Origin of the sequence: Ferdinandcohnia jepli (genome assembly GCF_047246645.1) — a bacterium.
Classification (GTDB): domain Bacteria; phylum Bacillota; class Bacilli; order Bacillales; family Bacillaceae_L; genus Ferdinandcohnia.
This window is the reverse complement of the sequence record NZ_JBFOKR010000004.1, coordinates 213544-262695: the sequence shown is the minus strand read 5'-3', so window position 1 is coordinate 262695 and position 49152 is coordinate 213544. Positions and strand designations below refer to the sequence as shown.

29 protein-coding genes and 2 riboswitches are annotated in these 49152 nt (G+C 36.6%); of the genes, 7 read left to right on the top strand and 22 right to left on the bottom strand.

What is annotated here, in order from left to right:
* Window positions 1-118: 118 nt before the first annotated feature.
* Both AB3M96_RS06155 and wecB read right to left on the bottom strand, forming a co-directional pair.
* Window positions 119-1810 carry an SH3 domain-containing protein gene (locus tag AB3M96_RS06155; RefSeq protein ID WP_412966702.1) on the bottom strand — a complete coding sequence of 564 codons (1692 nt, stop codon included), beginning with the start codon at window positions 1808-1810 and terminating at the stop codon, window positions 119-121.
* 439 nt (window positions 1811-2249) lie between these two features.
* Window positions 2250-3392 (bottom strand): non-hydrolyzing UDP-N-acetylglucosamine 2-epimerase, encoded by a 1143-nt coding sequence (gene wecB / locus AB3M96_RS06150; RefSeq protein ID WP_412966701.1) that lies wholly within the window; start codon window positions 3390-3392, stop codon window positions 2250-2252.
* A 291-nt stretch (window positions 3393-3683) separates the two neighbouring features.
* On the opposite strand from wecB, the gene AB3M96_RS06145 reads away from it, so the two are divergent.
* Window positions 3684-5138, top strand: a complete 1455-nt coding sequence (locus AB3M96_RS06145; RefSeq protein WP_412966700.1) for a leucine-rich repeat domain-containing protein — start codon at window positions 3684-3686, stop codon at window positions 5136-5138.
* Window positions 5139-5239: 101 nt separating this feature from the next.
* Here AB3M96_RS06145 and AB3M96_RS06140 read toward each other — a convergent pair whose 3' ends face one another.
* The 3 genes from AB3M96_RS06140 to AB3M96_RS06130 all read right to left on the bottom strand — a co-directional run bounded on the left by AB3M96_RS06140 (window position 5240) and on the right by AB3M96_RS06130 (window position 11187).
* Entirely contained in the window at window positions 5240-5923 is a 684-nt protein-coding gene (locus tag AB3M96_RS06140; RefSeq protein ID WP_412966699.1) for a sugar phosphate nucleotidyltransferase, read from the bottom strand.
* A 66-nt stretch (window positions 5924-5989) separates the two neighbouring features.
* The gene (locus AB3M96_RS06135) at window positions 5990-7843 is read right to left on the bottom strand and encodes an NTP transferase domain-containing protein (protein WP_412966713.1); all 1854 of its coding nucleotides are present in this window, start codon (window positions 7841-7843) and stop codon (window positions 5990-5992) included.
* A 188-nt stretch (window positions 7844-8031) separates the two neighbouring features.
* Window positions 8032-11187, bottom strand: coding sequence for a glucosaminidase domain-containing protein (locus AB3M96_RS06130; RefSeq protein WP_412966698.1), 3156 nt, complete (start codon window positions 11185-11187; stop codon window positions 8032-8034).
* Between the two features lie 246 nt (window positions 11188-11433).
* Here AB3M96_RS06130 and AB3M96_RS06125 point away from each other — a divergent pair, with 246 nt between their 5' ends.
* Both AB3M96_RS06125 and AB3M96_RS06120 read left to right on the top strand, forming a co-directional pair.
* The gene (locus AB3M96_RS06125; protein WP_412966697.1) at window positions 11434-12156 is read left to right on the top strand and encodes a hypothetical protein; all 723 of its coding nucleotides are present in this window, start codon (window positions 11434-11436) and stop codon (window positions 12154-12156) included.
* Window positions 12157-12325: 169 nt separating this feature from the next.
* A complete protein-coding gene (locus tag AB3M96_RS06120; RefSeq protein WP_412966696.1) occupies window positions 12326-14206 on the top strand; it encodes a cell wall-binding repeat-containing protein in 1881 nt (626 codons plus the stop codon).
* Window positions 14207-14677: 471 nt separating this feature from the next.
* Here the strand turns inward: AB3M96_RS06120 and AB3M96_RS06115 are convergent, their stop codons facing one another.
* Entirely contained in the window at window positions 14678-18568 is a 3891-nt protein-coding gene (locus tag AB3M96_RS06115) for an Ig-like domain-containing protein (protein ID WP_412966695.1), read from the bottom strand.
* A gap of 252 nt (window positions 18569-18820) precedes the next feature.
* On the opposite strand from AB3M96_RS06115, the gene AB3M96_RS06110 reads away from it, so the two are divergent.
* Both AB3M96_RS06110 and AB3M96_RS06105 read left to right on the top strand, forming a co-directional pair.
* Window positions 18821-20914 (top strand): hypothetical protein, encoded by a 2094-nt coding sequence (locus AB3M96_RS06110; RefSeq protein WP_412966694.1) that lies wholly within the window; start codon window positions 18821-18823, stop codon window positions 20912-20914.
* Window positions 20915-21091: 177 nt separating this feature from the next.
* Window positions 21092-22753: a S8 family serine peptidase gene (locus AB3M96_RS06105; protein ID WP_412966693.1), complete on the top strand. Its 1662-nt coding sequence runs from the start codon at window positions 21092-21094 to the stop codon at window positions 22751-22753.
* A 74-nt stretch (window positions 22754-22827) separates the two neighbouring features.
* On the opposite strand, the gene AB3M96_RS06100 is transcribed toward AB3M96_RS06105, so the two are convergent.
* The 8 genes from AB3M96_RS06100 to AB3M96_RS06065 form a co-directional block, all read right to left on the bottom strand.
* A complete protein-coding gene (locus tag AB3M96_RS06100; protein ID WP_412966692.1) occupies window positions 22828-24279 on the bottom strand; it encodes a CehA/McbA family metallohydrolase in 1452 nt (483 codons plus the stop codon).
* Window positions 24280-24350: 71 nt separating this feature from the next.
* The gene (locus AB3M96_RS06095; RefSeq protein ID WP_412966691.1) at window positions 24351-25637 is read right to left on the bottom strand and encodes an ABC transporter substrate-binding protein; all 1287 of its coding nucleotides are present in this window, start codon (window positions 25635-25637) and stop codon (window positions 24351-24353) included.
* Window positions 25638-25651: 14 nt separating this feature from the next.
* Window positions 25652-26488: a carbohydrate ABC transporter permease gene (locus tag AB3M96_RS06090; protein WP_412966690.1), complete on the bottom strand. Its 837-nt coding sequence runs from the start codon at window positions 26486-26488 to the stop codon at window positions 25652-25654.
* A gap of 15 nt (window positions 26489-26503) precedes the next feature.
* Complete coding sequence (locus AB3M96_RS06085) at window positions 26504-27427, bottom strand: carbohydrate ABC transporter permease (RefSeq protein WP_412966689.1); 924 nt, start codon at window positions 27425-27427, stop codon at window positions 26504-26506.
* A gap of 262 nt (window positions 27428-27689) precedes the next feature.
* On the bottom strand, window positions 27690-31874 hold the full coding sequence (locus AB3M96_RS06080) for a S8 family serine peptidase (RefSeq protein WP_412966688.1): 4185 nt from the start codon (window positions 31872-31874) through the stop codon (window positions 27690-27692).
* 230 nt (window positions 31875-32104) lie between these two features.
* Window positions 32105-32707, bottom strand: coding sequence for a BsuPI-related putative proteinase inhibitor (locus tag AB3M96_RS06075; protein ID WP_412966687.1), 603 nt, complete (start codon window positions 32705-32707; stop codon window positions 32105-32107).
* A gap of 252 nt (window positions 32708-32959) precedes the next feature.
* Entirely contained in the window at window positions 32960-33757 is a 798-nt protein-coding gene (locus AB3M96_RS06070; RefSeq protein ID WP_412966686.1) for an NlpC/P60 family protein, read from the bottom strand.
* A 371-nt stretch (window positions 33758-34128) separates the two neighbouring features.
* On the bottom strand, window positions 34129-35919 hold the full coding sequence (locus tag AB3M96_RS06065) for a L,D-transpeptidase family protein (protein ID WP_412966685.1): 1791 nt from the start codon (window positions 35917-35919) through the stop codon (window positions 34129-34131).
* Between the two features lie 300 nt (window positions 35920-36219).
* A riboswitch (cyclic di-GMP riboswitch) is annotated at window positions 36220-36304 on the top strand.
* A gap of 16 nt (window positions 36305-36320) precedes the next feature.
* On the opposite strand from AB3M96_RS06065, the gene AB3M96_RS06060 reads away from it, so the two are divergent.
* Both AB3M96_RS06060 and AB3M96_RS06055 read left to right on the top strand, forming a co-directional pair.
* Window positions 36321-36452 (top strand): hypothetical protein, encoded by a 132-nt coding sequence (locus AB3M96_RS06060; RefSeq protein ID WP_412966684.1) that lies wholly within the window; start codon window positions 36321-36323, stop codon window positions 36450-36452.
* A gap of 195 nt (window positions 36453-36647) precedes the next feature.
* Window positions 36648-38738 (top strand): N-acetylmuramoyl-L-alanine amidase, encoded by a 2091-nt coding sequence (locus tag AB3M96_RS06055; RefSeq protein WP_412966683.1) that lies wholly within the window; start codon window positions 36648-36650, stop codon window positions 38736-38738.
* Between the two features lie 87 nt (window positions 38739-38825).
* Here the strand turns inward: AB3M96_RS06055 and AB3M96_RS06050 are convergent, their stop codons facing one another.
* The 8 genes from AB3M96_RS06050 to AB3M96_RS06015 form a co-directional block, all read right to left on the bottom strand.
* Window positions 38826-41348: a VWA domain-containing protein gene (locus AB3M96_RS06050; RefSeq protein ID WP_412966682.1), complete on the bottom strand. Its 2523-nt coding sequence runs from the start codon at window positions 41346-41348 to the stop codon at window positions 38826-38828.
* Window positions 41338-42057, bottom strand: coding sequence for a class B sortase (srtB, locus tag AB3M96_RS06045; RefSeq protein ID WP_412966712.1), 720 nt, complete (start codon window positions 42055-42057; stop codon window positions 41338-41340). Before srtB ends, AB3M96_RS06050 begins: the two co-directional genes overlap by 11 nt.
* A gap of 545 nt (window positions 42058-42602) precedes the next feature.
* On the bottom strand, window positions 42603-42767 hold the full coding sequence (locus tag AB3M96_RS06040; RefSeq protein WP_412966681.1) for a hypothetical protein: 165 nt from the start codon (window positions 42765-42767) through the stop codon (window positions 42603-42605).
* Between the two features lie 46 nt (window positions 42768-42813).
* Window positions 42814-42899: riboswitch (cyclic di-GMP riboswitch) on the bottom strand.
* A gap of 178 nt (window positions 42900-43077) precedes the next feature.
* Entirely contained in the window at window positions 43078-45987 is a 2910-nt protein-coding gene (locus AB3M96_RS06035; protein WP_412966680.1) for a leucine-rich repeat domain-containing protein, read from the bottom strand.
* 165 nt (window positions 45988-46152) lie between these two features.
* Window positions 46153-46695 carry a hypothetical protein gene (locus AB3M96_RS06030; protein ID WP_412966679.1) on the bottom strand — a complete coding sequence of 181 codons (543 nt, stop codon included), beginning with the start codon at window positions 46693-46695 and terminating at the stop codon, window positions 46153-46155.
* A gap of 109 nt (window positions 46696-46804) precedes the next feature.
* Window positions 46805-47566, bottom strand: coding sequence for an SDR family oxidoreductase (locus AB3M96_RS06025; RefSeq protein WP_412966711.1), 762 nt, complete (start codon window positions 47564-47566; stop codon window positions 46805-46807).
* Window positions 47567-47596: 30 nt separating this feature from the next.
* Window positions 47597-48226, bottom strand: a complete 630-nt coding sequence (folE, locus tag AB3M96_RS06020; protein WP_412966678.1) for a GTP cyclohydrolase I FolE — start codon at window positions 48224-48226, stop codon at window positions 47597-47599.
* A 75-nt stretch (window positions 48227-48301) separates the two neighbouring features.
* On the bottom strand, window positions 48302-48574 hold the full coding sequence (locus tag AB3M96_RS06015; RefSeq protein ID WP_412966677.1) for a hypothetical protein: 273 nt from the start codon (window positions 48572-48574) through the stop codon (window positions 48302-48304).
* Window positions 48575-49152 lie beyond the last annotated feature (578 nt).

Genomic DNA, 49152 nt, shown 5'->3' with positions numbered 1-49152 from the left:
AGTATAAAAGACTGGCTGATGTCGTGCATTTTTTATGCCTTTAATTGTGTAGGAACCCCAACAAATATTATAGAACCAAAAAAAGTGAACCTGCAAGAGGCTCACTTTTAAAATTGATTTATCTAATCCACGCACCGTCACTACCTAGACGATATCCATCAATGGTGGTATTTTTCGCCATATTTCCACCCGAATAGAAGTAGTACCATTTGTTATCTATTAGCTCCCAACCGGTTTGCATCGCACCGCTATTTGCTAAGTAGTACCAGCTGCCACCGTAATAGAACCAGCCAGTTAACATAGCACCGTCATTTGTGAGGAAGTACCAGGTTCCATTTTGATTAACCCAGCCTGTTTGCATGATTCCATCTTTATTAAAGAAGTACCATTTTCCTTTATCTAAAAGCCAACCAGTTTGCATTTCACCACTCTTACTAAAGTAATACCACTTATTACCATAGTAGAACCATGTGCTTTTAGCCATTTTTCCGCTGTTTAACAAGTAGTACCATTTTCCTTTATCAAGTACCCAGCCAGTTTGCATCGCACCATCAGACTTTAGATAATACCAATCGCCTTTATCATATTGCCAGCCTTTTGCCATGTACCCGTTTTGCTTCAGGTAGTACCATTTGCCGTTCCACGGAAGCCAACCAAGGAACATTTTTCCGTTGTTATCAAAATAGTAATATTCATTACCATCTAGCACCCAGCCTTTTTTCAAAGAAAAACCGTTTGGATAGGTGTAATTATAGAAGTCCTGTATAAATGCTGCAATTTTCACAGCCCAGGCTTCATCTGTCGCATATTGATGCCATCCGCCGTTGTCATTTTTCATATTATCAAGTGTTGATTGGTAGAGTGGATAGACCCTATCCGTATCCCAAGCCCTGATAATATAGTTGTTTGCAATCCAAATTGCGCCTGCCTTTATACCACCTTCTGGGGTATCAAAGGTATATGCACCTTGAGCAGGTTTTGAATCAATTGCGCCTATTCCGTAATAATTATATTTAGAGCTAACAATCGCAGATTTGCCCCAATTTGATTCATGACCAGCGTGAGCCATTAAATAGATGGCATTTAACCCTGTAATGTTTTGAGCTTCTACGAAGCTAGATCCCTTGTTTGTCATCAATGTTGTTTTTCCACTATCTCTAGAAGCGATGTAACGATTTAGTTCTCCAGCTGTTACATTTGCTACTGAATCAAGAGGAGAAAAAACAGACAGATTATTTGTAACGATTCCACTCTTATCGAATTCATAGCGAATGATGTTATAACCTCTGTTAGACCAGTCACCATCGATATAAGCGGCACCCCAGATCCAACCAACTTGTCCAGATGCAGTTTGAACTTTATACCAATCTTTGTATTGTTCAGTTTTTACATATTCATAGTCCAAGACATTTACTCTTGTTTTGTCAGGAATCATTCCAATTTGTGTAGCACCAGTGCTAGGTTGTTCTCTTAGAGCACGCTCGTATTTCACTAACCATGTGATGCTTTCAGGATTTGTACTTAGATAAGCCTTTTGAACCCAGCCTTCTTGACCAGCTGATGTTCTAACTTTAACACCATAGCGATACTCCTCGAGTATGGTAACTGAATCACCAAAATATAACTCTGCTAATCTAGTATACCCGGGATTATATAGAGGCAAATGCAAATTATAATCTGATAGTTCTTCAAAGCTTCTGTAAAGTGGCAGCTTATCAGTAGCAACATAGGTAGTTGCACTGTCTGCTGATACAGGTTGATTTAGAAGAAATAGAGCGACTAAACACATGAGGATCCCACGAACCGACAACTTTATCAAACTTTTTCCAACCCCTTCTTCCTTGTTAATGGGCTAATGAGCTACTCTATTAACCTATTGAATATAATATCATAAATTCCGACATAAACATCTAGAAATTTACAAATTTAGTAGTTTAGAAACATAAAAATGCTGTAGACAGGAATAATTATCTATATTTTAAATAGAGTAAGTGGATTTACTTTGCACGATCTAAAAATAGGAACTGTCCAATAAAAATGGATTGTATTGCTGTCTATATAGTGGAGTTGGAATATCTTTACTTAAGAGGAAAAACCCGCAGATGATCGAACATTGTAATAACGAGAACCTAGAGGAGTATCCGCACTTCATTTATTCGTTTCTAAATACGTCCTTTGTCGGACCTTTATATCCTTTCTTAATACAAAAAACCTCTCATCTTTGATGAGAGGTTACGTATATCTTGTCTTTATTCAAAGTTTTTTGGAGCCTGGTCCCTTTTCCCAAAATGATATAAGATAGCTTTTACAATTCTGTCAGAAGCTAGACCATCACCGTATGGATTTGATGCTTTTGCCATCTTCTCATATTCCTGTTCGTTTGTAAGAAGTTCTTTTGCTAATGAATAAATTGTTTCTTCATCTGTACCTGCTAATTTTAGAGTTCCCGCTTCAATACCTTCAGGTCTCTCAGTAGTATCGCGTAATACTAATACCGGCACTCCTAGTGATGGTGCCTCTTCTTGAACACCACCAGAATCAGTCAATATTAGATGCGCTCTAGAAGCAAAGTTATGGAAATCTAACACACCTAGAGGCTCAATTAAATGAATTCGGTTATCATTTCCTAAAACTTCATCTGCCAGCTCTCTTACAACCGGATTCAAGTGAACAGGGTATACCACCTGAATATTTTCATGCTCATTTACAATTCGCTTGATTGCTTTAAACATGTTACGCATTGGTTCACCCAGGTTCTCACGTCTATGCGCGGTAACTAAGATAAGACGATCTTCTCCTACTTTATCAAGCACCTCATGTGAATAAGTTGGAGTTACTGTTGTTTTCAGAGCATCAATTGCTGTGTTCCCAGTTATAAAAATAGTTTCCGATTTTTTATTTTCTTCTATTAGGTTCGTACGTGAGGTCGAAGTTGGTGAAAAGTGAAGATCCGCAATAACGCCTGTTATTTGACGATTCACTTCCTCCGGGAATGGAGAATACTTATTCCACGTACGTAACCCTGCTTCTACATGTCCCACGGCAATTTGATTGTAGAACGCTGCAAGGCTTGCAACAAAGGTTGTTGTCGTATCGCCATGAACAAGCACTAAATCGGGCTTAACCTCTTTCATTGTTTGGTCTAACCCTTCTAAAGCACGAGTTGTAACCCCAGTTAATGTTTGTCTGTCCTGCATTATATTTAAATCATAATCCGGCTTTATATCGAAAATTTCCAATACTTGATCTAACATTTGTCGATGCTGCGCAGTTACTGTGACAATTGATTCAATCTCATCTGGATACTTGTTCAATTCAAGAACAAGTGGAGCCATTTTGATTGCTTCTGGTCTTGTACCAAAAATAGTCATTACCTTAATACGCTTTGTCAAAATCATCCACCTACAATCATTTAAGTAATACATCACATTATATCATTATCTTGCAAGAAATGACATTCGTATTCAACCTATCATGAGTTTACACATATGTCTAAACATTTGATTTTATTGAATGACCTTACTACTTAAATTACATATAGCTTTTCTACCAAAAATCCCTTCGGATCTGTTCTACCATTCTAGTACTTTATTCCCAAATTTCGATAAAATTTGCATTTTCTGTCCATCCAAAACCTTCCAATAGTATAATCTTCATATAATAGACTGAAGGAGGAACTAGAGTTGCGAAAGTTTAATTTTATATGTTTTCTAGTCATTTCATTATTTTTAATTCCCTTTGTAGGGCAAACGAATGCAGAAGGTGAGGATACTATCTCTACTGCGAATTCATCTTTTTTTGAGGACCCTGCACTAGAAGCACTTGTTAAAGAAAGATTAGGCATCCAAGACAGAGCACTTACCGAAGAAGATCTGCTTCAATTAACCTCATTGAGAAGTCGATCTTACTCAACATCTCGGGGAATCACCTCTCTTAAAGGATTAGAGTATGCCAAAAATCTTACAGAGCTAGAGTTAGATAATAATAACATCTCAGACCTTACACCATTAACTAACTTAACGAAACTAGAGGTATTATGGGTATATGAGAATAAAATCACTAGTTTAAAAGGCATTGAAAAATTAACGAATTTATATGATCTTGATATTAGCTTTAACTCAATATCAGATATTACACCTGTCCAAAATCTATCTAATTTAACCGATTTATACGCAATGGGGAATTCTATTTCAAATCTTGCTCCCCTTTCTAAACTGACGAAATTACAATTTTTAGATCTCGATGAAAACCAGGTAACCAATCTGAGTCCTTTAGCAAATTTAAAAGAACTACTCGAAATTTATTTAAGTGATAACCAAATTACTACTATTAAACCTTTAGTTAGCTTGCCGAAACTGGAGTATTTTTCGATTGATAATAACAAAGTTTCATCAGTTGAGCCTTTACTTTACATGAACAGTATTTTAGGTGTGACTTTAGAACATAATCCATTAAATCCAAAAGCAACCGAGATACTCCCATATTTGAAAGAAAAAGGGATGCAATTGTGGTATTTAGAAGATGACCTCTATTCTGGTCAACCTCCTAAGGGATGGGTAGTGTATGATGGAACTTGGTATCTATATAACACTAATGGAGCACCTGTAAATGGATGGTACAAGGAAGGAAATTGGTATTACTTAGATCCAAACCTATTTGGGGCAATGGCAACAGGTTGGAGAGACATTAAAGGAACATGGTATTACTTTAGTACAAGCGGTGATTTACAAAACGGCTGGTTATACAGTTCAGGTCAATGGTACTATATGACTGATAATGGAATGAAAACCGGTTGGGTATATGACAACGGTTGGTATTATTTACAGAAAACTGGGGTAATGGCTTCTAAAAAGTGGCTTAAAGTTGATGATGCATGGTACTACTTTGCCTCTAACGGGAAACTGCAGACTGGATGGATATATGACCGTGGCTTTTGGTACTACATGACCAATAACGGTATGAAGACAGGGTGGTTATCATATGGTGGTTCTTGGTACTACTTAGCCGACTGGGGTGGAATGGAAACTGGTTGGGAACAAATAGACGGTAAATGGTACTATTTCTACTCAAACGGTGTAATGGCCAAAAATACAACAATAGAAGGCTATAAGCTAGGTAATGACGGGGCAATGCTTTAAGTAAGGAAAACACAAGAGAGCCTTAGCCACAATATATAAATCCGAATAAACTAGAGAAAACCTATATCCAACTAAAAAGAGGATACAGGTTTTCTTGTTTTTTAAACCATTACTACTTTTCTTACCTTTTCTAAATCTTCAAGAGAATCTATTTCATAGCTATCACTTTCATGGATTTTATGAAGATAGACGTCTAATTCTGGTAGATGGTCCTTTACTATATCGTCCCAATACAGATTTTCAAAGTTCCCTTTTTCGATTGTTTCCTCTAAATGCTTTGAAATGATCTCCCCATCTCGTTTGGACCAATAAGAGACACCACAAAGAATATAATTATCACCTTTATCCGCTACCACTATATCGTGAATCTTTTGTTCGTCATCAAACTGAATAACCCATTCATTTACGAATTGTTTTTTTGCACTGAAATAAAGAGATGTTTTTGGTGCTTTTAACAGAAAGTTTCTCGATAAGTAATTATCAGCATCAATAACGTAAGTATCTTCTAAATACTTTCGAACAAGATACATTGTGTATATATTATTGAATTGATCAAATTTATCATTATGAACAAGTGTTACTCCGTATTTCTCGATTAGGTACGTAAACTTCTCTTTTAAATAACCTGTTACAACAATGATTTCTTCAACGCCAATTTCCTGTAAATACTCGATTTGTGTTTCAAGCAATGGCTTGTTATTCACTTCTACCAATGACTTAGGAGTGGATAACGTTAGTGGACGTAGCCTTGTTCCCATGCCTGCTGCCAATAAGATTGCTTTCATATGTTTATCTCCTGACTAACGTTATAATTGTGTATATTATTTCTTTGTTTTTTGGGTCTAGTTTTTTTAGCGTGCTAATAGCAACTCAATATTTTTCTTCGCACGAGTATATCGTTCAATCCCATAGCTTCCAAAGCTGTCACCTTTGGCTTCCTTAATAATTGTCCAAGTACTCCATAAAAAATCCTGGAAGATTTTATTAATTAAAACCCTATCTTTCAGTTCGTTCGTTATTTCTTCTTTTTCAAAGTAATGAGATAAAAACAACTCCTCATCCTCTTCGCTAAAACCGCACTCTAAAGAATGGGCAGCCAAATCCCACATTGGGTCGTTCGAACCACTGTACTCCCAGTCAATTAGGTAGATTTGATTTTCTCCACTTTTCACGAAGTTTTCTGGAACTGTATCGTTATGACATGGTACATATTCAACATTTATTTTCTCATGTAGTTGCCTGACCTCAATAACCCGTTTCTTTACATCTGCATAATCTGGATAAAATTGTCCGTTAACATCCCTTGCTATCTTTTCATACTGCTCTATTTTTGCCATGATATCAAAATCATTCTCCATTTTCAGGTGGGATTGATGCAAGGTTCGCAGAACTCCTGCTGTGAGTTTCATATTATCCTCACGTTTTGCAGTTTTAGGGTTTAATGTTTCAGCATTTGATATTAATTCGGAAATCTTCACACCAGTATCTTCATTAAAATAAACTAATGCTGCGTCTATCCCTATTGCACTTGCTATATATGAATTTATTTTTTCTTCATAACGGTTAATCATCTGCTCTGTACCTGCACCAGGTATTCTAAGCACGTATTGATTTCCATTCATGAGGATTACTTTAAAGTTCTTATTCGTCATTCCACCAAATGGTTCGATACTGCCAATTTCGTCTTTAGTAACCCGTAAGGCATCGGCCACTAACTCTTGAATGAAATTCTTTTTAAACTCTGCCTCTTTACGTTTTAAGCGTGGATAAACGACATTCTTAACATGATTAAAATGCTCCATCGTATCTATTTCAGCCCACACTAAATCGTTTATTCGGATGTGACCGATGTCATATTGTCTGGCAACGTCTAATAATAGGTACTCGTAATTCAAGTATGGGTTTTTGTTATTCTCATACTCTTGTAGCATTTTCGTAAAAACTTCGTAAGAGAGCTTACTAATCCCAACTATTTCTCCATCAATGCGGTTAAATTGATGGATGTCCTTAGAGATTTTATATAAATATCCATTTCTTAATTCAACAAAAGCTTCATCTCCAGAACCGCTCTCTTTTGTGAGAAGAATACAATCTCTTTGAGGAAAATCAATTAATTGCTTAAATGTATTCTCTTCTGTTAATACATCATGTTCAATTAATAGAAAATCATCTGAGATATGTTCGTAGGCACATGCTAAAGATGCCATTGAACCAGTCCATTTAAATCTATTATTTTCCGTAACATAGACGCCATCCATTTCCTCAAGGAAATCAAATGCTTCTTTTTTATAACCAGTTACAATTACAATTTTTTCAATACCGTTCTCTTTTAAGATACGAAGATGCCTTTTTAAAAGAGTAATATCACCTAATTCCAACAAGCTTACGGGTCGATCAAACTCCTTAGTTTGACCTGCTGCCAGTATGACTGCTTCTTTTATCTCTTTTTTTGGCTTGGAATGGATATTCACCTTTTTTTGCTGATATTCTTCAATTCCTTGTTTGAAGAATTCCACACCACGGTCTGTTAAAAAGTAATTCATATTCCGGCCGCTTTTCTCACTTACTAAATAGCCTTCCTTTATGAGTTGATTTATGACTAAGTTGACTTTACCTGATGAGATGCCAGATAACTCTCCTATTTTCTTTTGACTCAAATTAGGTTGTTTATTTATTACTTCAAGAACTTTAAACCAAGAGTACATATTAACACCTACTGTATTCGATATATTCATTTTCTGAACGCGGTTATATCTTATCAACTAGAATATCCTTTGTAAATTAGTTTGCAGCTATTTCTTCAAAAACACTATTTTCCAATACTTTATTTATTTTTCAAATACTTTTTTTGAAGCTCAAAAAAACCTTCATCAACTGATGAAGGTTTTTATTCTTACTTATACAATGGTACATCATAAAATAACGTGTACGAACCTTTGTCAAGGAGGCTGTAGAGATTACTAATAGTAGTAACCTGTTTAACAGCCCAGCCCATATCAGTTGCATACTGATGTTTACCAGGGTTGCCCGGATTCCATCTCATTTTATACAGCGTATCCTGTTTATAGGTTGAGTTATGAATGTAATCTTGAGCTATCACCCTTGCTCCGCCTATAATGGCTTCTTCTGGACTAAACCAGCCCAATTCATATGCTTTTTCAGAGCCACAGGTTAATGGACATGAATCCTTAGCTCCATAGCCATACATATTATATACAACTCTAGGTTCAACTGGCTTCCCAGCTACACTTGATACTAAAACACCATTTGCTAAGGCAGAGGTACCGTTCCCTGTCTCAAGTAGTGCATGCGATAATAAATAGATTTCATTAACTTTGAATTCTTTAGCAGCTGTAACGAAGCTTTCCCCATGATTCTTAAGAATTCCTTTATTGTAAAGAATTTTCGAATTGATATCATCTTTACTAATGCCAGCGAGCTGTGATAGCTTTAAAAATTGGTAATATGAGCTATCCTTCTGCTGGAAGTTGTTTGGATTGATGTAATATACAGCATCCTCAGTAGTAGCATTTTTCCAAGTACCATACTTTACCTCGTACCAGTCACCACTTTGAGCCACTATCTCTACAGTTGCATTTAATTTGTATGACCCGACAATTCGGTAGGTTGTAGCAGGTCCTTCACGTACATTAAGCTTAGTTGTCGTTACTACAGCCTTCTTTGGATTGTCTTTATCAATCGCAAGATACTCACCGTGAACATACGACTTATCATTTTTATATTTGTCTGTTTGTGGTGGTGGATCTAGGGTAAACTGAATCGATAACATGTCTTGAAGTGTATAACTGTAATTCGTATACGTTATAATAGGCTCGGTGATTAATGCACCACTATTATTGAAATAATAGATCGTACCATCTATTTCAAGCTCACCTATTGCCATTACACCATCATTTTTTAAATAATATTTTTTACCGTATTCCTCATACCAACCTGTGATCATAGCCCCACTATAATTGAAGTAGTACCAATTATTATTATAAAGTACCCAGCCAGTTTGCATGATGCCATCATTATTTAAGAAATACTTGAAGCCTGCATCTGTAACCCAACCGGTTTGCATGACTCCCTCTGAATTAAAGAAATACCATTTATTAATTTCTTTATCCAAATGCCAACCAGTGATCATAATTCCACTTTGATTAAAATAATAACGCTTATTTTCAATTTGTAGCCAGCCTTTTACTGCGACTCGGCTATCATTGAAAAAATAAGTATTATTACCGTATTTATAAAAGCCTTTTGCAGCTGCTCCATTGCTCAAAAAGTAATAGAGTTTATCTCCATCCTGATACCAGCCCTTTACAGCTATCCCATTTTCATTGAAAAGATAAAGCTCATTATCTATTGTTTGCCAGCCTTTTACAGCAACACCAGTATTAGAAAAGTAGTATAGGTTTTCTCCTTCTGTATGCCACCCGCGTACTGCTGCCCCGTTGCTATCAAAATAGGATAGATTCTCTCCGTCTTGATACCAGCCAGCTTTTACTGCTATTCCATTTTCTTCAAAGAAATAAAGATTTCCGTCTATTTCTTGCCAGCCTTTTAGTGCAATACCATTACTTCCAAAGTAATAAAGATCATCATCCTCTGTAAACCATCCACTTACCGCTACTCCGTTACTATCAAAATAAGAGAGATTTCCTCCATCTTGGTACCAGCCAGCTTTTACTGCTATTCCATTTTCTTCAAAGAAATAAAGGTTTCCATCTATTTCTTGCCAACCTTTGAGTGCAATGCCGTTACCTCCAAAGTAGTAAAAATCTTCACCCTCTGTAAACCAGCCACGTACCGCTGCTCCATTACTATCAAAATAAGAGAGATTGTATCCATCTTGGTACCAGCCTTTTACAGCAATTCCATTCAAATCAAAATAATAGAATTCTCCATTAATTTCTAACCAGCCTTTTGCTGACCTACCATTTTTGTCAAAATAGTAAAGATGCTCACCTTCTGTATACCATCCTTTAATAGCTACACCGTTACTTCCAAAATAGTACGTGTATTCTCCCTCTGTATACCATCCTTTATAAGCAGTTCCTTCGTTTGAAAAATAGTAGAGGTTTCCTGCTTCTTCATGCCAGCCTGTTACTGCTGCTCCATTTTCATCAAAGTAATAGAGATTTCCGTCAACAGTAATAAATCCTGTCTGCATACTACCATTACTATCAAAATAGTATAGGTTCTCTTCAATAAGTTGCAAGCCCGTTACCATTTCTTGATTTTTGTCAAAGTAATAAAGTTTATCTTTATAAGGAAACCACCCAGTAACTTTTTCATCCGTCAAGATTCCTTCGTTTGAGAACACATACGGTTTTCCATCAAGCAACACAGTTCCAGTAATTCTTGCCCCGCTATTATCAAAATAATACATATGGTCATCTAATGTTAACCAGCCTGTTTGCATAACACCATCATGGTTTAAATAATAGTGATTAATGCCTAATTGCAACCAACCCGTTTTCATTGAACCACTTGAATTAAAGAAATACCAGTTGTTCTTTTCTAATAGCCACCCTGTTACCATCACACCACTTGATGTTAAGTAATAGGTACTATTTTGATCTGTAAACCAACCTGTCTGCATGGATCCATCCCGAGCAAGGTAATACCATTTGTTCTTATCTAATAACCACCCCGTTCGCATTTTTCCACTTTTTTCTAGAAAATACCATTTCCCTTGGTAGAGGACCCATCCCGTTGCCATTACACCATTACTGTGCATGTAATACCAATTACCATTATCCAAAACCCAACCTGTTGCCATCGCCCCGCTTTTAGTCAGGTAATACCAGCTGTTCCCATCAAGAAGCCAGCCTGTCTGCATAACACCATTTTTATTTAGATAATACCAGGTATTTTTATCAAGTACCCAGCCTTTAGCTGTGCTTCCTGTTGCTGTTAGATAATACCACTGTCCATTTTGATACTTCCAACCCGTTTGCGTCGCAGCATAGGCCCCTTCTAATGGAATCGTAGAAAACAACAGGGTAAAAGTAACTAAAAGTATAGATATTCGTTTCCTCACTTTCGTCCTCCTTTTTACCTAAACTAAAATAATACTAAACTATAAATCTTATACATTAAAATATAGCGAAACATGTATAGTATTGTCTATTAATCTTGGACGAAATTTTAATTATCTTTTACAGTATAGTTCTTAGGTCTTATTGTACTGGATTTTTATTCCATAAATAAAAATCTTTTAATCTACTGGAATTATGTTACTATTAAAAACGAATAAATTTATTGTCGAAAGTTGAGGAAGAACAACATGAAAAAGTGGATACTTATTGGGTTAGCAGTTGTCCTTTTAGGTACTGCTGGAGTCATTTATTATTTGTTGGAAATAAAAGAATATGATACAGCAGATGAAAATGTTGAGGAAATGGTCACAAGTGAGTACGAATTGATACTACCATCGGATGAAACAGCTATTGCTTCTGAAGAAGAATCAGCTACAGCTCCTGAGACAGAAGGAACTGAAGAAGCTGTTCCTGAAGATAGTAGCGATGATTCTAGTGACACAAAATCAAAAGAAGCAGTAACACAAACTAGCTCTACTGCTACAAAGAAAAGTACACAAAGTCAAGAGAGTAAGCAAAACACCAATTCCAGTGAAACGGTGAAAGAAAAAACAATAACTTCTAAATCAATTACTGATAAGTATAAGCCTTCCTTTTTAGCACTTGAAGATCAAGCAAATAGTAAGATAAATTCATTAGTTTCATATGCTGCTGAAGAGTATACAACTAAAAAGAAAAATGGAGAGAGTATCTCATATCTCTACTTTTACGCTAAGTATTCTCGTGCGGGAACTGCGCTAGAATTAAAAACGGATGAAGCTTTTACTTACCTATACAAAACTCTCATTGATGAACTAGTTGAGAACGGTTTTGAAGCAAAGGAAGCAAAGCCGTTTAAAGAAGCATATGAGAGCGCAAAAGAATCCCGTCGAAATGCTCTACTTGATAAGGCAAAGAGCTATCTCAATTAGTGAAAGTCAAATAGGATATTTTTCCTACGAAATTTGAAAATTTTTGTAAAATACTTTGTAATAATATGTATTTTTTTGTAGAATAGTAGAGGATAGAATAATTATAGTAATCTAGTAAAATAGATTACTATATTTTTCCTATAATCATATAAACAGGGGGGAACATTTTTTGAAGAAACATCTTGGTATTATTTTTACAGTTTTTGCTCTTCTCATGACACTTGTTACACCACAAGTGAGCAAGGCAAGTGCAAGTACACTTAACACAATCTCTGTTACAGTCGGTGGCGAAGAATACATAGTTGAAAGTGATGCAAATAATCATTACTTATTAGATGTAGATCAATTTGTTACTGAACATGCAATTGATGAGAGCGAGAAACTTGAAAAGATTTCCGTTACTCCAGCTGAAGGCGCAACTTCAGTCTATTTTAATTTTGGTACTTTAAGCGGTATCGTTTTAGAGAAAGAAGTACAAATTGAGACTAATAAAGTCGAGTTTGAAGTTAGTGAATTACTTGGCGATTATGACAAAGGATCAGACGGTGTAGCAATCAGCAACCTTCGTCAATTGTTATATCCAGTTGGAAATACAGTAGATGCTGCTGTAACAGTAAATTACGAGAATGGTAGTTCAGAAGAACTTACATTCACACTAACACAAGATTATGCACCATCAATTCCAGATGGCGAACTAGTTACTCTTGATAAAATTACATTAGTAACTAGTAACGGGAATATCGATTTAGTAGGATCAGACAATGTATTCTCATGGAATATGTTAGAGCTTGAAGACTTTACAAAGGTTACTGCAGTTGAGTTATACTCTGAAACTGCAACAAAAGCTTCTATTTTCACAAAAGATTCCTATTTAAATCGCGAATTAACTGACATCACATTTGTTGATGGAAAAGCTACTCTTGATTCTGCGAAATTGCAAGTGTTATATGGAGAGCTACCTGAAACTGCTAAAGACGAGTTAGCAGATGAATTTGGCTTAGAAGATGCTGATTTAGACTATTTAGTAACTGTTGGAGAGCTTCGTTATTTATTCCAAAATCACTTAGCTGATACATTACATGGTTTTGTATATGATGAAAATAGTAATGAATCTGAGGTTACTTTAACAGTAAGTAATACAGGTTGGAAGCTGTCTGATGAAAAAGAGTGGCATTATATAACCGATTTTGCAGGCACACATTATGTAGGATGGTTACTTGATGGAGGGAAATGGTATTACCTTGACCCTAAACAAGATGGCGCTATGTATGAAGGCTGGTTTTGGAATGGAAGCTACTATTATTTAACTCCTGGTAGTGGACATATGCATGAAGGCTGGCTTACTTACAAAGGTGGAAAATATTATTTAACACCTAAAACTGGTGCTATGGTGACTGGTAACCAAAAGATTGGTAACAAAGCTTATATTTTCAAAACAGACGGTTCTATGTATTCAAAAACAGGATGGAACCTAATTAACGGTAAATGGTATTACATTACCAATGATGGAAGCCTAAAAACTGGTTGGGTATATGACAAAGGTTATTATTTATTTAATGCCGACGGTCAAATGCTAACTGGCTGGCAGAAAGACAATGGAAAATGGTATTTCCTAAATTCTAGCGGTCTTATGCAAACTGGCTGGTTACAACAAGGTAAAACATGGTACCTACTTAGTAAAGATGGAGCTATGAAAACTGGTTGGACTCTAGACGGTAATACTTGGTATTACTTTACTAAAGACGGATACATGAGCACTGGTTGGGTAGATGTTAATGGTACTTGGTATCTACTAGGTGCAAACGGTGCTATGAAAACTGGTTGGGCATTATCAGGTAATACATGGTATTATTTAGCTCCTAGCGGCGCAATGAAAACTGGCTGGATCTACACTGACGCTTGGTATTACCTAGGCTCAAACGGTGCTATGAAAACTGGCTGGCAATTAATTGGCGGTAATTGGTACTACCTATATTCAAACGGTAAAATGGCTGCAAACACTAAAATTGGTGGATATATTATTGGTGCAGACGGCGTTTGGAAAAACTAATTACTAATTTTTGATTAGAAACCTGACTTTTCGGAGTCAGGTTTCTTTTTTTATAATGTTGCTGCAGTCGTATTAGAAAAGCGCAAGCGCCTTGGAAAAAGGAACATCGACTAAAAGCCGCCACGTCCTGTGGCAACGCCGGCACTAGCACGTCCTGTGCGTCGGAACCCTGACGAGGAGGCTCTAAAAATTGCTAAAGCAATTTTTCTGCGAGGCTTATGCTCACGAAGCATTCCTTAGTGTTGCCGCCGCAGGAGGGGTGAAGAGACCTCGAGGGGCTAGGCGCTGGAGCTAGACACCGACAACTCGGTTGAAATTTTTATGCTTTCTTATCATTTTAGAAAACTCGGCGATTGCCGAGCCTTTAGTGGACAGCAGAGCCGTAGTTGCACTTATGCAGATAGGAAAGAATTTTATACTTTTCTATCTGCTAAAAAAAACGGTATCCTCCTTAGAGAATACCGTCAACTATTATTGAATCCAAACACCACTTGAGTTAAAGAAATACCATTTGTTACCTATTAAAACCCAATTGGTTTTCATTACCCCATTTTTATCCATGTAATACCATGTGCTTCCAAGCTGTAGCCATCCAGTTTTCATAGTTCCAGAGCTTGTTAAATAGTACCAGGAAGAACCTTGTTTTAGCCAGCCAGTCTGCATCTCACCGCTACCATTCATATAATACCAGTAACCTCCAACTGTAACCCAGCCTGTCTTCATTTCTCCACTGTTACTTAAGTAATACCATTTCCCTGCACTTTGATTCCAACCTGTTTGCATCTTTCCACTAGCATTCATATAGTACCATTGGCCACTAACTGTAACCCAGCCTTTTTGCATAGCTCCTGATTTTGCTAGGTAATACCAGGTAGTCCCTTCCTGGAACCATCCTGTTTTCATTGCCCCATCTTTATCTAGATAATACCAGGTGCCCGCATCCAACAACCAGCCAACTTTTTTTACTCCAGTAGTTCCGTCATAGAAATACCATTTATTATTTTCTAGTGCCCAACCAGCCTTGTTCACATTTTTAACTGTAACGTGAGTGCTTTCACTTACATTTCCAACTGTGTCTTTAGCAGTTACCGCTAACACTGTCCCTGCTGGTTGACTTAAGATTGTTACACTGAAGTTTCCATCTGTGCCTGCTTTACCGGTACCAATTACATTACCTGTTACACTTACTTCAATTGTTGAACCTACTTCTGCTTGTCCGTTAACTGTAGTGCTTTCCTCTGTTACTTCTTGCACAACAGGATTAACTGGAGGAGTAGCGTCTTTTACAAGAACAGTTGTTACTTCACTTCGGTTATCAGCCGCATCTATAGATGTGATTGACAGGGTAACTCCTGCTTTTTGAATAGGAATGGTTATTGTAAAGCTGCCATTTAAGCTAGTTTGTCCACTTCCTATGGTTGTACCATTAACTCTTACTTCTACTTCAGAGCCCGCTTCAGCAAACCCAGTAACAGTCTTTTCTTGATCTGTTACATCATTTACAACCGGTTTTTCTGGGGCTGTAATATCTTTTACAACGACATTTACTGCCTCACTAACATTTCCCGCCTCATCTGTAGCGGTAACACGTAAGTTTGTCCCTGCTACTTGAGAAGGTATATAAAATGAAAATATGCCCATTGATGAGACCACATCTTGTCCTATGATTGCACCATTTACTCTCACTTCAACTGTTGAGCCTGGTTCAGCCTCCCCAGAAATAATCGAATCTTGATCTGTTACTTCATGTACCACTGGTTTTCCTGGAGTGGTAACATCCTTTACATAAACAGTCGTCGGTTCACTACTATTTCCTTTGCTATCGAATGCAGTAACAGTTATTTCCGTCCCTGCCATCGGAACAGGAATTGGGATTGAAAAGGTTCCGTCTATTTCTGCATATCCAGTTGTTAGATATAACCCGTTTGCATCTACTTGTAGGGTTACACCTGGATCAGCCTTTCCAGTAACTGTATTGTCTTGATCTGTTATCTCAAACACCTCAGGTTTTGTAACACTTACAGTTCCTTTTACAATAACCAAAGTAGCATTACTTTGATTTCCGTTGTTATCAAGAGCTGATACCCATAGTGCATTTCCCGCTTGTTGTTGAGGAATTGCAACAGTGAAAGTTCCGCTTGAATTAGCTTTATCTGTTCCTATAATTGAGTTATTGTATATAACTCGAATAGTAGCTCCTGCTTCTGCACGTCCAGTCACAGCAGTGTCTTTATCTGTTACTTCATTTACAATTGGGGACTCAGGAGCTATTACATCATAGACTGTAAGTAGGCTTGGTTCACTCACATTTCCTGCTGCGTCCTCAGCATATACCTCAACAATTGTTCCCGCTTCTTGAACTGAAATAGATATTGTAAATTGTCCTTTAGTGTCACTCGAAGTTCGTCCAATTTCAGTTGTCCCAACCTTTGCATAAACTGTAGATGAAGGTTCTGCTATCCCTGTAATTGTAGTATCAAGGTTACTAATCGGAATAACATTTGGACTGTGTGGAGGGGTTACATCAGATGAGCCACCTTCATCACTTTGATTTTTTATAAATCGATAAGTGATATTTGCTCCCTTATTAGCAGGAACCGTTTCGGAATCACTAGCAAAAACGATTGCTCCTCCACCACGAAGATTAGTTGGACCGCCTGTATAGATTCTCTGTTTCAGGTCTTCGAAGAAAGGATCTCCACCAAATCCATATAATCCTGTTGGTTCATTAAGGAACAATGCCATTCTAAAGTTGGTCATTAATTCTCCAAACGTAATCGTAGGATCAATATACTTTCTTGCTACGTTTTCAATTGCTTGATAATCATTATTACGGTCTTCCAAAATCTCTTTAAAAATCGCTTCACCTTGATTTGCTTGTATTTTTAAATATTGCATAAACAAATAAGATAACGAATAGTTTGCTAAACTATCACCATTATCCCCCCACTTTAAGAGTGAGTGTCCATTTTGGATTGTAGTAGATTGATTATAATAATATAATCGCCCCCATAAGCCTTGCCCTTGATAAATTTGATTGGCCGCTTCAGACAATCCTTCATTCATCCATGAAGGCATATTACTTGTACTTCCCTCAATTAACACATTTCGGTTAAAATTCACCATATGTTGGAATTCATGAGCGATGGTCCCATATGCTCTTGTTACATCCTTACTTGCGTTTTTTTCGCCCATAGTTGGGTATGTATCAATATAGAAGATTTCTGACTGGTTTGAACTATAAACATAGCTGGAACTATATAAGTCTCCACCCCAGAAGTATCCTCCTGTGTAACCGCCATATCCATTGTAACCATCTTGAATATCAAAGACTAAAATATTTACTTTTCCATTTCGATCTACATCTGATTCTGGCGCAAAGTGGCTTGTAACAGAATCATAAATACGTTCATCAAATTCTTTGCCTAATTTCGCAGCGTCCGCATCTGTAATTTCACCTTGATGTACCCAAACCTGTGATTTTGAGCCATTGTATGCTAGACGCGCATCTATTTGATAGTTACTGTCATCACTTAAGTTTGTCACCCAGAATTTTTTGTAGTCCCCCACTAAAAAAGTCTGTGCTGCAAAGAATTGACTTTGATTAACTAACTTATCTTTTGTTTTTGGAATATCAAATGGTAAGTTCATATCCATTTGATAGGTACTCTGGTCTAAACTTGGGTTCATTTCGATATTCTTTGTCTGTTCAATAAAGCTAAATGTACCAGTAGATTCAGTTGTTTCCGCATCAGTAGATTCGTTACTAATAAGTACAAAATTTTCAGCAGAAGGATTTCCTTCAACATAAAATGGATTAAGTACTTTAAATGTTGAAACACTCGAATATACTGGATCACTTACACTCTGTGATGTACCTACAAGCATGTAGATGTATTGCTGGTCTATATTTTTCAATAGCGGTATTTGAAAATACGCTCCATCATAACCATCCGTATGCAAGTCTGTGCTGCCCATATATTCCAGCAATGAATCATTTTCAAGGAAGAATTCAATGGTTAATACACTATCTTTTTGATCTTTATACTCTGATAGATATAGCAGTTCTAACTCCATTCTTTCTTGAGAAATCTCATATAAGTCTATATAGTAGATTTCTTGTGTTCCCCCATAACTGTCCGTTAAAACACTTGCCAAACTTCCTTTTGAGACTAGCGGATAATATCGGGGATCCGAATAATTAATATCTTGAGTTATTGACTTTTGAACTGTTCCCTCTATTATGCTAGCACTTATCCTCTTTTCAATTACCGGTGTTTTTTCTGTCATCTCTGCAGCATATGAAAGCGTTGGAATTAACAGTAATTGTAGAGCAAGTAAAATAATAATGATTTTTTGCAAGACCCTTCCCCCTATAGTGTAAAAAAACCACTTAGTACTATATAACTATATAATTCTATCAAAAAAATAATCAGAATAGTATAATTCAGGAAATTAACTTGAAGATAATTGTAAAAAAAGAACGATTTTAAACAGGATTTAGTACAATTTGTTAAATCGTCTACTAAAATTTCACATAACAGGTTTTTTCTGATTGCGACTATTTTACTAGTTTGATATGATTTCAATATATTGTAAATAGGGGGTCAATAAATGAGGAAGCTTTTATTCTCAATACTATTAGCTTTACTTCTAGTTCCAGCGGTTGGTTATGCTGAAACAGATAGTGAAGCAACGTCAGATGATAGTTCAGTAGAGATCACAAATAACGAAACTCCTTCTGACGATAGCACGAGTACTGAAGAACCAGCGCAAACTGAGGTCGAAGAACCGGTAGTTCCAGAACCTAGCGTCACAGAACCTGCAGAACCACAATACGAAACAGGATGGGTTCAGGAAAATGGTTACTATTTCTACTATAATTCGAATGGAGAAAAAGTAATTGGCTGGCTTACATTAGATGGTAAAAAGTTTTATATTGATGAGTACTACGGTAGAGCAAGCGGTTGGTTGAGCTTTTACAATGAGACAACCGGTCTGAATGATACTTATTACTTCAATCCTTCAGATGGATCTGCGGCAGTTGGTTTACTAACCCACGGAGGTCAGAAGTTTTATTTTAATGAAAATGGAGTCCAACAAGAGGGTTGGATAACAATTGATGATAAAAAGTATTACTTCGATGATTATATGATTACTACCTGGTATGATATCTATAATGTAAACACTGGGGAATATGAAACATACTTCTTTCATGCAACTGAAGGATATATGCTTACAGGCTGGGTTACGTACGGTGGTTATAAATATTACTTCGATGAAAACGGGATACAACAAACAGGTTTGATTGTTATTGGCGGAAAAACCTACTATCTTAATGATTACGTAGTAACTGGCTGGTATGAGATCTACAACCAATCAACTGGTTCCTATGATTGGTACTTCTTTGATAACAGCTCTGGTCAAATGGTAACTGGCTGGTTCAAAGAGAATGGATATACGTATTACTTTGATGAAAATGGTAAGCTTCTAAACGGACTCCAAGTCATTAACGGCAAAACTTATTATTTTGATTATGGTATGATCACTGGTTGGAAGAGTTTTTATAACTCATCGACTGGTGAATATGACTGGTATTTCTTCAATATGGTTGACGGCTACATGGTAACTGGCTGGTTAACTACTGATGGCGGTACGAAATATTACTTTGATTCATCTGGAAAGCAAGTTTTCGGCTGGAAAGTAATAAACGGAAAAACCTATTACTTCAATGATTCAATGGTAACAGGCTGGTTTGAAATATATAACGAAAAAACTGGCGCATGGACAGAGCACTACTTTAAACCTAATGGAGAGTTAGGTGTTGGCTGGGTACTTGATGAATATGGTGATTGGTATTACTTAGATAGTAATGGTTCTACGAGCATTTCTGGTTGGATTAGTTCTAGTGGCAAATGGTATTACATTTCATATGGTTACATGCTTACTGGCGTAATTAACGACAACGGAAAAACGTACTATCTAGATGAATATACTGGTGCAATGAAGACTGGCTGGATTCTTGATAGCTATGGGTATTGGCATTATGCTGCTTCCTCTGGTGCATTAAAAGAATCATCTTGGTTATTAGATGGAGGCAAATGGTATTACTTTGACGAATATTCAGACATGGTTACGTATCCAACTTATGTAGGGAACACTCTTTATTATTTCCACTCAAACGGTGCAATGGCATCAAAAGCTGCTTGGATATTTGATGGATATGATTGGTACTATACAAATTCTAATGGAACAGTTGCTACTGGTTGGAAATTAATTGGTGGTACATGGTATTATTTCGACCCAAGCTATGGAGAAATGACGACCGGTCCAAGGAAGATTTCTAATAAACTATACTACTTCACTCCTAGTGGTGCGATGGTGACAACTGCTGGTTGGAAATACGATGGATATGATTGGTATTACTCCAACGCAGATGGAACTCTTGTAACTGGTTGGAGATATATCGGCAACAAATGGTATTATTTTAGTTCATCATATGGCAATATGTTTACTGGCTATTCTTACATTAATGGAGATTACTATTTCTTTTATGATGGCGGACAAATGCATACGGGCTGGTATTACAATAACTTTAACAGAAACTGGTTCTACTTTAATGCTAGTGGTAAACAACTATTTGGTTGGCAAATTATAGGTGGAACATGGTATTACTTTAATACAGTATACGGATATTGGGTTCCATAAATAGTAGAAAAACCACAGGTACAATTATACGTTTAGTAAAGTTTAAACATTTTTCTATAACCTAAATTGAGATTATGTGGGCTTCCACATAATCTTTTTTTCTCTCTTTTTTTCCCATTGCTATTCGTTTACTATTTTACTATATTTATTTCATATTACATGAAAAGGGGAGATATGATGAAAAAAATTATCACTTTTGTAATGGTTGCTTTTCTGTTACTATCCAATTCTCCTCTTGCTATCGCAAATGATTCTTCAAATGTACTTATCCTTTTTAAAGAAGAAATTGATATAAAAGCTATTAAGAAACTAAATGGAGAAATCTTATTCAAATATGACCAACTTCAGGCAGTATCGGCTGAAGTTCCAGTTTCAGCAATTCCATTACTGTTACAAGATGAAAATATAATATCGGTTGAAGAAGACCTCTTAATTGAGCAACAAGTTCAACAAATAGACTGGGGTATAGCTTCTATTAATGCACCGAGTGCTTGGAATTCTACGTTAACTGGAAAAGGGATCAAAATTGCTGTTCTCGATAGCGGTATTTCGGCACACCCAGACCTTAGGATTGAAGGTGGAATCTCGTTTGTTTCTTATACAAACTCATATGAAGATGATAACGGACATGGTACACATGTTGCTGGTATTATTGGTGCGTTAGATAATGGAATCGGTGTTATTGGTGTTGCACCCGAATCGTCCATTTATGCTGTAAAAGTCTTAGATCAGGAAGGTAGTGGGTATGTATCTGAGATTGTTGCAGGTATTAATTGGTCAATTACAAATAAAATGGATATTATTAATTTGAGTTTAGCCACCACCGAGCATTCAATGCTCCTAAAGGCCGCTGTTGATAAAGCATATGCTCACGGAATCCTGGTTGTTGCTGCGGCTGGTAATAACGGCAGTGCTGATGGGAATAATGATACAGTGGAGTTTCCAGCACGATACCCTTCTGTAATAGCAGTATCTGCTATAGATAAAAATAATATCCGTGGAATCTTTTCTGCGACTGGCTCCACTATTGAAATAGCAGCACCTGGTGTATCCATTTTAAGTACCTATATCGGAAACGGGTACGTAACGTTTAACGGTACATCAATGGCTACTCCGTTTATTTCTGGGATTTTAGCACAACTTAAGAATGCTTATCCAACCTTATCTAATGTCGCGTTACGAGAAAAACTTCAACAGGGAGCAATAGATCTAGGCCAAACTGGAAAAGATTCTTTTTATGGATATGGCCTGGCACAGAGCCCTAAAAAAGACGATACCACTCAAGTAACCGAACAAGTGACAGGTGGTTGGAACTACAAGAATGGATCTTGGTATTACTATGATTCAAATGGCGAACTCGTAAAGGGCTGGTTGAAAGAAAACAACACCTGGTACTATCTCACTGAAAATGGGGCAATGAAAACTGGCTGGCTGTTTCAAAATGGGAAATGGTACTTCCTTACTTCAAGTGGCGCCATGAAATCAGGTTGGCTTCTAGACAATTCAAAATGGTACTTCTTAGATTCAAATGGAGCTATGAAAACCGGTTGGACTTTAGATAAGAAGGATTGGTATTACCTTCAGTCTACAGGAGAAATGAAAACTGGTTGGGTCTTAGACAAAAATAACTGGTATTATCTTTCTTCTAGCGGAAAGATGTTGTCTGGTTGGATCCAAGATAACAATAAGTGGTATTTCCTTGATTCCTCAGGTTCAATGTTTACTGGTTGGAGACTAATTAATGGCGCATGGTATTATTTTTACTCTAACGGTGAAATGGCTACTAACACAGTTATCAATAACTATAAAATCGACTCAAATGGAGTCTGGATACAATAGAAAAGAGGTCCCGAAAAGCAGGGGCCTCTTTGTGTTTAATCATTTATTCTAGTCTTATATCTAAAAAAACTTTTTTACATACCAGCCTTTTTCATCAACTCTCCCCATGTAACAAGGGATACCTCTTTTAAACCTTTAAATATTGGGTTTCCAAATGCAAGGAGTTCTTTATCTTTATTTCTAATCTCAAAACGCAGCCAACAGTATGGTTTATCAAGCACAAATTGTTTAGTGATCGTCCCTTTTTGTTTGATTGGACTTGTGGCTATTTCTTTGCCATTATGGATCCATCTTACATAAGAATCCTCTTGAACTTTATCGTAGGAAATGGAATACATGACTGTATTAACTTCTTCGGGTAGTTGACTTCCAAGCAACAGCTCCTCTTCATCTGCTTTTATCGAAATATCGAGAGATGGTCCTCTTGTTACGTATGCTCTGCCATTTTTCACGCCCGTAAGAATTGCTTCGCTTGATAGATTTTCAGCATACACAACCGTGGCAGGGTCACCAATTACAGAAGGTGGACCTCCTTCTTTATAGCTCTCTGTAGGAAGTAAGTGAGAGTCTGAGCCACCGATTCCATATATTCTGTATCCATCATTTAATAGGCTATCCCATAAAACAAATGCGCCTTCTGTTGCTTTAGGGTTATCATCATATGTCGGGTCATTCCATATTTCGATAGTATCGATATCTTGGAGTGGAGTGGTTTGAAACTGCCACTCCCAAGGCTTTAGCAAAGGATGGTTAATACTAACAAGCCCACCCGTTTCCTTAACCTCCCTGATAATTCGATTCATACCTTCTTCTGACTCCATACCACCATCATTTGAAGAAGAACGCCAATCAATCCATTTAGTTAGACCAAGTGCATTGAAATGGCCTTTTGAGGAAGTAATTTCGATTCCTGGCATTACTAAAACCTCATCCTTCACCCATTTAGTTGGAAGGATATTATGGTCTGTTGCTACAAAGTAATCAAGTGCCATCTTTTTTGCTTGTTTCATACCTTCTTCAGGTAAAAGCTTTCCATCAGAAAGATTTGTATGAGTATGAAAGTCTCCTTTATACCAACCCGCTACCTGATTAAATACTTGATTAGATTTGTATAAATCTAGAGTAAGTCCAGGTTTCGATTGCGCTGAACACCAATTGTCTGTTTCGGAATTACTTTTTTCCCGATTCTCTTTACCATATTCAACAATAAATGAGTACGCTGGGGCTTGTTGATAAGTATGCGCACTTATTTCAACCTTCCATTCGCCAGCTGAAATTAATCCAGGTGTTGCAGAAAAACTTGTTTGATTTGGATCAGAAGTAATAGTTACCTCTTTTAGTGCTTCTATGCATAACACTTGTGCACGTAGTTGTTGCTCTGGTCCCCAAAGAAAGATGGAATACCAACCTTTTTTTGAAAAAGAAAGTTTAATATTCATCCATTCATAATTTTCATCAATATCTATTCCTACCACATGAATTGGTTCATTTATTATTCCGGTAAATTCTCTCTTTTTAATAGACATCCATAATTCCACCCTTCTTCTATTAATTTAGGGTAGCCAAGACGAATCTCCAGCTACCCTCCATTTTTCAATTACTTATTAACTTCATCTAACGCACGTTGCGCTTCTTCTTTTGCTTCTTTTAACGCTTGTGATGCCGGAATTCCCTGTATCTCCACTTTGTCCGCAGCTTTTGAAAGTGCATCATAAATCTTTCCGCCAGTTGGATCTACAAATGGCGGTGTTGCAGTTTGTGCTTGCTGTAAAGGAACCAGAATCTGTGGATTTTTCTCAGCAAATTGCTTAAATGCCGGGACATCCTGAGCTGTCGTTCTAGCTGCAATATAACCAGAATTCATGGACCATTCTGCTGCTTTTTCTGCACTTGTAAAAAATGAAATCCATTCAAAACCTGCTGCTTGTGCTTCTTCAGAAGCAATTGCTGGTATTGCAACCATATGAGCGGCAGCATGTGGTGCAGCATCATGGCTTTCCCAGCCTGGTTGTGGATGAGCTGCAATAATTTCAAAATCAAGGTCTCCCTGGTCACCACTTGAACCAGTGTATCCTGCCGCTCTACCTTGCATTACATCATCAATTGTTTTATACCAATATTCCCAGCCTTGACCACCATGCTGAATTGCCATTGTCTTTTCTTCATGAATAGCTTTCCTAAAAAATTCCCAAGCTTCTACCCACTCTGGTGAATCAATAAGAACTTCTTTTCCATCTTCACTGATATATTTCGCACCGCGGCTTAATGCAGCATCAATTAGGTTACCAGAACCCCACATTGGCTCCCAGCCATAAATACCTTTTTTCTCTTTAATTGTTTGGGATGCTTCAGCTACACCTTCCCAGGTTTTCAGCGCATCAGGTAAAAGACCAAGTTCTTCAAAGATATCTTTTCGGAAATACATAACCTGCGTTGTTCCATAGAACGGGATTGAATACTGCTCTCCATCGATGGTTCCTTGATTATAAAAGGCTGAAACAAATTCTTCAGGTTTAAATTCTTTATCTTTTTCTATATAATCGCTCATGCTTGCTAAAGCACCCTTTTTAGCTAAGTTATTCATCGGGTCGTTCTCAAGCAGAACAACCGCAGGTACTTTTTTAGCAGCTATACCAGCTTGAAGCTTTTGTAATGTTTCATCATAGTCACCTTGTGCTACACCGATTACTTTGATTTTGTCTTGTGCCTCATTGAATTCGGCGATCGTTTTTTCTACATTTTCACCTAATTTGCCACCTAGTCCATACCAGAATTCGATTTCTATTTTCCCATCTTTATTTGCCGTTTTTTCTCCCGAGGAACATCCAACAAGCAATGCTATTACTATGAGAATGATTCCTGTTAATTGTTTAATTTTCTTCATTTTATATCCCCCTTTTATCCTTTTACTCCTTGATCACTAATTCCTGAAACAAACCATTTTTGTGCAAATACAAATAATAGTAATAATGGAAGAACTGCGAATGTACTAGCAGCCATAATAAGCGGCCATTGAAGCCCATATGCTCCTTCTTGTATAAAAAATTGTCTTAATCCCGTTGTTATTAGTTGTTTTTCTTCACTATTCATAATTAATGATGGCCATAAATAACTGTTATAGTTCTGTACAAAGCTAATTAGCATAAAGGTAATAAATGTTGGCTTCGTTAATGGTGTGATTACCTTCCAGACAATCGTCCAATGACTTGCACCATCAACTCTTGCAGCATCAATGAGTTCCTTTGGAACCTGCATAAATGCCTGCCTAAATAAAAAGATTCCAAATACGCTAACTGCATTCGAGAGAATAAGTCCTTTATATGTATCTAACATCTCTAAATCTGCTAATATAACATAACTAGGTACATAGGTTGCTGCGGATGGTAACATATACGTTACTAATACAATTGAAAACAACACATTTTTCCCTTTAAAATTAAATTGTGTTATCGCATATGCAAACAATGCAGAGTTAATAACCTGGATCAACACAATACATGTTGCTGTAAAAATACTATTAAATATATACATATCAAATGGCGCCATTATCCAAGCATCAATAAAATGACCCCAGTCTGGGTTCTCCGGGAACCACTTTGGCGGGAATTGCCATATTTCATCATTTGTTTTTAAGCTACTAACAACCATCCAGAAAAACGGAAATATCATTCCTAATGAGATAAATAGTAAAAAAAGATGTTTTAGAGCTTTTAAGCTATAACTAGTCAGTTTCAATCCCATCACCTCCTATTAATAATGTACCCATCGTTTTGAAAGAAAGAATTGAATAAATGATAGGAGTGCAGTTATGATTACAAGCACAATTGCAACAGCTGTTGCTTTCCCCATATTAAATTCTTCAAATGCTGCTTGATAATACATATATAGGATTGTTCTTGTGCCACCAGCTGGTCCTCCTTGTGTGAGTACCTGTATTTGGTCATATGCTTGTAGCGTATCAACCATTGTGATGATAATTAAAAACAGACTAGTGGGCGAAATTAAAGGCAGTGTGACATCAATGAATTGGCGAAACTTTGACGCCCCATCTAATGACGCAGCTTCATATAGATGTTCAGGTACCTTTCGTAAAGCATGAGCATAGAAAATCATAACCCAACCAAGACCCTTCCAGATCGTTAAAATAATCAGTGCTGGCATTGCCCATGTTGTACTACTCGTCCATGCTAACGCAGGCAAACCGAAAAGTGATAATATCCAATTTGCGAAGCCAACCTCAGGTTCATAAATCCAAGACCAAACTATGGAAACGGCTACGGTTGGAGTCACCCATGGTGAGAATATAAATGTTTGATATATCCCCATACCTTTTTTTGATCTCGTTAGTAAGAGTGCAAGTAATAACCCGCCAAATACGGTTGGCAATACTACTCCCAAAGTAAAATAAACTGTATTTCCAAGAACTTCATAAAAGATTGGATCCCGTAACAATTGGCTATAATTCTCCAAACCTACGAAATCATAATCCGGGCTCATATAATCCCAGTTTGTCATACTTATGTATAAGGAATTAATCATTGGATAAATCCAAAAGATTGATAACGGTAGTAGTGCAGGGAATAAAAAAAGAACCAATGTAAAAGGCAACTTTCTCTTCCGCTGTTTTCCTTCTTGAGGAATTTGTGTTTTTGTTTTAGCTACCTCAGCCTTCATGCTCTTCCCCCTATATCCTACTATTGAATCAGTAACGTATTCATTTTTTGAACATTCATTTTTTGAATACATTTTCATGCTAGCATATAAAGATATATATGTAAACGGATATTTTAGTGATTTTCTCGAATTTTGTAGAAATATGAATCAACAAAATAATCCCGTTAATAACCAGCATTCATAATTTGAATATTTATATTCAATAAAAAAAGACTCCCCGAAAGGAATCTTTCGGAAAGTCTAATTTCTAGTTTATCAGATATTACTTAATCCAAGCACCATCTGAACCTAACTTATAACCACCAATAGTAGTGTTGTAAGCCATTTTACCGTTTGAATATAGGTAGTACCACTTACCACCAGTGTAAACCCAACCAGTTGCCATTACACCACTGTTATTTAAGAAGTACCAAGACTTATACGAAGTATCATAGTACCAGCCAGTAGTCATTTTACCATTTGATTTTAAGTGATACCACTTGCCACCATCTAGTACCCAACCAGTTGCCATAGAACCATCTTTATTAAAGAAGAACCATGATTTGTATGAAGAATCCCATAACCATCCAGTCTTCTTCACATCATTTGTATAATAGAACCATTTGCCGTTCTCAAATTCCCAACCGTTTTTAACAACAGGTTCTGGATCAACATCACCACGGAATACTGTTACTTCCTTAGTTGTTTTGTTTCCTGCAACGTCATACAACTCAAGTGAGAATGTATTTTCGCCAGGCTCTAATGTTAATGTAGTTGTAACATTCTTAGTAAACGGTTTTAAATCATATCCAGGTAGCTCTTGGAAGAATTCTTCACTACCATCTACGAAATAACGTAATTCTTCAGCATTGTCAGAAAGAGTTGCTTTTAAATCAACTGTTTCAACATTGCTAGCAACAGTTGATGGTACATCTACTGTTAATACTGGAGCAGTAGTGTCAACAAATACTAATCGGCTGTTTGAAAGCGAAGTTTCATTTCCGCTAGCATCTGTAGCAACGATATGAATCGGATGTGCTCCGTCCTTATCAAAAGTCACAGTAGTTTCAAAAGCATAGTGTTTCTTTTCAGCATTCCATACTAATTCAACTTCTTTTCCTTCAACAGTTAAGCTTGTAACTTCATCCTTATCTGTAACAGTACCTTTAACTTCAACAGTGCGAGTATTGATAACGCTGAAAGTTTCTGGAGTAGTTACTGAAATCGAAGGAGCCTCTGTATCGAGAACTACTTCTGAACTGTTACCTGCAATATCAGTAGCTACTAATGTAATTACTTCATTATTAGATAAACCAGTTACATCAAGTTCAGTTGTATCAGGAGTTACAAGACCTTGTGATTCTCCATTTACTACTACCTCAACATATGATAAACCTGAACGATCGTCAGCAGCATTAATCGTTACTGTATCTCCATCACGAGTAGCCTCGATAGTTGGAGCAACTGTATCTACAACTACTGCAACTTTAACACTTTGAGCATCCTTACCAGCGTAGTCGATAGTTGACGCGATTTCATAATAATACGTACCATCAGCTACAACTTTATTCTTAACTTTTCCATCCCAAGCACTTGCAGTCTTAATAGAATACATAGCGCCTAGGCCGCCATCGTAGTAATTCTTTCTTACGTTTTGTTCTGAACGAATTGTACGTAGTACATTTCCTTCTTCATCTAAAACATTGTATTTTACTTCTTTCGCATTACGTAGGAACGATAATAATGGAAGGATGTTATCTTGCTCTCCATCACCATTTGGTGAGATAGCGATACGGTCAAGAGTTCTTCCATAATAGTCATCTTCAGTTGCAAATGGGTTATGTCCTAAATAGTAGAACTTTTCATCCTTTGCTTGGTAAAGCATTGCAGCATATTCATAGAATGAATAACCTTCTGCATCATCATACGCTAATGCATCAAGAACTGGAGCTGCGTTCCAGTCGCCTTTGAAGCCAACATAAGGAACAGATAGTTCAGGATTAACATCACTAGAATCTGTTAAAGTAACGAAACCTTCAACAAAGTATCCGTTAGGGAATACATTCTCAACTGGGGTTGTTGTAAATCCAGTAGCCCCATAGTCAATAACCTCTGCATTTGTTAAGTCAACTTGTACATTAATTGTTGCAGTACCATTCGCAGGTACCTCAACTACTGTATTTCCATCATTAAGTGTTACAACTGCGCCACGGATTTCTTGTGACTCTAATTCATCTGCTGTAAAGTAACCAAGTTCACCCAATAGAGCAAAATCAGTTTGGACATTAGCAGCAACATCATAAGTTACAGTTTCGTCAGAATAGTTAGTAGCTTCTAACGTAAAACTAAATTGGTCGCCAACTTCTTTAAGTGCAACTTTACCAATTCCAGAAGTTGCTTCAGTTACTACAACTGGAGTACTTAATGCAGCGTGCAATTGCATTAATCCAGCACCTTGACGGCGCGGTGAATACGGATTATCCCATCCTTGTAAAAGCGGTCCAAATGAACCTGCTGCACCACTGTTAACAGTTCCTTTATCCTTTACAGGGCTTGCAGTATTCATTAGAAGGTTCTTCGCAAATTCAACTTTTTCTTGTCCTGTTAATTCAGCGAAATCCTCCTTGACACGTTGAAGTACTAGAGCTGAACCACCAGATACATGTGGAGCTGCCATTGAAGTTCCACTCATTACACCATATTGATCGTCGTTAAATGTTGAATAAATATTTCCACCCGGTGCAGTGATTTCAGGTTTGAAATCAAGGTTAGGTGTTACACCCCATGATGTAAAGTCAGACATTTTTCCAGCTGTTGGATTTGGTGCTGTAGTTACGTCTCCGTTAAATGAAAGCTCAACCATTACTCCAGCATCTAATTGAGCTTTTAATTCATCACCATTTTGTTTTAACATGAATAACTGTGGAATAGTTATACCAGCATCAGTTTGCATGTTTACATAACCATCAGCGTTGTTAAAGATAATTACTCCAGCTGCACCAGCTGCTTGAGCATTTTGAGCCTTAAGAACAAACGCGATTTCACCACGTTGAATCAGTGCATATTTTCCTGTTAAGTCAAGTCCGGCAAAATCATCGTGATCCTTATATTTTTGGTAATTAGCTGAGTCTGGAGTAACGTCACCAGGCTTAATACCTAATCCAGCATAAACAACTTCAAACGTTTTTTGTGCCACACTATTTGGATGTACGCTACTTGCAGATAAGAAAGGATGAAGCCCTGCTTCTACACCATTATAAACTGCTTGAGCACCATCTAAATCCATGAAACTGTTATCGAGAGATGCAACTTGTAAAGAATCTGTAGATAAACCTGGAGCTCCAACAACACCTACATCTGGATTAGATGCGTATGGATTGTAGAATCCGTTACCAAAATGAGCTGAGTTACCAGCTGAAATTGACATTAATACTCCATTATCTACTGCATTCGCAATAGCTTGTTGCTCAGGGTCATTTTCATTAACAAATGAAGCAGTTGAACCTAAGCTCATGTTAATTACATCTGCACCTAAGATGATAGAATCATCGATAGCTTTGATGTAAATGTCTCCCCAAGTAGATCCCATTTCCGGGTCATTACCGAATACTTTAAGAGCTAATAATTGCGCTTCTGGTGCAACACCTTTAATTCCACCAGCTGTTTCATCACCGTTTGCAGCAACAGTTCCACCAACGTGCATACCATGGAATGAAGCTCCCGGTCCTAGGTCCCTTACTTCTGCATTTCCATCCATATAGTTATATCCATAAGGAACTTTTGCAGAGTAATATTTACCCGGAAGGTTGTTTTCTGCGATGAACGCATCAACTTCGTCTTTTGATAAAGCAGCAGTTGATTCATCAGTTAAAACCATATCTTTATGTGTTGGATCGATTCCGCTATCAATGATACCGACAATCATTCCTTCGCCTTTATAACCATAGTCGTTCCATGCGTTTTGAGCTTCTATTAATTCTTTACTATACTTCATTTCCGGTTTTGTCTCAGGTAGTTTGTATTCATTTGCAATTGTTACGCTTGAAACGCCGTCAAGCTTTTCAATAGTAGCAATCTTACCATATTCAACAACACCAGAGAATCCGTTAAAAGTTGTTGTGAAGCTTTCTTTAAATTCCATTTTTACTCTCTTAGAACTCAGTAGAGTTTTTACATCTTTTTGAGCTGATAGAGCCTTGTTTTGTAATTCAACTTGCTTTGACTCTGATAACTCAGTAAACTTCTTACCTTGTTTAGTTGCGTATTCAATCGCCGGTGCACCTTCCACCTCTACGATAACACGAACTTTTTCATCAAGAGCAAATTTCTCTGCTTCTTCTTGACTAAATGATTCTTTCACAGTTACGTTTTTGTCTCTGGCAGGCTTATTTAACGGGCCTGCAGCAGCCATTGCTGTATTAGCAAATAGCATTAAAAACGCTAAAACTAATGCTAAAGTCTTTTTCACGCACTTTTCCCCCTATTAAAATAAATAATTCAAAAGCTTTTCTATTACTCTACTAAAAATAGCCAAATAGAATAATAGTAGGAAATTTGACACACCCCTTCCTTTATGTGAAATATTTACTATTTCAGTTTAGTCAAAATAAAGGTAATAGTCAAACAATTTACGCTATAATTTTTCAATATATATCAGCAATTTTCGCCAAAATAATATTTTAAAAAAATGTAACCGTTTTACTCTATCTTAAAATCAATTGTCTTTTTCGTTTGTATACCACCAGCAAAGGTTAACCACATCGAAAAGCTGTAATCACCAATTGATAGATTTGATAGTCTAACCTCATGAGATAAAACTTCGTTTGGTGCTATCGTTTCCTCTTTGATCACCTGTAAAAACGACTTACCATCTGAATATCGAGTGATTGTACCATCTGCTTTGTTTAGTAATTCATACTCGTATTTTTGGCTAGTAGAATACGTAAGAGTTAAATCAGTCTGTGCAATATTTTTACTAGTAAATCGTAACTGTACTGTTCCGTTTGTAATCGAAACTACTTCAAGATTAGACTCTAAAGTTACTAATTTCACTCTCTTTTCTGCCTTTTTTGATGTTGGATTAAATTCTTGTCGCTTTTGAGATTGATTCTTTTCCACTTTGCTTTCTCCTCCTTTACCAATTCCTTCAGTATTGTTTTGATTTGGCTGTACGGTACCTGAAACACCCCTTGCTTCTTCAGAGTTACCATTATTGTTGCTTTGGAAGAAGTAAGCGCCTATAAAAACTATTATAAACACTGTAACAGCAATAAAAATTGGTCTTTTACTTTTTACATTCATGATGAATACCTCCTACTGTTCATTACTATACTAATTCGTAGTTATTGATAGAATTCCTCTTTTCACTCTAAAAATTTGTCGAAATCATTTATGATTCTAAAATACTACTACTTTTGTAAGTGTTGAATTAAACTATTACAACTACCTAAATGCAATACCTCTTTATAAATAATATACTGATGTAATAATTTATCTATTTACGCAAAACAAAAAAGACTACCAACGGTCATAACCATTGGTAGTCTTATATTATTACTTCACCCATGCACCACTACTATTTACCTTGTATCCATCTATTACAGTGTCCGCAGCCATTGAACCATCAGAATATAAGTAATACCATGTCCCACGGTCCAGTATCCATCCTTTTTGCATAGAACCACTGTTATTCATATAATACCACTTACCAGAGTCCCAAACCCAACCGGTTTTCATTGCTCCACTTTTATCTAAGAAATACCAAGTATTTGCATTATAAATCCAGCCTGTTTTCATTACTCCATTAGGATCTAGATAGTACCATTTACTTCCATCTAATAACCATCCTTTTTTTAACTCTCCAGTAATGTAATAATACCATTTCCCATCGGAAAGTTCCCAGCCAGATTTTCCTACTCTTTTTGCTCCAAGGTATCTAGGCTGATAATAGGAGTTAGATAAAGAATCCACTGTTACCCCACGAGATGTTGAAGCGTGAACAAATTCATTATTACCAATATATATCCCTGCATGTGAAGGTCCAGCTTTATATGTAGTAAAGAATACAATATCACCTGGAAGCAGTTCGCCTTTAGAAACATCTTTTCCATAATTAAATAAATCTGAAGTTGTTCTTGGTAATGAAATTCCAAGTTGCTTATAAGTGTAATTGATAAAGCCCGAACAATCAAAACCACTAGTTGTTGTTCCACCCCACTGGTAAGGAACACCAAGATTATCTAGTGCAACAGATGTTATTGAACTAGAGGATGCTTGTACATCGTTACCACCAATTAACCCACTAATTGCAATACTAAAAACCATGAAACTAGCTACTAGTACTTTTTTCATATTTGCCCCCCATCAATCTACATTTTTCTTTATTATCGCACAATTCTAGCATTTATTTCGTTTACATGTTTTTTAAAAACATTACAAATAGATTACAAGTAATGACTCTATTCGATAAAATAACCCTATTATTTTTTAAAAATATGATTATAGCAGTGTGTGCAAAGAATGTACTTCAGGACAATTATACTATAATAAGTGAATATAATTAGTCTTTTTGAAGAATTGTGAAATATTTCCTCGGAAATTGTCATAATTGATGGGGGTAATTTGAATACCTTTTAACTTAAATTCTATTCTATTTCTACCATTCCACAAATTTTGAAAACAAAAAAAAACGTACAACTTTTTCGTTGTACGTTTTTTTAAAATTAGTTAAATTTATAGCCCATTTCTCTCCAAAATTCCTCTGCAAGAACCCCATAACCCGCAACACTTAAATGGATGTCAGCTGGGTTCGGTAAATATTCTACATAATTTGCTGCTATTACATCAGCTGTAGCAATATAGTAGTCCCCATTTGCATTTGCCCGGTAAGCAATTTGTCCATTCAGAGCTTCAAGTAATTGCAGAAGAGCAGCCTGTTGTTCTGCAGGTGCGTATGGGAATGGATTATAATAACCCATCACATAAACATTTACATTTGGATTAAGTTGATCAATTGTACTTAGGATTGTATTAATATTATTACTCACTTTTTCTAGTTGTGCCGGAATTAAACTTAGATCCCCCTGTACGAGTGGAAGTAAATCATTTGCACCTATATCTATTGTTATATGTGTTGCTTCGCTAATCTCTTTTCTAACTGCTTCATTGTGTAGAACATCTTCTACTAATTGGACTGATGTATAGCCTGATACCCCAAAGTTATCTACATCTAACACTTGATAGGAGGCATCAAATTTATCAGTGATAAAGTCTACATATCCCTTATCATATCCTTTATACGGTGTTTGTCCAGCAGCTAATGAATCTCCTAAAGCAACATATTCTACCTGGATCCATACCCCATCTTTACCTAAGATATATCCGTTTACTACAGTATTTGTTGCTTTTGATCCGTCATTTTGAAGGAAGTACCATTTATGGTCATTCCACAGCCAGCCAGTTGCCATGATACCTGTGTCTAAAAGGAAATATGACTTACCATTTAATGTTACCCAACCTGTTTTCATTCCACCATAATCTTGTAGGTAATACCATTTGTTTCCGTATTTGAACCAACCTGTCTTCATTGCTCCTGTATTATCTAAATAATACCATTCTTTGTCTAATAACCAGCCGGTCCTCATTGCACCTGTTTTATTATCTAAATAGTACCAAGTAGAACCGTCTTTTACCCAGCCAATTTTCATTGCTCCATTTTGCGCTAAATAATACCATGACGCCCCATCTTTTAACCAACCTGTCTTCATTGCTCCTGTTGGTCCGAGATAATACCATGAACCTCCCTCAGCAAGCCAACCCGTTTTCATCTCTCCATTAGACGAAAAGTAATACCACTTGCCACCATTAGATAGCCAGCCTGTTTTCATTACTCCACTGCCATCTAGGAAGTACCATTTATTCTCATCATTAAGCCAGCCAGTCTTCTTAACTCCATTAACATAGTAATACCATTTACCATTTGATAGTTCCCAGCCATTTTTTTCAACTGAGTAGCCATTCGCTTTAGCGATGGCTTGGAAACTACTACTTGAGTTTGTAATGATAACTGGTGTGTATAAATTTACTTGGTCAAATAGCCAACGCACTTCTTCATTATACATCCTTACACAACCGGCACTTACATACTTACCAATTGAACTTGGATTATTGTTTCCATGTATCGCGTATGTAGTCCCATAAGTACCCCAGGCGTCTAGGCCCAACCATCGATCCCCTAATGGATTCCGCGGGTCTCCACCTGGAATATTATCTGTATAATATGGACGGTTCTTAATCTTATTTACAATTTTAAAAGTTCCTTCTGGGGTTAGAGAAATATTTCTACCAGTTGCAACACTAAACGTTCTTACCAGATTGCTCCCGTTGTAAAAAGCCATCTCATTTGACTTCTTATTAATAATGATTAATTGTGATTCAGTAGCAGCTTCTGTTTCGTTTGAATAGATTAATAGACTAAGAAAAAATATAAAAATAACCAGAAACTTTTTCTTCATAACATACCCCTTTTTTATTTAATAGTCATATAGTACCACTTAAATACTGTTTATTTTGTCATTATTTGGTATTAAGTTGCTATATTTTATCACTACTTTTATCGAAAAATAGCAAACTCTTTCCTTTTATTATACGTTTAAAAATCTAGTAAGTTTCAACTAGTATTACATTTATTACTATTTATTGAAATAGAATCTTAATAAATCTAACTTTTCTAAATACACTTACTATTATTTTTTTAGATTATGCTATTTACATTCGACATATTTCGACCGATAATTTAAATAACGATATATTTCGTTCGATAAGAGCAAAATTACTGAAAAGTGATGTCGCAAAGCTATAGGGGCTAATGTTCTCTAACTATGCCAGCCAGCTACCGAAAACGAGGAGGGGCAAAATGAAAACATGGGTAACACCTGAGGAAATGGAAAGTAGAAGACAACGAAATAAAGTTCTTTTATACTGTTCATTGCCGATTATTGGGATCGCACTAAGTGCATTAGTTACAATATTAGTTAGTAATCTTTAAAAATTAATAGTATTCATTATACCGGCTGTCAGGATACTCCTGACAGCCTTTTTCAAATTCCAACAAATTTCCCTACTATAAATCTGTTATTTTTGTTATATTTAATAAGAAAAAAAACAACCTTTTTTTGACAAAATATCAACAATATATTCCCTAGTATATTTATAGCCTCGCAGGAAAGGATAGGTATTTTTAGTGAAAATCTTCAAGAATGTTGTATGGGTACTTTTATTTTTTAGTTTCGCTTTATACTTTTCCACTAGTACAGCACATGCAAATGAAACTGGCTGGAAATATAGCAGTGGTTCTTGGTACTACTATGAATCTGGTACTCCCGCTAACGGGTGGGTACTTGACGGTACCAACTGGTATTTCTTCAATAACAAAGGTGTTATGCAAACCGGTTGGATATACAGCCAAAGTAAATGGTATTACTTGAATAAATCGGGAGCTATGGCAACTGGTTGGGTACTGGACAATAACAAATGGTACTATTTAAAGCAAAGTGGTGAAATGGCTACGGGGTGGATTAAAGACCAAAATACATGGTACTTTTTACATCCTAATGGCGACATGGCTACTGGGTGGGTACAGGTACAAAACAAGTGGTATTATTTGAACCCTAACGGAAGTATGGCAACAGGATGGTTATTTAACCAATCTAAGTGGTACTTCCTGAATAACAGTGGCGACAGAGCTAAAGGTTGGATAACAGTTAGTAATAAAAGATACTACCTTCAGCCTGATGGTGTGATGACAACTGGGTGGTTAACTATAGGTACCGATCGTTATTTTCTTTCAACAAGCGGCGCTGCCGTAATTGGACCATATACAATTGATGGAATCAGTTACCTTTTTAATGAAGCTGGAATCTTGTCTTCAGGTCAACAAAATGTGAATGGCACCACCTATTTCGCTGATCAAAATGGAATTCTACAAACAGGCTGGCTTTTAATTGACGGCAAAAAACATTACTTTTACCCTGATGGCAAAGCGGCTGTAAGCATATCTGAAATCGAGGGTTCTAAGTATCTGTTTGATAATGAAGGTACTTTACTAACAGGTTGGCAAATCATTAATGGTAAACAATATCTCGCTGATAGCAATGGTATGATTTATACAGGCTGGCTTCTTGAAAAAAATCAGAAAAAGTATTTTCAAGCCGATGGACAGATGGCTACCGGAACCACCGTAATCGAGGGTAAAAAATACTTATTTGATAACAACGGAATTCTACTAATAGGTTGGCAAACAATTGATGGGGCAAAGTACTACTCAGATGTTGAAGGTGTCTTAAGTGTAGGATGGGTTTCCATTGACGGTAATAAGTATTACTTTGATGCCAACGGGGCTTCTAAAACGGGTTGGCGACTAATTGATAAGAACTGGTATTTCTTTGACAGCAATCATGTTGTAAAAACCGGATGGTTTTATGAAAATAAAAACTGGTATTACTTAGATCAACAAGGTGCAATGAAGACTGGCTGGGTGATGGATGGTAAGGAATGGTATTATCTTAACTCAAGTGGTGTCATGCAAACTGGATGGAGTTATGTAAAAGGAACTTGGTATTACTTAAACAAGTCTGGTGTCATGCAAACAGGGTGGTTCCTTCAAAGTAACAAATGGTACTATTTAGACTCAAGTGGCGCAATGCGAATAGGCTGGGTCACTGTCGACGGGAAACAATATATGCTTGATACCGACGGTGTTTGGGTACCAGGTGCTATTAATGAATTTAATGGAAAAGTTATCGTATTGGACCCGGGTCATGGAGGAAGTGATCCAGGTGCAATTGGCGGTGGATATTATGAAAAGAATATTGTTTTACAGGTTGGATTAAAGCTTAGGGATTATCTCAGAATGCGCGGTGCACTTGTTTATATGACGAGGCAAACCGATAAGTATCTTACTCTGTCAGAAAGAGTTGCATTCTCTAACTCTATTAAACCTGACGCCTTCATTAGTATTCACACAAATGCTTCAACAAGTAGCACAGTAACTGGCTTAGAAACATTTTATAACCTTGAAAAGGGTGTTATGCCAACTGAAAGTAAATTACTCGCAACTGAACTACAAAACTCTTTAATTGCTGCAACTGGTGCAGTGAATAGAGGTGTTAAGGATGCGAACTTTGCTGTAATAAGGGGAAATCAAGCGCCTTCTGTACTACTAGAAATGGGCTTCATCTCCAACGCCGAAGAACGGGCAAGAATGACGAGTAGTTCTTATCAGGATAAAATTGTTACAGCTATGTACTCAGGATTATTGAGATTTCTAAAATAGTTAAAACACCCTACAAGTAGATTGTAGGGTGTTTTTATAGAGGTTTATAGGACTTTTATAAACTCACTTCAATGTTACTCTAAATATTTATCTCCTCAACGGTAACTCATCTGCATTATCCAAAATTCCATCTCCATCTGAGTCTTTCATTAATGGATGTGATTTATAGGTCCATACCTTAACAGTTGGAGAGAATTCTTGGCCAGGGAATCGCAGCTGCAAGAATATGAGTGCCCATGTTGGCAGGGTAATCGTTTCTTCCTTAATAAGTTCCTGTAAATCAGGAAGTCCATCCCCGTCTGAATCTACAGACATGTCGCCATCCTTTGGATTCTTTAGTAACTTGGCTGTAGTTCCATCACTTAAACGGATCCAAGTTCCATCATTTGTGCCTTCCTGAATTAGATCGGTTAGAGATAACAGTTCATTTGCGAAATCACCATAAATATTTGCAAATACTCCACCTGTTTCTGTATAGAGTGCTTCATATACAGGTCTGTAATAATCATCAGTGATAACTGAAACTGAAATATCGTCATTCTTTAATAGTTGAATTTCTTCCTCCATCGATGCTACTCCATAATTATTCGACTCATTATAATCAGCATCGGTTAGGAGAACCATGAATTTTGTTGCTGTATCACGGAAACCGCTACGACGGCCCATTTCAAGCGCATCAACGACTGACTCTGGTGTATCTCCGCCACCATCAACAACGATAGCACCTAATGATTCTAGGAAATTGGTAATTTCATAGTGCCATTGTCGATCAACAGTCGAGTCCTCTCCATCTGCATCGATATCCTTATAATCGATAATCCCTAATCGCACATCTACATTCTTTTCTTTTAATTCTTCTACAAAGTTCTGGATGTTTAGTTTTACGTTATTAATTTCTTCATACATTGATCCGGTAGAGTCTATAATAAAACTGATATCCGCTTGCCCCGTTTGTACAGTTGAGTCTGACGAGTCTCCCATTATCTGCCAGTTTCTAACAAAGGCAACTATATCAAGAACTCCCCATGTACTAAAATGAGTTGTTTCAGCGGAAATAATGTTATTTCCTGCATCATGGGTTGTTTCAACTGGTACCCATTGATTTTTTTCTTCGTCAAAATAAGCAATCACTAAATCAGAGAATCGAGATGACGCAAGTACGTTACTTGTTATTTTAAAGCCTATTTGTGCTGATTCAAAATCGGTTGGTAATTCAATTGAAATTGGTGCTGATACAAGGCCAGGATTATTTCTAATAAAGTTATTCTCCTCAAAACCTATTGTGATATTTTTGTTTATATCACCCTTACCCTTGACTAAAAGACTAGGTATTACACCTGTTTTAGGGTCTATTACCTTATTCATCACTTCTTCAGATATTGGCTGAGTAATTACTTCCTCAGAGTCTTTGATTCCGTTTCCATCTGTATCCTGCTTTAACGGATCTAGTCCTAAGGTAAGTTCACTATCATCAGTTAATCCATCTCCATCTGTATCCTCTAGTGCTGGATTTGTTTTATGAGTATTGATTTCATCATAATCAGATAGCCCATCTCCATCTGAATCAGATTCAAACGGGTTCGTGCCATATTTTTGTTCCTCACTATTCTTTAAGCCATCTTCATCATAGTCCTCTTCCCCATCAGGAATCTCATTCTCATCTGAATCCTTTAATAGTGGATTTAATTTTTCAGGCTGATTAAAAGAAACCTCATACCCATCCTTCAATCCATCACCATCAGAGTCTGCTTGAAATGGGTTTGTTCCGGCTTTTTGTTCATCTATGTTTTTGAGCCCATCTTGGTCATAATCTTCCTCACCATCAGGAATCCCATTCCCATCCGAATCTCTTTTGTAAGGATTGAACTTTGAAGTATCCTTTGCAGCTTCCTCAAACTCATTTGTTAACCCATCCGTATCAAAGTCTGTTTCATTAATATCAATCATTGCTTCAACAGTTGTTGTAACCTGATACTCCTTGTCACCGACTTTCATTTTATGAACGGCTTCATTTTTGTACTTCTCTTCTTTCTCTTCTGCCTTAGCTATTGTACCGAATGAAGAAGCCACTAAACCAAATATGATTAGTAGTGTAACCTGTTTTCTAAAGCGTTCCTTATTGAGAACAAAAAGAGCTAAAATAAGAACAGCCAACGATATTCCCAGTAACACATAGTACTTTGTGAAACTTGTATCATCGCCTGTTTTCGGTGACGTCCCTTTAGTAGGCTTCTTTACTTCAGGAGTTACCGGAGGTGGAGCACTTGATTGTTTAATAGTTTTTGCAGTGAAGCTAACTTGAGTTTCACCAAAGGAATTTAGACTTTCAATATTCCAAACCAACTGGTTATCAGTTATTTTCGGATCAGTACTTGTAACCTCCAAGCCTTCTGGAATGTTCGCTGTAACAACTACGTTATTGGCTTTACTACCTGTTTGGTTTGTAACAGTTAGTGTATAGGTAATTTCCTCCCCTGCTTCATACGATTCCTTATCTGTAGCTACATCAACCTTCAGATAATCAAGCTCAACATTCGCAAACACAGTAAAGGCCGGAAACAAGAAAAAACAAAGGGTAAGTAAGACAAATAGTTTAAATTTATTCTTCATTATTTGGGTATACCTCCTTATTTATTAATTTTGCATGAACAATCATTCTATCTGTTTCAACTTCATTGGTGCAGGTGGACAACGTCAAAATTCGATCTTCTTCTCCAACTGAAGTTTGGATTGCATACAGCGATTTCTCTTTTAAGTTAGTAATATAATCTAAATAACTGTCTGAATTCTCTACTTGCAGCGGATCAGAGTCGTCAGAAACATAGATAGAAAAAACCTCCCACTCATATGTACTACCTTGGAAATCGGTTTGAATGATTTTATGCTTCTTATAAAACTCTGAATCTAGATACTTTTTCAGCTGTCCAAACATGCTATTGTCCTTCATGTAATGGCCATAAATCACAGTTTGTTGGTCAAGTTCTGTTCCTGAGTTTCGGTAATCCATAAAGATAGCCCCTACAAAGTCATGTTCTTTGTAAAAGTTATGGGTTAAATAATAGCTATTGTCCCTACCTTTAACGATTGGATAATTTATTTTCGAATCCTCAATCGTTATCCAACCAACATAATCCTCGTTCATCCCTTTTAACTCTTTAAATTTTTCATCCCACTGCTTCTGTTTAACTGTAGGTTCCTTTGACTCAGAATCATCAAAATAAAGGTCTTGAAGCACGGCGTAACCCTTTGCGGATTGCTGATACTTGATGACCTGATCAAAGATTCCGAAGAGAGAATACAAAATCACACAAAAACTTATCCCTATAACGACATATACTATCTTCCGTTTTACAGCCTATCACACCTCCCATAAAATAAAATAGAAAACATTCCCAATGATTGTAACAGAAAGCAAGTGCAAAACTTGTCTATATCTCTATATATTTGTGGTATTTTTTCGATGTTTTTCGACTAATTTTCTTTGAACACCTATGAAAATGAAGCAAGGTATTATACTTGTCTTGCATATAAAAGCTATACTTAATTTTCTATATTTGTTTCGAAGATTGTGTATCTAGTAGTTTGAAAAGGCAATTATTATACAATTAATTTTTTTAGTATGCAATTAACTTGGTATTTCCTACAATTATTTGATTTAGTGTGCAATTTGTTTGATGGTTCCTTCAATTATGGTATTTTTTTTGCAAATGCAAGTTCCCCACTTAGATTAACATCATCACAAGTATTCGTTATAGTAAGCATTCTATTAAAAACAAGCTTCTCTGTTCTCTCAATACCAATTCTGATGCTCTTATATACGTAAAAACCCCCATCATGAGATGGAGGTTAGAAGTTCTATTTCTATTATAATTTTATCATGCGCTGTACGGCTTCACGCTCATGGTAGTGCATCTTTAATTCAATATCTTTTTTCATTTGTTGGCAAAGACAATCCTCTAACAACACTCGATTCTTATTGTACTGCATGCTATGATAGTAAAATCTCACTTTATTAATTACATTTTTCATACATAGTTCTCCCTTCGATAAATAGTACATAAATCGACGGGTCGTGTTCGGAAACTGGCAGACATAGTCCAAAAGACCGTAGCCCCTATAGTTTTGCGTCGCCATCTTTCGATGATTTTGCCATTTCGTACGATTTATGTTGTTCATATTTACTATAGATTAAAGGATTGTTCTATCGAAAGAGACTTTTGTCCTATTTTTTTATAGTAATTATTAGCAACTTATAGGTTTCTTTCACTAAATAGATAATCTAATATATAAAAAGGTAAAATACTCCTCGGTTAATACCGAGGAGTACGATAGCAATAGTTTAGTTTGTAATTGCTTTTCTGCGAATGAATAATAGGAATGCAATTCCAGATACCAATAGACTTGTACCGATTACTAACAAGTTAAAGTTACTAGTTGAGGTCTTCGGTAATTTACCATCAGTGTTGTTCTTTGTTGTATTTTCTTTATTAGTACTATCAGTTTCCGGTGTTACTTTACCGGGTGTTTTTTCGTCATTTATAGGGTCCACTTCTGGATCATTTCCTTCACTCTCACCTGGGTCTTCCCCTTCGTTTTCACCTGGTCCTTCCCCTTCGTTATCGTCAGGGTCCTCATTCGAAGAAGCAGTAGTAGCTTTAGTGCTTCCAAATATGATACGTTCTCCTTCTAAACTATATCCAATTATATCAATTGAATACGCTGCTCCAGGCTCTAAGTTTGAAAGAACATAAGAATTTCCATCTATATCGTATTCTAGTTCTTCACCATTCACTAAAACGCTGTATAAGAAGTCGCTATAACCATCGATGGTTTCTGGCTGCCAGCTCAACTCAATTGAAGTTTCTGTTACATTGTCTACTGTAATTTCAATATGCTCAAAAAATGCATAAATACCTCGATCCTCAAGTTCTTTAATAACCGCCAGATCCTCAGACCCATCTGTCAGATCTAAATTGTTTTTCATTAACAGAACGAAGTATAAATTTTCCATTACCAGCAAGCTTGAAATATCCTCTATCTTGTTAAAGCTGATATCAAGGAACTCAATCGGTAAATTCGCCAGTACACTGATATCAGTTACGTTATTTCCTCTTATCGATAGAGTTGTAAGATACTTGAGATTTGCCAGACTACTAATATCTTTAACTTGGTTGCGATCTAACACTAGTGTTTGTAGGTTAGTTAACTTTTTCAAGTCAGATATATCCGTAATTTCGTTATTCCCTAAGGTTAGGTAGTAAAGATTGGTTAATCCGGATATTGGTTTAAGATCTGATATTGAATTATTATCCAGGTACAAGTCCTCTAAGTTCGTTGCAGTCTCTAATCCTGTAAGATTAGTGATGCCTCTATTGGTTGCATCTAGACTTATTAAAGTAGACATATCACTTTCATATAGATCTCTCGAGTAAATGCGTAATGCTTCACGTACCGCATCCTCTAAAGCTGAATCAGCAAACGTAACGAATTCACCCTCTGGCACTGGAGGAGTTGTCACATACGTATACGCACTTCCCCATACATATCCTTGTTCATCAACAGCCTCAACTGTAATATCAATCTCGGACAGAGGCTCAAGGTCTGTAACTTGATAATACGTCTCTGAAGCTGGAATTTGATCGTATAGCTCACCATTAATATAAATATTATACGCTGTGATAAACTCAGCTAACTCTGGAAAATACAACTCAAACTCAACAGAAGTTTCGGTAATATCTGTTACATACAATTCGTTTATTCCATTACCCCACTCAACAGTCACTCCGTTTTCTAGTAGGCTCTTAATGACCGCAATATCATCTGAACCCTTCGTTACATCCAGTCCATCGTTTCCATTTAATGAAACCTGAGTTAATCCTTTTAATTCTAATAGTGCTGAAATATCTTCTAATTGATTATAAGAGATTAAAAGTATTTCAAGATTTTGTAGATTAACTATGGCATCTATATTGGAAATAAGGTTTTCATCTAGATCCAAATAACGTAGGTTTGTCAATTGCGAAAGTGGTGATAAATCTTGTATTTCATTACCATAGAGCATCGCCTCTTCAAGGTTTACTGCAAACTCTAGTCCAGCTAAGTCCACTATTCCAGTATAACCGGCATCTAAAGATGTAAGCCGCTCCATATCATCTGTATAGATATCACGATGGTAGATTTTCAGTTGAGATTGGATAGCCGCTTTTAGATTTTCATCAGCAAAAGCAACGATCTCTCCTGTTGGTGGTAACAAAGTTGTATCCTTTATTTCAAGATTTTCAAGAGTACCATCTTTGTACACGATTTCTACCTTTATGTCATACAACGTGTTAGGCGTTAGCCCCGAAAAGGTATATACCGTTTCATATGGATCAGTAATTTCCTCAACTAAAGCACCATTTAAATACACAAGATACTTTTCTACAGTATCTGTATACCATGGTCCGTCCCACCAAACAGAAATAGATTCATCTGAAGCACCTTCTACACGTAAAACCTTTTTTAGTTGTAATTTTTCATCATCCAAAATAATCTCAATAGGATTTGTCACATAGTCCATACCGCTTACAACTTCAAACTCAACCACAATGTCCTCTTCAGTCGTGTAGTTGTAAGTAACTAACCTATATGTTCCAGTCGGAAGTTCAAGATTACTCGTTTCTGTATAGTAATCTGTAAAATACCCCTCTTCATCTAAATATCCATCATATATGACCTCAGAATTATGTTCTTCTATCCCCTCAATGTAGAAGTTAAAATCTAAAGGTATCGTACCCTTGTCTGTTACAACTTGAATCACAGCTGGGACAACTTCAATTTCAGTCGGTGGTGGCTGTACTGCGTCGGCTACAACATTACTAGTATTACTTTCCACCTTAGGTTGTTTGACAAATTCAATTGGTGCGCTCGTTAACTGTTCACCAGTAGTTGTCGTTGCAGTGACTTGATATGTATAAGCAATTCCCGCATCGACAAATTTGTCTTCATAGGAATATCTTTTTACTTGATCAGTTTCACTTACAAGTACTGGTTCAATGTTTGTTACCTTTCCATTTTTAATCAATTGGTAGTTTGTTAGTTCCTCACCTTGGTAGCTAGAAACATCCCAAGTAAGAATAGTAGAATCCTCTTGTTCATCTACCTCTACTAATTGTAACCCAGACGCAGCATAAGTCTTTGCATATGGACTACAAAATGACACTAACAACACCAGGATTAAAGTAATATTAACCCATGCACGGTGTCGCAAATTAGTTCCTCCTGTCAAAATATTGTGACTAACGGCAATATTATAACTCATGAGTTAGGTAGTTGGATATAAGTTTTTTCCTATATTTTACATATTTCGTTTTACTAAAGATGCGAATGTCGAAACGTAGGGTACACAAAAAAAGCCCGGCCTACGCCACGCTTGTCATTTTGATGTATTTATCCACCAACCTGCTATATTAACACCTTCGTATTGCACCTCTTCACCTGTGCTAGATTCATAGGCCATGCTACCAGTTGCAAAAAGCAAATACCAGTTTGTTTGATGATAGAGGATGGGAACTTTGTCTCCCTTTGTAACCAATTCACCCTTTTCGTTAATTTCTGTATAAACCTTTATACAATCAAAACCACTAGGACATGAGAGCTGTTCATTTTTACTCACCCAATTTAGGAAAGCATCGGTATCCGTGGGAACGCGGAAAGTGCTAAAAAGGAATACAATTAGTATGGTACCAACTATCCGAGTTATTTTTGGTTTATAGTAAAATAGGAGGAGTAAACCTGTAAACGAAAAAAACCAAACAAATATATCACTTTTTAGTAGAAACAAACCTCCCCAAAATGCAGCAAAACTTAATACAAGAACCTTTTCAAATGCTGATTTCTCTCTCTTGCCATCACGTTTTTTAATGAACAAGAAATAAAAAGCAAAACACATTACTACAGCATAAATAACAAGTCTCAAGTGCCCACCTCATTAACTCAAATTAATACTAATTATCTTCTATTCCCACCTTTTCTGTAAAATTTGTTTTTGGCAAATAAAAATCGACAAGAAACCATCTTGTCGATTGCTAGCTTCTTATCCTATTCACCACATTCACTCCACCTGAAGCTGAGATAACACTACCTGTAATCATATCTGAATTGTCATCACATAAAAAAGCTATGATTCTTGCAATATCTTCACCGCTTCCAGGTCGACCGATCGGCGTGTATGAATCCTTCATTTTTCTAACAGCTTGGATATCTAACTCTTTATATTCTCCGACAATATCCCCAGGGCACACCATATTAGCGGTGATTCCGTATTCGGCTTCTTCTAAAGCGATTGTTCGTGTCAGAGACACCAAACCTACCTTTGCTGCACTAAATGCGGAACGATATACCCAGCCTGGTGAATGCTCTGCATCCTGAAACCCGTAAGTAATAATTCTTCCAAATTGCTGCTTGCGCATAATTGGTATTGTTAGCTTTAAAAAATGAAAAACTGAGCTAAGATTACCATCAATCATTTCGTTCCATTCATGGTCCTCGTAATCTACTAGTTTTTTCCGTTCGAAAATATATGGTCCCGCGTTGTTAATAAGGTAGTCGATCCTGCCAAACCTGGTCATGGCTTGTGAGACTAAATGTGAGATATCTTCCTTTTTTGTGATGTCAGCTTGAATAAATTGTATAATTTCTCTATAGGGCTGCCACTCGTTTTTAAGTTCCTCAACCCTTGCTGCATCGCTTCGATAAGTAACCGTAACCGAACATCCATTTTTTAAAAACTCTTCTGTAACCTTTTTACCTAACCCTTTCGTACCCGCTGTTATGACTGCATGCCTCACGATTTCACCTGCCTTCAATTGTGGGTGTTCTTACCGATTTAAAAGTGTTAAAAATTCAAGTCGTGCATCTGAGCGCTCAGCGAAAATCCCACGTGTTGCTGTTGTTGTCGTTTCGGCGCTTGTCTTTTTAATACCTCTTCCGCACATACACATATGCTTCGCTTCGATAACGACCATTGTACCTTGTGGTTGAAGGATTTCTTCAACTGCATCTGCGATTTGGTTTGTTAGTGTTTCTTGAACTTGGAACCGTTTTGCGTACCCCTCTACCATTCTTCCAATCTTTGATAGACCTGTTACCTTTGTGTTAGGAATGTATCCAACATGAGCAACACCAAAGAACGGTGCAAAATGATGTTCACACATGGAATGAAACTCAATATTTTTTACAAGTACAAGTTCTTTATGTGAAACATCAAATACCTTATTGAGATGGTTTTTTGGATCCTCTTGATAGCCTTCAGTGTATTCAAGAAACGCTTTTAAAACGCGGTGCGGTGTTTCCTGCAAACCATCACGGTTTGGGTCATCCCCACATAGTTCAATTAAATCTTTTAGCGCTTCGGTAATTTTTTTAGATTGCTTGACTTTATCTGCATTCCCTTCAAATATACGAGGGAATTTTTCAATTATGCTTCTTTCAATATCTAGTAAAGACATAAACTTTAGCCTCACTTGTCATTATTTATATTATTTAGAATAGTCTATTCTGGTTGGTGTTGCAATGGAAGTGATTTAAGCTAAGCGGTTATAGTACTCTATTAAACTATTAATTTTTTGAAGGTCTTCTCTAGTTCGGCAGTAGTGAATAAGACTTTTTAGATTTTCGAGGAGTGCAATTTGATCTTCGTATCGAGTTTGCTTTTTTTGACGTGTTGCTACAGTTGTTTTCTTTTCTGGATTAGTAATGATAAGCTTTAGCATTCTATTTTTTAGTTCTAGCTGGTCATTTACTTGTGTGAGAAGCTTTGAAGTAGATTCATTGTTTATATAGAGAATTTTATCCATTGAGGTTCTCCTTTTCGACACCTTTTTACCTAATAATACCAAAATATTTAGGAAAATATAAAGGTTATCGCCGCTGGGGTGGCCTGTTTGAGTATATTTAAGAGGTTTTTAGTATTTAAACCCTTTGAATTGGTCATAAAACTAGTTGAAATGAAATATTGCCGCGTTATTTTACTAGATTTATAATACCTTGTTTCGTTTACGGTTTTTAATTTGGATTTATGGTTTTTAATCAGGATTTACGGTTTTTATTTTCGAAATACGGTTTTTAATCAGGAAATACGATTTTTAATTCAAATTTACGGTTTTTAGCAATTTTTAGATTAGGTACCTTATCTACTAACCAATCAAATTAATAAGTCCCCAAGACTAACCACATTACATCCGTAAATTTGTAAAAATATAAAGGCAGCCTTGAGCAATTAAGTCTAACACCTTTTAAATTGATGAAATAACCAATTTGTAAGCAACTTTTTCTGCAGTTTTTCACTAGATTTATAGTACCTTGTTTCGTTTACGGTTTTTAATTTGGATTTATGGTTTTTAATCAGGATTTACGGTTTTTATTTTCGAAATAC

Excerpts from the sequence above, each read along its gene's own strand:
- AB3M96_RS06140 (WP_412966699.1), bottom strand. The coding sequence starts at position 5,923 with ATGAAAGCAATCTTATTGGCAGCAGGCATGGGAACAAGGCTACGTCCA.
- AB3M96_RS06135 (WP_412966713.1), bottom strand. The coding sequence starts at position 7,843 with ATGTACTCTTGGTTTAAAGTTCTTGAAGTAATAAATAAACAACCTAAT.
- AB3M96_RS06125 (WP_412966697.1), top strand. The coding sequence starts at position 11,434 with ATGAAAAAGTGGATACTTATTGGGTTAGCAGTTGTCCTTTTAGGTACT.
- AB3M96_RS06110 (WP_412966694.1), top strand. The coding sequence starts at position 18,821 with ATGAGGAAGCTTTTATTCTCAATACTATTAGCTTTACTTCTAGTTCCA.
- AB3M96_RS06105 (WP_412966693.1), top strand. The coding sequence starts at position 21,092 with ATGAAAAAAATTATCACTTTTGTAATGGTTGCTTTTCTGTTACTATCC.
- AB3M96_RS06100 (WP_412966692.1), bottom strand. The coding sequence starts at position 24,279 with ATGTCTATTAAAAAGAGAGAATTTACCGGAATAATAAATGAACCAATT.
- AB3M96_RS06095 (WP_412966691.1), bottom strand. The coding sequence starts at position 25,637 with ATGAAGAAAATTAAACAATTAACAGGAATCATTCTCATAGTAATAGCA.
- AB3M96_RS06085 (WP_412966689.1), bottom strand. The coding sequence starts at position 27,427 with ATGAAGGCTGAGGTAGCTAAAACAAAAACACAAATTCCTCAAGAAGGA.
- AB3M96_RS06075 (WP_412966687.1), bottom strand. The coding sequence starts at position 32,707 with ATGAATGTAAAAAGTAAAAGACCAATTTTTATTGCTGTTACAGTGTTT.
- AB3M96_RS06070 (WP_412966686.1), bottom strand. The coding sequence starts at position 33,757 with ATGAAAAAAGTACTAGTAGCTAGTTTCATGGTTTTTAGTATTGCAATT.
- AB3M96_RS06065 (WP_412966685.1), bottom strand. The coding sequence starts at position 35,919 with ATGAAGAAAAAGTTTCTGGTTATTTTTATATTTTTTCTTAGTCTATTA.
- AB3M96_RS06060 (WP_412966684.1), top strand. The coding sequence starts at position 36,321 with ATGAAAACATGGGTAACACCTGAGGAAATGGAAAGTAGAAGACAACGA.
- AB3M96_RS06050 (WP_412966682.1), bottom strand. The coding sequence starts at position 41,348 with ATGAAGAATAAATTTAAACTATTTGTCTTACTTACCCTTTGTTTTTTC.
- AB3M96_RS06040 (WP_412966681.1), bottom strand. The coding sequence starts at position 42,767 with ATGAAAAATGTAATTAATAAAGTGAGATTTTACTATCATAGCATGCAG.
- folE (WP_412966678.1), bottom strand. The coding sequence starts at position 48,226 with ATGTCTTTACTAGATATTGAAAGAAGCATAATTGAAAAATTCCCTCGT.
- AB3M96_RS06015 (WP_412966677.1), bottom strand. The coding sequence starts at position 48,574 with ATGGATAAAATTCTCTATATAAACAATGAATCTACTTCAAAGCTTCTC.